Source organism: Cellulomonas sp. Leaf395 (assembly GCF_001424125.1).
Lineage (GTDB): Bacteria > Actinomycetota > Actinomycetes > Actinomycetales > Cellulomonadaceae > Cellulomonas.
Genome location: NZ_LMQI01000004.1, coordinates 217,986 through 273,096 on the forward strand (window position 1 = coordinate 217,986; position 55,111 = coordinate 273,096).

General features: G+C 72.6%; 59 protein-coding genes, 1 tRNA gene and 1 riboswitch (2 of these 61 only partly in view). Of the genes, 35 read left to right on the forward strand and 25 right to left on the reverse strand.

Annotated features, from left to right (window positions below):
* A protein-coding gene (locus tag ASG23_RS12335; RefSeq protein WP_056025245.1) for a hypothetical protein crosses the window boundary here: on the forward strand, positions 1–762 show its 3' portion. It extends 165 nt beyond the left edge of the window; the window shows 762 of its 927 coding nt (coding positions 166–927); the start codon falls outside the window, past its left edge; its stop codon occupies positions 760–762.
* 17 nt (positions 763–779) lie between these two features.
* Here ASG23_RS12335 and ASG23_RS12340 read toward each other — a convergent pair whose 3' ends face one another.
* Genes ASG23_RS12340 through ASG23_RS12355 form a run of 4 tightly spaced genes read right to left on the reverse strand, consistent with a single transcriptional unit; the run spans position 780 to position 5,332 of the window.
* Entirely contained in the window at positions 780–1,694 is a 915-nt protein-coding gene (locus tag ASG23_RS12340; protein WP_056025249.1) for a transglutaminase family protein, read from the reverse strand.
* Positions 1,691–4,276 carry a circularly permuted type 2 ATP-grasp protein gene (locus ASG23_RS12345; RefSeq protein WP_056025252.1) on the reverse strand — a complete coding sequence of 862 codons (2,586 nt, stop codon included), beginning with the start codon at positions 4,274–4,276 and terminating at the stop codon, positions 1,691–1,693. Before ASG23_RS12345 ends, ASG23_RS12340 begins: the two co-directional genes overlap by 4 nt.
* A 58-nt stretch (positions 4,277–4,334) precedes the next feature.
* The gene (locus ASG23_RS12350; protein ID WP_157465638.1) at positions 4,335–4,781 is read right to left on the reverse strand and encodes a hypothetical protein; all 447 of its coding nucleotides are present in this window, start codon (positions 4,779–4,781) and stop codon (positions 4,335–4,337) included.
* Entirely contained in the window at positions 4,778–5,332 is a 555-nt protein-coding gene (locus ASG23_RS12355) for an RNA polymerase sigma factor (RefSeq protein WP_056025258.1), read from the reverse strand. The genes ASG23_RS12350 and ASG23_RS12355 overlap by 4 nt, the downstream gene beginning before the upstream one ends.
* Positions 5,333–5,476: 144 nt before the next feature.
* Here ASG23_RS12355 and ASG23_RS12360 point away from each other — a divergent pair, with 144 nt between their 5' ends.
* The 7 genes from ASG23_RS12360 to ASG23_RS12390 are packed head-to-tail and all read left to right on the forward strand — an operon-like array spanning position 5,477 to position 8,500.
* The gene (locus ASG23_RS12360; protein WP_056025263.1) at positions 5,477–5,932 is read left to right on the forward strand and encodes an Asp23/Gls24 family envelope stress response protein; all 456 of its coding nucleotides are present in this window, start codon (positions 5,477–5,479) and stop codon (positions 5,930–5,932) included.
* Positions 5,929–6,381, forward strand: coding sequence for a hypothetical protein (locus ASG23_RS12365; RefSeq protein ID WP_200941589.1), 453 nt, complete (start codon positions 5,929–5,931; stop codon positions 6,379–6,381). The genes ASG23_RS12360 and ASG23_RS12365 overlap by 4 nt, the downstream gene beginning before the upstream one ends.
* A gap of 9 nt (positions 6,382–6,390) precedes the next feature.
* Positions 6,391–6,570, forward strand: coding sequence for a hypothetical protein (locus tag ASG23_RS12370; RefSeq protein ID WP_056025266.1), 180 nt, complete (start codon positions 6,391–6,393; stop codon positions 6,568–6,570).
* Entirely contained in the window at positions 6,563–6,925 is a 363-nt protein-coding gene (locus ASG23_RS12375) for an Asp23/Gls24 family envelope stress response protein (protein ID WP_056025269.1), read from the forward strand. The genes ASG23_RS12370 and ASG23_RS12375 overlap by 8 nt, the downstream gene beginning before the upstream one ends.
* Positions 6,922–7,497 carry a DUF6286 domain-containing protein gene (locus tag ASG23_RS12380; protein ID WP_056025272.1) on the forward strand — a complete coding sequence of 192 codons (576 nt, stop codon included), beginning with the start codon at positions 6,922–6,924 and terminating at the stop codon, positions 7,495–7,497. Before ASG23_RS12375 ends, ASG23_RS12380 begins: the two co-directional genes overlap by 4 nt.
* Positions 7,494–8,072 carry a hypothetical protein gene (locus ASG23_RS12385; RefSeq protein ID WP_056025275.1) on the forward strand — a complete coding sequence of 193 codons (579 nt, stop codon included), beginning with the start codon at positions 7,494–7,496 and terminating at the stop codon, positions 8,070–8,072. The genes ASG23_RS12380 and ASG23_RS12385 overlap by 4 nt, the downstream gene beginning before the upstream one ends.
* A 56-nt stretch (positions 8,073–8,128) precedes the next feature.
* A complete protein-coding gene (locus ASG23_RS12390) occupies positions 8,129–8,500 on the forward strand; it encodes a YybH family protein (protein ID WP_056025277.1) in 372 nt (123 codons plus the stop codon).
* Between the two features lie 24 nt (positions 8,501–8,524).
* Here ASG23_RS12390 and ASG23_RS12395 read toward each other — a convergent pair whose 3' ends face one another.
* Entirely contained in the window at positions 8,525–8,764 is a 240-nt protein-coding gene (locus tag ASG23_RS12395) for a hypothetical protein (protein WP_056025280.1), read from the reverse strand.
* A gap of 73 nt (positions 8,765–8,837) precedes the next feature.
* Here ASG23_RS12395 and ASG23_RS12400 point away from each other — a divergent pair, with 73 nt between their 5' ends.
* Entirely contained in the window at positions 8,838–9,452 is a 615-nt protein-coding gene (locus tag ASG23_RS12400; RefSeq protein WP_056026245.1) for a GNAT family N-acetyltransferase, read from the forward strand.
* Between the two features lie 4 nt (positions 9,453–9,456).
* Here the strand turns inward: ASG23_RS12400 and ASG23_RS12405 are convergent, their stop codons facing one another.
* Positions 9,457–10,224, reverse strand: a complete 768-nt coding sequence (locus ASG23_RS12405) for a potassium channel family protein (protein WP_056025284.1) — start codon at positions 10,222–10,224, stop codon at positions 9,457–9,459.
* Positions 10,225–10,715: 491 nt separating this feature from the next.
* Between ASG23_RS12405 and ASG23_RS12410 the strand changes: the two genes are divergently transcribed.
* Both ASG23_RS12410 and ASG23_RS12415 read left to right on the forward strand, forming a co-directional pair.
* Positions 10,716–12,176 (forward strand): Tat pathway signal sequence domain protein, encoded by a 1,461-nt coding sequence (locus ASG23_RS12410; RefSeq protein ID WP_235521066.1) that lies wholly within the window; start codon positions 10,716–10,718, stop codon positions 12,174–12,176.
* Positions 12,177–12,437: 261 nt separating this feature from the next.
* On the forward strand, positions 12,438–13,025 hold the full coding sequence (locus ASG23_RS12415; protein ID WP_157465640.1) for a hypothetical protein: 588 nt from the start codon (positions 12,438–12,440) through the stop codon (positions 13,023–13,025).
* Between the two features lie 59 nt (positions 13,026–13,084).
* On the opposite strand, the gene ASG23_RS12420 is transcribed toward ASG23_RS12415, so the two are convergent.
* From ASG23_RS12420 to ASG23_RS12435, 4 genes are all read right to left on the reverse strand, one after another.
* Positions 13,085–13,155, reverse strand: a tRNA-Gly gene (locus tag ASG23_RS12420).
* 61 nt (positions 13,156–13,216) lie between these two features.
* Positions 13,217–14,209: an aldose epimerase family protein gene (locus ASG23_RS12425; protein WP_056025290.1), complete on the reverse strand. Its 993-nt coding sequence runs from the start codon at positions 14,207–14,209 to the stop codon at positions 13,217–13,219.
* A 28-nt stretch (positions 14,210–14,237) separates the two neighbouring features.
* Positions 14,238–16,700: a GH36-type glycosyl hydrolase domain-containing protein gene (locus ASG23_RS12430; RefSeq protein ID WP_056025293.1), complete on the reverse strand. Its 2,463-nt coding sequence runs from the start codon at positions 16,698–16,700 to the stop codon at positions 14,238–14,240.
* A 242-nt stretch (positions 16,701–16,942) separates the two neighbouring features.
* Positions 16,943–17,323 (reverse strand): DUF6069 family protein, encoded by a 381-nt coding sequence (locus ASG23_RS12435; RefSeq protein WP_056025296.1) that lies wholly within the window; start codon positions 17,321–17,323, stop codon positions 16,943–16,945.
* A gap of 134 nt (positions 17,324–17,457) precedes the next feature.
* Between ASG23_RS12435 and ASG23_RS12440 the strand changes: the two genes are divergently transcribed.
* From ASG23_RS12440 to ASG23_RS12465, 6 genes are read left to right on the forward strand one after another with little or no spacing between them, the layout of a single operon-like run.
* Positions 17,458–18,558: a sensor histidine kinase gene (locus ASG23_RS12440; protein ID WP_082516143.1), complete on the forward strand. Its 1,101-nt coding sequence runs from the start codon at positions 17,458–17,460 to the stop codon at positions 18,556–18,558.
* Positions 18,555–19,202 carry a response regulator gene (locus ASG23_RS12445; protein ID WP_235521068.1) on the forward strand — a complete coding sequence of 216 codons (648 nt, stop codon included), beginning with the start codon at positions 18,555–18,557 and terminating at the stop codon, positions 19,200–19,202. Before ASG23_RS12440 ends, ASG23_RS12445 begins: the two co-directional genes overlap by 4 nt.
* Positions 19,203–19,232: 30 nt before the next feature.
* Entirely contained in the window at positions 19,233–19,808 is a 576-nt protein-coding gene (gene dcd, locus ASG23_RS12450) for a dCTP deaminase (RefSeq protein WP_056025302.1), read from the forward strand.
* A 2-nt stretch (positions 19,809–19,810) separates the two neighbouring features.
* Positions 19,811–20,953: a hypothetical protein gene (locus ASG23_RS12455; protein ID WP_157465641.1), complete on the forward strand. Its 1,143-nt coding sequence runs from the start codon at positions 19,811–19,813 to the stop codon at positions 20,951–20,953.
* Between the two features lies 1 nt (position 20,954).
* Positions 20,955–21,473, forward strand: a complete 519-nt coding sequence (locus ASG23_RS12460; protein ID WP_157465642.1) for an AAA family ATPase — start codon at positions 20,955–20,957, stop codon at positions 21,471–21,473.
* Between the two features lie 2 nt (positions 21,474–21,475).
* The gene (locus ASG23_RS12465) at positions 21,476–21,937 is read left to right on the forward strand and encodes an NUDIX domain-containing protein (RefSeq protein WP_056026255.1); all 462 of its coding nucleotides are present in this window, start codon (positions 21,476–21,478) and stop codon (positions 21,935–21,937) included.
* Here the strand turns inward: ASG23_RS12465 and ASG23_RS12470 are convergent.
* From ASG23_RS12470 to ASG23_RS12485, 4 genes are read right to left on the reverse strand one after another with little or no spacing between them, the layout of a single operon-like run.
* Positions 21,930–22,745 (reverse strand): MBL fold metallo-hydrolase, encoded by an 816-nt coding sequence (locus ASG23_RS12470; protein ID WP_056025305.1) that lies wholly within the window; start codon positions 22,743–22,745, stop codon positions 21,930–21,932. The genes ASG23_RS12465 and ASG23_RS12470 overlap by 8 nt on opposite strands.
* 5 nt (positions 22,746–22,750) lie before the next feature.
* Positions 22,751–23,365 (reverse strand): DinB family protein, encoded by a 615-nt coding sequence (locus ASG23_RS12475; RefSeq protein WP_056025308.1) that lies wholly within the window; start codon positions 23,363–23,365, stop codon positions 22,751–22,753.
* 42 nt (positions 23,366–23,407) lie between these two features.
* Positions 23,408–23,755: a VOC family protein gene (locus ASG23_RS12480; RefSeq protein ID WP_056025311.1), complete on the reverse strand. Its 348-nt coding sequence runs from the start codon at positions 23,753–23,755 to the stop codon at positions 23,408–23,410.
* Positions 23,752–25,635, reverse strand: a complete 1,884-nt coding sequence (locus ASG23_RS12485; RefSeq protein ID WP_056026257.1) for an ABC transporter ATP-binding protein — start codon at positions 25,633–25,635, stop codon at positions 23,752–23,754. Before ASG23_RS12485 ends, ASG23_RS12480 begins: the two co-directional genes overlap by 4 nt.
* A 92-nt stretch (positions 25,636–25,727) precedes the next feature.
* Between ASG23_RS12485 and ASG23_RS12490 the strand changes: the two genes are divergently transcribed.
* Together ASG23_RS12490 and ASG23_RS12495 are read left to right on the forward strand one after the other, a co-directional pair.
* A complete protein-coding gene (locus tag ASG23_RS12490; protein WP_056025314.1) occupies positions 25,728–26,165 on the forward strand; it encodes a MarR family winged helix-turn-helix transcriptional regulator in 438 nt (145 codons plus the stop codon).
* A gap of 59 nt (positions 26,166–26,224) precedes the next feature.
* On the forward strand, positions 26,225–27,490 hold the full coding sequence (locus tag ASG23_RS12495) for a threonine/serine ThrE exporter family protein (RefSeq protein ID WP_056025317.1): 1,266 nt from the start codon (positions 26,225–26,227) through the stop codon (positions 27,488–27,490).
* 3 nt (positions 27,491–27,493) lie between these two features.
* Here ASG23_RS12495 and ASG23_RS12500 read toward each other — a convergent pair whose 3' ends face one another.
* Positions 27,494–29,266 (reverse strand): ABC transporter ATP-binding protein, encoded by a 1,773-nt coding sequence (locus ASG23_RS12500; protein ID WP_235521070.1) that lies wholly within the window; start codon positions 29,264–29,266, stop codon positions 27,494–27,496.
* A gap of 208 nt (positions 29,267–29,474) precedes the next feature.
* Between ASG23_RS12500 and ASG23_RS19920 the strand changes: the two genes are divergently transcribed.
* On the forward strand, positions 29,475–29,642 hold the full coding sequence (locus tag ASG23_RS19920; RefSeq protein WP_157465644.1) for a hypothetical protein: 168 nt from the start codon (positions 29,475–29,477) through the stop codon (positions 29,640–29,642).
* The gene (locus tag ASG23_RS12505) at positions 29,639–31,711 is read left to right on the forward strand and encodes a penicillin acylase family protein (protein ID WP_056025320.1); all 2,073 of its coding nucleotides are present in this window, start codon (positions 29,639–29,641) and stop codon (positions 31,709–31,711) included. The genes ASG23_RS19920 and ASG23_RS12505 overlap by 4 nt, the downstream gene beginning before the upstream one ends.
* Before the next feature lie 42 nt (positions 31,712–31,753).
* Here the strand turns inward: ASG23_RS12505 and ASG23_RS20710 are convergent, their stop codons facing one another.
* Both ASG23_RS20710 and ASG23_RS12510 read right to left on the reverse strand, forming a co-directional pair.
* Positions 31,754–31,882 carry a hypothetical protein gene (locus tag ASG23_RS20710; protein WP_268760893.1) on the reverse strand — a complete coding sequence of 43 codons (129 nt, stop codon included), beginning with the start codon at positions 31,880–31,882 and terminating at the stop codon, positions 31,754–31,756.
* A complete protein-coding gene (locus tag ASG23_RS12510; protein ID WP_056026261.1) occupies positions 31,879–33,993 on the reverse strand; it encodes a (Fe-S)-binding protein in 2,115 nt (704 codons plus the stop codon). The genes ASG23_RS20710 and ASG23_RS12510 overlap by 4 nt, the downstream gene beginning before the upstream one ends.
* A gap of 304 nt (positions 33,994–34,297) precedes the next feature.
* Here ASG23_RS12510 and ASG23_RS12515 point away from each other — a divergent pair, with 304 nt between their 5' ends.
* From ASG23_RS12515 to ASG23_RS12545, 7 genes are read left to right on the forward strand one after another with little or no spacing between them, the layout of a single operon-like run.
* Positions 34,298–37,408 carry a Na+/H+ antiporter subunit A gene (locus ASG23_RS12515; protein WP_082516149.1) on the forward strand — a complete coding sequence of 1,037 codons (3,111 nt, stop codon included), beginning with the start codon at positions 34,298–34,300 and terminating at the stop codon, positions 37,406–37,408.
* 5 nt (positions 37,409–37,413) lie between these two features.
* Positions 37,414–37,893 (forward strand): Na(+)/H(+) antiporter subunit C, encoded by a 480-nt coding sequence (locus ASG23_RS12520; RefSeq protein WP_056026263.1) that lies wholly within the window; start codon positions 37,414–37,416, stop codon positions 37,891–37,893.
* Entirely contained in the window at positions 37,890–39,434 is a 1,545-nt protein-coding gene (locus ASG23_RS12525; RefSeq protein WP_056025323.1) for a Na+/H+ antiporter subunit D, read from the forward strand. The genes ASG23_RS12520 and ASG23_RS12525 overlap by 4 nt, the downstream gene beginning before the upstream one ends.
* The gene (locus ASG23_RS12530; RefSeq protein WP_056025326.1) at positions 39,431–39,982 is read left to right on the forward strand and encodes a Na+/H+ antiporter subunit E; all 552 of its coding nucleotides are present in this window, start codon (positions 39,431–39,433) and stop codon (positions 39,980–39,982) included. The genes ASG23_RS12525 and ASG23_RS12530 overlap by 4 nt, the downstream gene beginning before the upstream one ends.
* On the forward strand, positions 39,979–40,389 hold the full coding sequence (locus ASG23_RS12535) for a monovalent cation/H+ antiporter complex subunit F (RefSeq protein WP_056025329.1): 411 nt from the start codon (positions 39,979–39,981) through the stop codon (positions 40,387–40,389). Before ASG23_RS12530 ends, ASG23_RS12535 begins: the two co-directional genes overlap by 4 nt.
* A complete protein-coding gene (gene mnhG / locus ASG23_RS12540; protein WP_056025332.1) occupies positions 40,386–40,787 on the forward strand; it encodes a monovalent cation/H(+) antiporter subunit G in 402 nt (133 codons plus the stop codon). Before ASG23_RS12535 ends, mnhG begins: the two co-directional genes overlap by 4 nt.
* A 19-nt stretch (positions 40,788–40,806) precedes the next feature.
* Positions 40,807–42,255 (forward strand): phytoene desaturase family protein, encoded by a 1,449-nt coding sequence (locus ASG23_RS12545; RefSeq protein ID WP_056026265.1) that lies wholly within the window; start codon positions 40,807–40,809, stop codon positions 42,253–42,255.
* 57 nt (positions 42,256–42,312) lie between these two features.
* Here ASG23_RS12545 and ASG23_RS12550 read toward each other — a convergent pair whose 3' ends face one another.
* Positions 42,313–42,600, reverse strand: coding sequence for a DUF4235 domain-containing protein (locus tag ASG23_RS12550; RefSeq protein ID WP_056025335.1), 288 nt, complete (start codon positions 42,598–42,600; stop codon positions 42,313–42,315).
* Between the two features lie 86 nt (positions 42,601–42,686).
* A riboswitch (TPP riboswitch) is annotated at positions 42,687–42,804 on the forward strand.
* Between the two features lie 76 nt (positions 42,805–42,880).
* Between ASG23_RS12550 and ASG23_RS12555 the strand changes: the two genes are divergently transcribed.
* The 4 genes from ASG23_RS12555 (at position 42,881) to ASG23_RS12570 (ending at position 47,489) form a co-directional block, all read left to right on the forward strand.
* Entirely contained in the window at positions 42,881–43,903 is a 1,023-nt protein-coding gene (locus ASG23_RS12555) for a thiamine ABC transporter substrate-binding protein (protein WP_056025338.1), read from the forward strand.
* Between the two features lie 2 nt (positions 43,904–43,905).
* Positions 43,906–45,651 carry an ABC transporter permease gene (locus ASG23_RS12560; protein ID WP_056025341.1) on the forward strand — a complete coding sequence of 582 codons (1,746 nt, stop codon included), beginning with the start codon at positions 43,906–43,908 and terminating at the stop codon, positions 45,649–45,651.
* The gene (locus ASG23_RS12565; RefSeq protein WP_056026267.1) at positions 45,648–46,634 is read left to right on the forward strand and encodes an ABC transporter ATP-binding protein; all 987 of its coding nucleotides are present in this window, start codon (positions 45,648–45,650) and stop codon (positions 46,632–46,634) included. The genes ASG23_RS12560 and ASG23_RS12565 overlap by 4 nt, the downstream gene beginning before the upstream one ends.
* 84 nt (positions 46,635–46,718) lie before the next feature.
* Complete coding sequence (locus ASG23_RS12570; protein WP_056026270.1) at positions 46,719–47,489, forward strand: SRPBCC family protein; 771 nt, start codon at positions 46,719–46,721, stop codon at positions 47,487–47,489.
* Here ASG23_RS12570 and ASG23_RS12575 read toward each other — a convergent pair.
* Positions 47,476–48,579 carry a GNAT family N-acetyltransferase gene (locus tag ASG23_RS12575; protein WP_056026272.1) on the reverse strand — a complete coding sequence of 368 codons (1,104 nt, stop codon included), beginning with the start codon at positions 48,577–48,579 and terminating at the stop codon, positions 47,476–47,478. The genes ASG23_RS12570 and ASG23_RS12575 overlap by 14 nt on opposite strands.
* Before the next feature lie 68 nt (positions 48,580–48,647).
* Between ASG23_RS12575 and ASG23_RS12580 the strand changes: the two genes are divergently transcribed.
* Both ASG23_RS12580 and ASG23_RS12585 read left to right on the forward strand, forming a co-directional pair.
* A complete protein-coding gene (locus tag ASG23_RS12580; protein ID WP_056025344.1) occupies positions 48,648–49,289 on the forward strand; it encodes a YgjV family protein in 642 nt (213 codons plus the stop codon).
* 96 nt (positions 49,290–49,385) lie between these two features.
* Positions 49,386–50,633 (forward strand): Nramp family divalent metal transporter, encoded by a 1,248-nt coding sequence (locus tag ASG23_RS12585; protein ID WP_056025347.1) that lies wholly within the window; start codon positions 49,386–49,388, stop codon positions 50,631–50,633.
* Between the two features lie 105 nt (positions 50,634–50,738).
* On the opposite strand, the gene ASG23_RS19925 is transcribed toward ASG23_RS12585, so the two are convergent.
* From ASG23_RS19925 to ASG23_RS12615, 6 genes are all read right to left on the reverse strand, one after another.
* Positions 50,739–51,242: a hypothetical protein gene (locus tag ASG23_RS19925; RefSeq protein ID WP_157465646.1), complete on the reverse strand. Its 504-nt coding sequence runs from the start codon at positions 51,240–51,242 to the stop codon at positions 50,739–50,741.
* A gap of 596 nt (positions 51,243–51,838) precedes the next feature.
* Positions 51,839–53,392, reverse strand: a complete 1,554-nt coding sequence (locus ASG23_RS20555) for an RNA polymerase sigma factor (RefSeq protein ID WP_235521072.1) — start codon at positions 53,390–53,392, stop codon at positions 51,839–51,841.
* Entirely contained in the window at positions 53,389–53,616 is a 228-nt protein-coding gene (locus ASG23_RS12600; RefSeq protein ID WP_056025353.1) for a hypothetical protein, read from the reverse strand. Before ASG23_RS12600 ends, ASG23_RS20555 begins: the two co-directional genes overlap by 4 nt.
* A complete protein-coding gene (locus ASG23_RS12605; protein WP_056025356.1) occupies positions 53,613–54,011 on the reverse strand; it encodes a YciI family protein in 399 nt (132 codons plus the stop codon). The genes ASG23_RS12600 and ASG23_RS12605 overlap by 4 nt, the downstream gene beginning before the upstream one ends.
* A gap of 78 nt (positions 54,012–54,089) precedes the next feature.
* Entirely contained in the window at positions 54,090–54,440 is a 351-nt protein-coding gene (locus ASG23_RS12610; RefSeq protein ID WP_056025359.1) for a YciI family protein, read from the reverse strand.
* On the reverse strand, positions 54,437–54,802 hold the full coding sequence (locus ASG23_RS12615) for a YciI family protein (protein WP_056025362.1): 366 nt from the start codon (positions 54,800–54,802) through the stop codon (positions 54,437–54,439). The genes ASG23_RS12610 and ASG23_RS12615 overlap by 4 nt, the downstream gene beginning before the upstream one ends.
* A gap of 110 nt (positions 54,803–54,912) precedes the next feature.
* On the opposite strand from ASG23_RS12615, the gene ASG23_RS12620 reads away from it, so the two are divergent.
* Positions 54,913–55,111, forward strand: partial view of an ArsR/SmtB family transcription factor gene (locus ASG23_RS12620; RefSeq protein WP_056025365.1) — the 5' portion only. The gene runs 92 nt beyond the window's last position; the window shows 199 of its 291 coding nt (coding positions 1–199); the start codon lies at positions 54,913–54,915; its stop codon lies beyond the right edge, outside the window.

Here is a 55,111-nt window from a genome sequence, read left to right on the forward strand (position 1 = left end):
ACCGGCGCGCGCTTCCGGGGCATCTCCTCGGTCGCCGCGGAGCCCTCGCCTGGCCTCCTGCGGCTCGACGGTGCCGCCTCGCTCGACGGTCCGACTCGGGCGGGCCGGTCCGTAGCCCAGTCCGCGGGTCTCGTCGTGCCGGAGGTCGACCTGTACGCGGTGGTTCCCGCCGACCCGCGTGCGTCCCTCGACCTTGTGCACGGCTGGATGACCGCGGCCGCGCGCCGGGCCGCCGGCAGCATCGTCCCCGCCGACCGGGCGAACGCCGTGGTGCCCGACCCGGGTGCCGCGGTGGACCTGACCCTCTGGTCGCCCACGCCGCTGTCCGCCCAGGACGCGCTGCCGCTGGTGCGGCCGGCGATGACCGGGGCGCGCGTCGGGCCGACCGACGTCCCGCAGCCGCAGCAGTCCGACGGGACCCCCGGTCCGCCGACGTTCTCCGTGACGGCGACGTTCGAGTACGACGGGTCGATCTCCGTGCGGACCGGCCGCTCGACCGAGGTGCCGGTCGCGCTGTCACGGCTGGACGCGCGGGAGTTCGGCCCCTGGTCGTACCACGTGAGCTGGCACCCGCCGGAGCCCGAGGAGCTGCGGGTCGAGCGCCCCTCGCAGCTGCACCTCATCGCGCGCTCGCGGGTGGAGCCGTCGGTCGCGCGCGTCGCCGCCGCCCTGTGGCGGGCGGTCGGCGGGACCGTCGTGGACAGCGGCGGGTTCATCGTCCCGCCCGGCGAGCTCCAGGACCGGGCGACGGCTGGGCGTTAGCCGCCCGGCCCGGACGGCTACGCGAACGGCTCGCTGCCGCTGGGCACCAGGTCCACCGACACCGTGAGCCGCGAGCCGGAGCCCTCCGTGAAGATGACCCCGCGCAGCGGTGGGACGTCGTCGTAGTCACGGCCCCAGCCGAGCAGCACGTACCGGTCGTCGACCAGCTGGTCGTTGGTCGGGTCGACCTCCACCCAGCCGGCGCCGGGCACCCACGCGGACACCCACGCGTGCGAGGCGTCGGCTCCCCGGAGCTTCTCGCGGCCGGCGGGGGGACGGGTCTCGATGTAGCCGCTGGAGTACCGCGCGGGCAGCCCGTGCAGGCGCAGCGCCGCGATCATCAGGTGCGCGAAGTCCTGGCAGACGCCCGCCTTCTGCGCGAGCAGCTGGGCCTGCGTGGTGTGCACCGTGGTGGAGCCCGACCGGTAGGCCAGCTCGGTGCGGATCCGGTGCGCCAGCTCGACGAGCACCTCGACGAGGGGCCGGTCGTCCTCGAACGTCGGGGCGGCCCACTCGCGGACCTCGTCGGCGAACGTCACGTGCGGCGAGGGCAGCAGCGCCTCGCGCAGGTCCACGATGCTCGGGTCCAGCCGGCCGATCTCCCCGGCGGCGACGCGGCGCTCGACCTCGTGCCACCCGATGGTGGGCAGTGCGGCCGGGTCGGGGGCGTGCCGGGTGACCTCGATGGTGGACCGCGAGGTGACCACGAGCCTCGTGTGGGGAGTCGTGACCCCGAAGTACGTGGTGCGGTTGCCGAAGTAGTCGACCCACTGGTTGGTGTCCGCAGGTGGGGGCTCGATCTCCACCGACGTCGACAGGCACGTCTGCCCGGGCACGTCGCGCGGGGTCATCGTCGTGCGGCCGTACGAGTCCGTCACGGTGTGGGCGTACGTGTAGGTGGTGCGGTGGACCAGGTCGTAGGTGCGGCTCACTCGCCACCACCGTCCCGGGCGTCCCAGGGGTCCTCGAGCGGACGGCTCGGGGCGAGCCGGACGAAGTGCACGCGCTCGATCTCGTCGGCCGCTGAGTGCAGGCGCCAGAGCATCGACTCGAGCGTCTCGGCGAGCCGCGCGCGTCGGCCGTCGTCGGTGACAGCAGCGGCGGCCGCGACGGGGTCCACCTCGGCCAGCAGGTCGACGACGTCGGACAGCAGGTGGTCGCGTTGGTCGGGGGCCCGGCCGGCCAGGGGGACGAGGGCGAGCGACTCCTGGAGCCGGTCCAGCTGGTAGGCCAGCGAGCGGGGGTTGGTGCCGTCGAGCAGCAGGAGCTCCAGCACCTCGGCGAGACCCGCACCCGTCTGGTGACGACGCCGGTACGTGATCGCCGACTCGTGCGTGAGCAGCACCGACTCGAGCACGACGGCGTCGACGTCGGCGGGCCGCTGCTGCACGACGGTGGCCAGGAGGCGCTCGACCAGGTGCTGCGCCCGCTCGATTCGCCGGCCCGCGTCGAGGAACTGCCAGCCGACGTCACGCACCAGGCCCTCCGCGGTGATCCCGGCGACGGCCAGCAGCCCTTCGAGCACCTTGTCGAGCGCGGGCCGCAGGCCGGCCGTCACGGTGTTGCCCGCGTCGACCCCCAGATCGAGCGCGTCCCGGCCGTGCGTCCGTCCGCGCGTCTTGCCGCGCTCGTCGCGCAGCGCCCGCTCGATGCGCGCCAGCGGGCCGAACGTGTCCGTGGAGAGCTGGTCACGTACCGCGGCCGCGGAGGCGGCAAGCCGGCGGACGGACCGTGCCACGGTCCCCGTGGTGCGGGGGTCCAGCACGAGGTCGCGGAATGCCGGGGCCGACTGCTCGGTCGGCGTGAGCGAGGAGATGAGCACCTCGAGCGCGCGCCCCCCGGCGGAGGCCGGATGCTGGTGGAAGTCGTCCCAGCGGTCGACGACGACGCGCAGCACCCGGCTGGCGTCCTCCGCCCGCTCGGCGTACCGGCCCATCCAGTACAGGTTCTCGGCGGTGCGCGGTGAGATGCCGGTCGCCGGGCGGCGTAGCGACGGGGTCTCGCCCGCGGCCGACTCGTCGGACGGCACCCACGGCTCGACCGGCGCGTCCGGCTGCGTGGAGAGCACCCACACGTCCTTCGCGGCGGCGCCCAGGGCCGACGAGACGACGTGTCCCGGCGCGACGCGCGCGAGCCCGCCGGCCAGGACCGTGTACGACCCGCGGTGCGCGACGGCGTACGTCCGCAGCACCGCGGCACGCGGACCGAGGTCGGCGGGACCGATGCCCGCCGCCGACGGCAGGTCGCTGCCGACCCCGACGGGCGTCCCGTCGACCGTCGGGCCGGCCGGGCCGACCGGCTCCTGGCCCACCCAGTGCCACGGCTCCGCGCTGATCCGGGCGGCCAGCAGCTCGCGCTCCCGGTGGCTCAGGGTCCAGCCGAGGATCGTGCCGACGTCCGTGCCGCGCACGGTCGGCAGCAGGACGAGCCGCTCGAGGTGGGTGACGACGTGCTGCAGCGACCTCGGCTCGCCGCACCACCAGGTGGGGGCCGACGCCAGCGCGAGGTCCTGGTCGAGCACCGCGTTCGCCAGCCGCGGCAGGTACGTGAGCAGGGCAGGGTTCTCGAGCACCGAGCTGCCCAGGGGGTTGACCACGCTCACCGTCCCGGCACGCACCGCCCGGACCAGCCCGGGCACGCCCAGGCGCGAGCCCTGCCGCAGGTCCAGCGGGTCGCACCACTCGGCGTCGACGCGGCGCAGCACCACGTCGACCGGTTCGAGGCCCTCGACGCCGCGCATCCAGACCCGGCCGTCGCGGACCAGCAGGTCGGAGCCCTCGACGAGCGGGAGGCCGAGCATCGACGCCAGGTACGCCTGGTCGAACGCGGTCTCGCTCGACGGCCCCGACGTGAGCAGGACGACCCGCGGCTGCTCGGTGCTGCCCGGGGCGACGTCCCGCAGCGCGAGGCGCAGAGCGCGGAAGAACGGGCCGAGGCGCTGGATGGACGCCTGCCGGTACACCCCCGAGAGGACCTGGGAGACGACGCGACGGTCCTCCATCGCGTAGCCGACGCCCGACGGGGCCTGCGTCCGGTCCGCGACCGCGCACCACCCGCCCGCGCCGTCGCGCACCAGGTCGGTCGCGGTGAGCACCAGCTCGCGCCCGCCGGGCAGCCGCAGGCCGTCGACCGCCCGGACGAACCCGGGGTGACCGAGCACGACCGTGGGCGGCAGGAGCTTGTCGGTGAGCAGGAGCCGGTGGCCGTAGGCGTCCTGCAGGATCGCGTCCAGCAGCTCGGCTCGCTGCACCAGCGCCGCGTCGAGGCGGGCCCACTCCGGCTCGTCGACGATGACCGGCAGCGGGTCCAGGTGCCAGGGGTGCTCGCCGTCCTCCTGGTCCGCGCCGTACGTGACGCCGTGGTCGGCGAGCAGCCGCTCCGCCGCGTCGCGCGCCCGCGCCAGGCCGTGGTCGGTGGGCGCGTCCGCGGGGTCGGGGAGCCACGACCAGTCCGGGCGATGCTCGACCGGTCCCTGCTCACCCAGCGGGCGCGGAGAGGAGAGCAGGTCGGTCACACACAGGAGTGTGACCTACGCGGGCGCCCGCCGCGGAGGTCGGCACGCTGGTCGGTGGCTACAGCAGGCGCGGGTCCGGCGTCACGTCCCGGACCGAGACGTCGACCCGGACCCGGTCGAGGGGTGGCCGGGCGAGGCCGAGCGTCTCGGCGACGGCGGTCGCCGCGAGCTGGCGGACCTCGACGGCCAGGGGGACGAGCCGGGTGCCGTAGAGCGCGACCAGCTCGACGGTCAGGCGGTCCAGGTCGTCGTCGGGGGTGGTGGTGCACGTGATCCGCAGGACGCCGGCCCCGGGGATGCCGGCGAGGGCGGTGCGCACACGCGACACGACCACCGTGGACGCCACGAGCAGGGGGCCGTCGGGGAGCGTCCCCCGCACGGGGGCGGACGGTCGGAACGCGCGGACGGCGAGTGCCACGACGTCGTCGCGCAGGGCGACCCAGCCGCTGTCGGTGTGCTCGCGCAGAGTCCGGGCGGCCTGCGCAAGCAGCTGCTCGCCGTTCATCGCCACGCCTCCATCCGCTGGACCAGGTGAGCCCGTGCCCGGTGGAGCTGGCCACGGACCGTGCTCGTCGTCGTCCCCGACACCTCGGCGATCTGCTCGTACGACAGTCCCTCGATCTCCCGCAGCAGCCACGTCGAGCGTGGGCCCGGTGGGAGCTCACGCAGCGCGGCGTGCAGCGCCCCGAGGAGGTCCGTGCCTTCGGCCCAGCGTTCCGGGTCGACCGCGTGGCTGTCCACCTCCTCGTCCGGGACGAACGGCAGGGGCAGGGCGGTGCGAGCCCGTCGACGCTGCAGGGACCGCACCTTGTGCGCCGTGATGGCGAACAGCCAGGTCCGCAGCGACGACCGGCCGGCGAACTGCGGCAACGAGGTCCACGCGGCGGCGAACGCCTCCTGCACGCAGTCCTCGGTGTCGTGAGGGTCATCGACCATCCGACGGGCGTAGCGATAGAGCGCAGGACCGTGACGGTCGACGATGACCCGGAACGCGGCGCGGTCGAGCAGCGCCGCCCGCCGGGCGAGCACCTCGTCGGGGACCTCGTCGTCATCCATCCCGTGCAGCGTGCGTCCGCGCGCACCTTGCTGCATCCTGGCGAGTGTGACCCATGTCACACATCTGCCGCATGACGAACTGGGAGGAACGGCGACCAACCGTACGTACAGGTTCTTGCACGTCACCCGTCGAGAGAGGTCACCATGAGCGAGTCCGCCACAAAAGCCACCATCGTCGCCGCCCAGACCCGGCAGAGCGCGCTGGTCACCCCCGAGGGCAGCACCACGATCGCCGACACGGTGGTCAGCAAGATCGCCGGCATCGCGGCCCGCGAGGTCAGCGGCGTGCACTCGCTCGGCGGCGGGACCGCCCGGGCGATCGGGAACCTGCGCGAGCGGATCCCGGGCGCCCGCACCAACCACTCGCAGGGCGTCTCCGTCGAGGTGGGCGAGACCGAGGCCGCTGTCGACCTCGACCTCGTCGCCGAGTACGGGGTCTCGATCGCCGACCTGGCCGACGGCATCCGTCGCAACGTCATCAGCGCCGTCGAGCGGATGACCGGCCTGCACGTGGTCGAGGTCAACGTGACCGTCAACGACGTCCACCTGCCGCAGGACGACGCGCAGCCGCCCGCCCCCCAGGAGCAGCGGGTCCAGTGACGGACGTCCCCGAGCACGTGCCCACCCCCCTGGAGGTGGCGCGGGAGCTGGAGCAGGAGGTGGCGCAGGAGGAGGCGCCCCTCGGTCGCGTCGAGCCCGCAGCCTCGCGGGTCGTTGCTCCGGCCGAGGTCGTCGTGCTCGACGACGTCGTGCCCGAGGCGCTCGAGCCGCCCGAGCCGCTGACTCCCGCCGAGATCGTCGCCGCCGCGGTGCTGGACGTGCCCGGCGTCGTCCGGCTGCACGGCGGGCGCTTCGGCGGGCTGGGAACCTACCTGCCCGGCCGTCGGGTCACGGGCGTCCGGATCGACGACGAGGGCACCGAGGTGCACGTCGTCGTCTCCGACCGCGTCCCCGTGCCCCAGACCGCGGCGCGGGTCCAGCGCGCCGTCTCCGCGATCGCCCCCATGCCCGTCCGGGTCCACGTCGAGGACATCGACACCATCGTCTGAGGAGTCACCGTGTCATCTGTCGCCATCGGGCTGTTCGCCGGCCTGCTGCTCGCCCTCGTCACCGCCATCGGTGGGTTCGACATGTTCCTGCTCGCCCTGGTCCTCGCGGCCGTCGGCGCGCTGGTCGGCCTGGTCGTCGACGGTCGGATCGACGTCTCCGGCCTGGTCTCCGGCCGCGGCCGTGGCTGACGCCCGCGGCACGCTCACGATCGCCGACCGTGCCCTGACCAGGATCGCGCGGCAGGTGACCCTCGAGGTCCCGGGAGTCGCGCCGGAGGAGGAGTCCGTCGGGAGCGTCGAGCGCACCCTCGGGCGCGGGTACCCGCGCGTGCGCTGGCAGCGGGCCGGCACCAAGGCGCACGTCGAGGTGGAGGTGGCGATCACGTGGCCGGCCTCGGCCGCGCAGGTCACCACGCGCGTGCAGGACGCGCTGCACCGAGAGCTCGGACGCCAGGCCGGCCAGGAGCTCGACCACGTCAGCGTCGCGGTGCGTGAGGTCGTCCGGCCGGCCGCGTCCGCCCGACCGGTCGCGAGGGTGCGATGACGGCCGTCGAGACCCGACCCGGCTTCGCCCCCGCAGCCCCGGCCACCCGGGCAGGCCGGGTCGCCTGGTGGAGCATCGCGCTCGCGATCCTGCTGGTGGCGCTCGGCGTGATCCTCGTCCGCGAGGCGCTCGTCGTCGCCGGACGCGTGGACGGCGAGCCGTGGATCGCGCCCGTCGTCGACAGCATCGACGGGCTGGTGCCCTCGCCGCTGGTCGCCGCCGTCGGGGTCGTCGTCGCCCTGCTGGGACTGTGGCTGGTGGTCATCGCGCTGGGTCGCCGGGTCCGCACACGGCTGGACGTCACGTCCTCGACCGGGACGACCATCGGTCTGAACGACGCCGCACGGCTCGCCGCCTCCGCCGCGGACGAGGTCGACCGCGTGCTGTCCGCTCGTGCGTCAGCGACCCGTCGTGCCGTGACCGTCACGGTCACCACGCTGGAGGGCGACGACGTGACGGACGCCGTCCGCGCGGCCGTGACCGAGCGCCTGGCGCCGCTGGCGCAGCCGCTGACCGTGAAGGTCGCCCGTCGGGAGACGGCCGGCCTGCACTCGGGCGGTGACCGACGATGAGGCGGTCCGTCCTGGCGTTCGACCGGGTGCTCGTCCTGCTCCTCGGCCTCCTGCTGATCGCGGTCGGGGTGGCCGCCGTGGGGTGGCAGACGGGATTCCTGGAGTCCGCGTGGCCCGACGTCCCCGACGAGGTCGCCGTCGACCCCGAGCAGGTGACCGGGGCGTCGAGCTTCCCGGCGCTGGCCGGGCTCGTCGGCGCTGCGCTGGTCGTCCTCGGGCTCTGGTGGCTCCTGGCGCACCTGCCCCGGCGGTCCGTCGGGTCGCTTCGCCTGCCGTCGGGTATACAGCCCGGCAGGCTCATCGTCGAGCCCGTCCCCGCGGTGGCGACCGCCGCGGAGGTGCTGGCCGACGACCCGCTGATCCGGTCAGCCCGGGGAGCCGTGCTCGCCGACCGCGGGGAGCGCGTCGTGCGGCTGCGGGTCACCGTCGATCCCGATGCGGACCTCGGTACCGTCGTCGCCGCGTGCGACGGGGTGCTCGCCGACCTGGCGCACGTCCTGCCGGCCGACCAGCTGCGCTCCCGCGTCGAGCTGTCCGTGCTGCGGCGCGGGGAGGTCGGACCGCGGGTGCAGTGACCCGCGTCGGTGGTCGGGTGGAGACTCGGAGCAACACGCGCGCGAGGGGGTCTCCGATGGGCAGGGACGCAGTCACGGGATGGGTCGAGCGGTACGAGCAGGCGTGGCGGGCGCAGGACGTGGACGGCCTGGACCGGTTGTTCGCGGAGGATGCGCGCTACCTGCGCTCGCCCTACGACCCGGAGCCGCTGGAGGGGCTCGACGCGATCAGGGGGTTCTGGGCGGACCCGACGCCGTTCACCATGACCGCGGCGGTGATAGCGGCGGACGGTCCCGACGCGGTGGTCAGGGTCGAGGTCCGGTACGGCGGCGACAAGCCGCAGGAGTACCGGGACCTGTGGGTGCTGCGGTTCGGACCGGACGGGCGGGCAGAGCTGTTCGAGGAGTGGGCCTACTGGCCCGAGAAGACGTACACGGTCGCGGAGTGACAGCGGCAGGCTGACTCCTGGGACTCAGGGCAGCAGCGAGATGATCTGCCAGCCGTGCGGGTCGGGCTGGGCGGCGATCCGGTCGCGGGCGAGCGCGAACGCCTCCTCGGGTGTCGAGACGACGACGCTCGCGTGGAACGTCGCCGCGGTGGTCAGCACGCTGTAGAGGGGGCCCAGCGGATTGCCGTCGTCGTCGCACTTGCCGACGGCGACGACGTACGCCTGGTGCAGCAGGTCGGGAGCGGAATCCGTGCGCAACGTCACCCCGTGGTCATCGGCACGTCCGACCGGATCCTGGATCGAAACATTGCTGTGAACGCATGAGAAGGTCGTGCTCATGTCGGCCGCACTCCCGGTGATCCGCCCCTTCCACCTCTCCGACCTGCCTGCGCTCTACCGCATCTGCCTGCTCACCGGGGAGGTCGGTGGCGACGCGACGGCCCTGTACCGGGACCCCGACCTGCTCGGACACGTGTACGCCGGTCCGTACCCGGTGGCGGACCCGGGGCTGACGTTCGTTGTGGTCGACGAGCTCGGCCCGGTCGGCTACATCGTGGCGACGGCCGACACCGCCCGGTTCGACCAGTGGCTCGAGAGCCACTGGTGGCCGACCCTGCGCAGCAGGTACCCGCTGCGGGAGGACCCGCGAGACGGCACCGAGGACCACGTGCTCGTCGCCCGCATCCACGAGGGGTCCGCGGCCGACGAGTCCCTGCTCGACCGGTTCCCCGCGCACATGCACATCGACCTGCTCCCGCGCGCCCAGGGCCGTGGGTTCGGGCGTCGGCTCGTGGAGACGCTCGCCGCGGAGCTGCGCGGACGTGGCGTGCCGGGGCTGCACCTCGGCGTCGACAGCCGCAACGCGGGCGCCATCGCCTTCTACACGCGTGTCGGGTTCACCGAGGCTGCGCGCCACGACTGGGGCAGGACGCTCGCGCTCGACCTGACCTGACGGCTCAGCCGGTCTTCTCGCCGCGGTGCAGGGCGAGCACTTTGTCGACGTCATCGACCGTCACGCCGGGGACGTCGAGGACGCGCCGCAGCTGCTGGAGCGAGTCGACGGGCTCAGCGGACTTCCTAGGTGTCAGGAAGAAGTTGGCCAGGTACCCGGTGAAGGTCCCGAAGATGGCGACGCCGACGACGATGATCATCGCGCCGACGATCCGGCCGGCGTCGGTGACCGGGTACTGGTCGCCATAGCCGACCGTGGAGATGGTCACGATCGTGTACCAGAGGGCGTCGGACGCGGTCGTGATGTTCGCACCCGGGGCGTCACCCTCGATGCGCAGGATCGTGAGGCTGCCGAACTGCAGCACGAGGATGCCGGTGAGCAGCAGGGTGAACAGCGCGCTGCCGGCCCGGTCCCGGATGACCCTGCGGAGTACGGAGCGTCCGCCGACCGCTCTCAGCCCCCGGACCACGCAGACGAGGCCGAAGATGCGCAGGAACTTGAGCTCGGCGACCGGCAGGCTGGCGAGCAGGTCTGCCCAGCCGAAGTGGCGGAAGAAGTAATCCCTGCGAGACGGCGCGGTCGCCAGCCGGTAGCTGAAGTCGATGAGGAAGACGACGCTGAAGATGCCGTTCATCGTCAGCAGGACGTCCTGCAGGTCGTCGTCCTGACGGGCGAGGGCGACCAGGACGAGGTTGAAGATCGACAGCAGCGAGAGCGCGCCGATGAAGATCTCGTACCCGATGCTCTTCAGCTCACTGCGCGCCGCGCTCACGGCAGGAGTCTGGCACGCAGTCGCGCGTCGGCCGGTCGTCCCCCGACGTGTCGTCGGCACGCTCCGGCCGTGGTCAAGGCGCGGTTATGACGACGGTCAAACACTGCTTGACTCGTGGTCCCGCGCGGGGCACGCTGTGTCCTGACGTCGCAGGGCCGGGTCCCCAGGAGGGTGGGGACCCGGCCCTGCGCGCATGTCGGCCCACCTGCACGCCGGGCGCGCACCGTCGCGGCCGGCACCGGGCGGCGCGCAGTCCGGAGAGACGAAGCGTGAGCGGCTCGAGCACGTCGTTGGCCCCCGCGGTCGAGCGGCAGTGGCGGCACCTGAGACCCGACACGTGTCAACGACAGAAGGCAGGATGACGACACGTGTCACCCGTCCGTGCGCTTGTCTGATACGTCCAGATCTTCCCCTAGGCCCGATGGGTCCCTACCGTGGTCAGCGGGCCGCAACGCCGCGGCCCGCTCGCCTGCCCCGGAAGGCCCCCGCGAATGCCGGACATCTCGATCGACCCCGTCACGACAGACCAGTCGCCCCGCACCCACCGCTCCGTCCTTCCGCCGCTCAGCAGGCGGTCGTTCCTCGTCCTGACCGGAACGGCGGCGGCCGTCGCCGCGAGCGCGACGAGCGCCACCGCCCGCGGCCTGCCCGCCGGCGGGCCGATCGCGCACGGAAACCCGCACGGCAGCGCCGCCGCTGCTGGCCGGGCCGCCGTGGCGTTCCTGCAGTCCGCCACCGACGCCTACCCGACGCTCAACACCGGACCCCGTCTCCCGCAGAGCTACGCCGACGAGCTCGGCCTGTTCAGCACGGCGTTCGTGTACGACAGCGCGCTCGCCGTCATCGCGCTCCTCGCCGACGGGCGCCGCAGCGCGGAGGAGACGGCACGGGTCATCGGCGACGGGCTCGTCTACGCCCAGGAGCACGACCCGGTCTACTCCGACGGTCGGCTGAGGCAGGGCTACAACGTCGGCCCGTACACGTTCTACGACGGCAACCCGCAGCCGTACGGGTTCGTCCTGCCGGACGGCTCGGCCAACATCGGCTGGCAGTTCGGGTTCCTCGGCACCGCCGTCGGCGACATGGCGTGGCCCGGCATCGCGCTCGCCCAGCTCTTCGCCCGCACCCACGACCGTCGCTACCTCGACGCCGCGGTCCGCATCGGCACCTGGATCACCACCAACACGTGGTCCACCCAGCCGCTCGGCGGCTTCTCGTTCGGCGTCAACGGTGCGAACGTGCCGGTGCCGAACGGCTCGACGGAGCACAACATCGACTGCGTCGCGTTCTTCTCGATGCTCCGCAAGCTCACGCACGACAAGGCGTGGTCCGAGGCCGCCGACCACGCCCGGGCGTTCGTCGACCTCATGTGGGACCCCGCCACGGGGGCGTTCTGGACGGGCACCAACGACGGCGTCGAGATCAACAGGTTCCCGGTGCCGCTCGACACCGCCACCTGGAGCTGGCTGGCCCTGCGCGAGAAGCAGTACGCCAGTGCACTCGACTGGGCCGGGTCCGCGCTCGCCGTCACCGACGACGCGAGCGCACCGACGTCCCAGCTTCCCGACGGCGAACGGCTCTCCGGCGTCACGTTCAGCACCGCGAGCCTCACGTCGACCGCGCAGTACAACGGGATCACCGTGCACCAGCAGGGCGTCTGGCTCGAGGGCACCAACCAGCTGGCGACCGCACTGCTCGACCGGAGCCGCGGTGGCGGCGACAAGGACGCCGCCGAGGCGCTGCTCGTACAGACCCGGCACGCGCAGGACGTGCTCGGCGTCGGTCAGCACCTGGGTGGCGTGGAGGTCGACGGCGGCATCGTCGCGGCGTCCAGCCTGCTGGACACCGGGTTCGGGTTCGGCTACTTCCAGGTCCAGCACGTCGGCGCGACGTCCTGGTTCGTGTTCGCGGACACGCGCACCAACCCGCTGCGCCTGCGCGGGAGCAGCTGACCCGACGCTCGACGCTGCGCCCGGCGGGAGCCCTCCCGCCGGGCGCACTGCGCGCAGACGCGCTCGAGCAGCTCCCCGTGGATCGCGACCTGACGACCTCGATGCGGTCGCGGACATTGCCCTTCGCGCCTGGCGGTCGGACACTGACGGGATCACCGGTCGGAGGTCACCATGCGTACCCGTCCCGCACCACGGATTCCTGACGCGCTACCCGAGCTGCGGCCCGGCAGGCATCGCCATCCCGAACAGGGCGGCTGCCTCATGGAGTGGACGAGCGTGCTGGCGGGGGAGCGCTGGAGCGATCGTCCTTCCTGCACCCACCCCCTCCTGGCACATCTCGCGCGGGTGGTGAACGACGTCGTGGACGACGGCAACCGCGCGGGCCTCACCCGCCTGGTCCCGGACCTCGTCGGCACGACGAGTGACGACCCGGCGTGGCCGCTCGAGATCGCCGACGTTGCCACCAGGCACGCCTTGCCTGTCGCGCGTGCGGACGACGTCCGATTTCTTGCGGTCGCGCTCATCACCGTCGATCGGCTCCTGGAGCCGTCAGACGGTCGCCCGGCGGACATGCGGCGACGTACGACGGTCGACGCGCTCGCGACCGTGCCGTCGTCCGCCGAGTGGGCCGAGCAGTTCACGACGCACATGGGCCGCCCGCACCGGACCCGCGACCTGCCACGCAGCGTCGTCGACCTGGCGATCGCCGCGACGGCCGTCGGGCCGCACAGCGACCACGAGCTCGTCGCGATGCTCGTCGACGCGGTGGACACCTGCCGCGCGATGATGCCGCCGCGGCGCGACGAGATCGCCGTACCGTCCGGGTGGCGGGTGCTCGCCGACGCGTAGCCGGCCGCCCGCACGGGCTACACATGCTGCGGCTCGGGGGGACCGGCCTGCCGAGAGGGAGCGGGTGACGAGAATCGAACTCGCGCTATCAGCTTGGGAAGCTGAAGTTCTGCCACTGAACTACACCCGCGTGGAACGACCATCGGTCGGTCCGGAAAGAGAGCATACCCGGCTCGGTGCGCCCCGCGAACTCAGTTCCGCAGGGTCATCGTGAACGCCCCGGAGCGCTCCTCGCCGGGGTCCAGGACGAAGACGCCCGTGCCGGGGATCCCGGCGGCGTGCAGCGAGAAGCCGTTGTTCACGTTGGTCACCGGCTCGACCGCGAAGTACGACCGGCGCCGCGGCGCGTACACGACGAGGTGCGCGAAGACGGGGTCGGCGTGCAGGTCGATGTTGACGCCGAGCTCGTCATAGCTGATCCGCACGGGGGCTCCGGGCTCCCAGGCGGTGAGCACGTCGTCGACGAACGCGGAGCCGAGGGGACGCGCGACGCGGAAGTCGGCGCGGCTGGGCAGCTGTCCGGCGGGGCCGGACGGGATCGCGTTGACCAGCGAGTAGCCCTGGTGCGCCGGCACCTGGAGCACGGGCTGACCCGGCGTGAGGGGCGAGGTGCCGCCGACGGGCGTGAGCGTCCGCTGCAGGTACGGGTGGTGCCCGAAGCCGGCGGGGAACGGCTCGACGTCGATGTTGCGCAGCGACGTGCCGACCGTGAGCCGGTCCCCGGTCAGGGCGTACGTGATCTGCGCGCGGAACTTCCACGGGAAGTTGACGCCGATGAGCTCGGTGGTGTCGAGCTCGAGCACCACGCGGGCGTCGGTGCGCTCGACGACCGACCAGGCGGCGTGCCGGGCGGCGCCGTGGATCGCGGTCCCGTCGGCGCCGTTGCGCTGCAGCTGGAACGTCCGGCCGCCGAACGGCAGGACGCCGTCGCTGATCCGGTTGGACCACGGGACCATCGGGAAGCTCGAGCACTTCTCCGGCTCGCCCAGCACCGTCCGCCGTGTCGGGCGCAGCAGGTCACGCCAGACGTGGTCGGCCGTGCGGATGCGGCCGCCCGCGATGGACGCGCCCGTCGCTGGCAGGACGTCGAGCTCCCACGAGTCGTTCCGGATGGTCACGACGCGGTCGCCCGCGTCGTACCCCTCCGACGGCGCGAGCGCCTCGATCTCCTGGACAGCGGTCATCGCGACACCCCTGCGGCCCCCGCGGGGGTCAGAGGGTGACCTCGACGTGCACGACCGAGCCCTCGGCGGCGTACGGGACGAGGTTGCCCTCGACGGGCGTGCCGTCGACCGTGAGGCGCCCGCGGGCGCCCTCGGTACCGGAGTTGGTCACGTGGATCTCGTACGTGGCGCCGCGAGCGACGCGGGTCACGGTGAACGAGGGGACGTCCGGGCCGATCTGCGGGTCGACGACGAGGCCGTCGTAGTCGGGACGCACGCCGAGCAGGTACTGCGACACGGCGACGAAGTTCCAGGCGGCCGTGCCGGTGAGCCACGAGTTCTTGGCCTCGCCGGCGCGCGACGCCTCCTTGCCCGCGATCATCTGCGCGTACACGTACGGCTCGAGCTTGTGCGTGTCCGAGATCTCCTCCCGGTACGCCGGCGTGATCCGCTTGTAGTAGTCGAACGCCTTGGCGCCGCGGCCGACGACGGTCTCGCCGATGATCACCCAGGGGTTGTTGTGGCAGAAGATGCCGCCGTTCTCCTTGTACCCGGGCGGGTACGTGGAGACCTCGCCGAGCTCGATCTGGTACGTCGTGTACGCGGGGTACTGGATCACCAGGCCGTGCGGGGTGCCCAGCATCTCGCCGACGGAGTCCAGCGCCTTGATGGCCGGCGAATCGGCTGACGTGCCGTCGACCCCGATGCCCGCCATGACGGCGAAGCCCTGCGGCTCGATCCAGATCTTGCCCTCGGGCTTGGCGTCCGTGCCGATCGGGTTGCCGTAGTAGTCGTACGCGCGCAGGAACCACTCGCCGTCCCAGCCGTGCTCGAGGACGGCCTCGCGGACCTCGTCGACCACCTTGCGGGCCTGCGACGCGACCTCGCCCAGTCCGCGACGCTCCGCCAGCTCCGCGAACTCCGCGCCGTAGAGCACGAACTGCGCCGCGATGAACACCGACTCGGCGTGCCCGCCGGCCTGGTTCTCCGTGGTCTGGAACGACTCGCCGGGGGTGGTGGAGAAGCAGTTGAGGTTCAGGCAGTCGTTCCAGTCGGCGCGGCCGATGAGCGGCAGGCCGTGCGGGCCGCGGTTGTCGACCGTGAACTGGAACGAGCGGACCAGGTGCTCGAACAGCGGGACCTCGGAGCCGGGCTCGTTGTCGAACGGCACCGGCTCGTCGAGGATCGCGACGTCGCCGGTCTCCTTGATGTACGCCGCCACGCCGGCGATGAGCCACAGCGGGTCGTCGTTGAAGCCGGAGCCGATGTCGTTGTTCCCGCGCTTCGTCAGCGGCTGGTACTGGTGGTACGCCGACCCGTCCTCGAACTGCGTGGACGCGATGTCGATGATGCGCTCGCGGGCGCGCTCGGGGATGAGGTGCACGAAGCCCAGCAGGTCCTGGTTGGAGTCGCGGAAGCCCATCCCGCGGCCGATGCCGGTCTCGAAGAACGACGCCGAGCGCGACATGTTGAACGTGACCATGCACTGGTACTGGTTCCAGATGTTGACCATCCGGTCCAGCTTCTCGTCGTCGCTCTTCACCGAGTAGGTGGACAGCAGGCCCGTCCAGTGCGCGCGGAGCTGCTCGAACGCGGCGTCCGTCTGCTCCGTCGTCGCGAAGCGGCCCAGCAGCGCGTGCGCGCGCTCCTTGTTGATGACCTGGTGGGCGTCGTCGGCCCACTTCTCCTCGTCCGGGTTCTCGATGTAGCCGAGCACGTAGGTCAGCGCTCGGGACTCGCCCGGCGCCAGCGTGAGCTCGACCGAGTGCGAGCCGATCGGGTACCAGCCGGACGCCACCGACCCGGAGGACTTGCCGCTGCGCGGGACCGTCGCCTCGCCCAGACCGTTGTAGGCGCCGACGAAGGTGTCGCGATCGGTGTCGAAGCCGTCCGCCCGCGTGTTCACGCCGTAGACGGCGTAGTGGTCGCGTCGCTCGCGGTACTCGGTCTTGTGGAACACGGCCGACCCGTACGGGCCGTCCTGCTCGACCTCGACCTCGCCGATCGACAGGTTGCGCTGGTAGTTGGTCTGGTCGTCCTGCGCGTTCCAGAGGCAGAACTCGACGAACGAGAAGAGCGCGATCGTCTTCGACTCGTCGGAGGTGTTGGTGACCGTGACCTTCTGGATCTCGGCCGTCTCGCCGATGGGCACGAAGAACAGCGTCTCGACGGAGATCCCGCGGCGCTCACCCGTGATGCGCGTGTAGCCGAGGCCGTGCCGCGTCTCGAAGTGGTCCAGGTCCGCCTTGACCGGCAGCCACGACGGGGTCCACACGTCGCCGCCGTCGTTGACGTAGAAGTACCGGCCGCCGGCGTCCGCGGGGATGTTGTTGTACCGGTAACGCGTGAGCCGTCGCATCTTCGCGTCGCGGTAGAACGAGTACCCACCGGACTGGTGCGAGATGAGCGAGAAGAACTGCTCGGAGCCCAGGTAGTTGATCCACGGATAGGGCGTGTGAGGCGTCTCGATGACGTACTCGCGTGCCTCGTCGTCAAACTGGCCGTACCGCATGGACTTGCCCCTCGAGTGCTCGGCAGTGGCGCCTGCGGCTCGTCGACACCCGCTGCAGTGCGGGACGCGCGTCGTCGCCGGCGCTGTTCGGTGTGCGAGAGCGCTCCCACGCAACTCCCGGACGAGAGCATAGCCGTCCGAGTCCGATGGCGGAACGGTGATTTCGAATCGCTTCGTCGGCGGCGGCCGGCGACGCCCCTCTCGCGAGGGGTCGCCGGGCGCGCCTTCACGGACCGCGGCGGTCACTTCTCGGGGACGTCGAGCGCACGGCGAGGGTGCAGGCCCACCGCCACCGTCGTGCCGACGACGAGGTGCAGGGCGACCAGGGTGCCGACCGCGGCGGGGGACGTCCCGCCGAGCGGGCCGAGCAAGGAGACCGCCAGCACGGTCCCGCAGGTGAGCCACCAGGCCGCCGCGGTGCGTCGGCGGAGCAGGGTGCGGACACCCCACGCGCCCAGGGTCGCGACGAGGGTCACCAGCACCACGGACGCGGCTCCGACGGTCTGCGCAGGCGCGCCGGCGGCCAGGTCGACTCCCGCGACCGGGACGGCGAGCACCCAGACAGCGAGGGCGAGGGCCGTCGCGACGACGGCGACGAGCCAGACGGGGACGGGACGGGACATGAGCTTCTCCTGACGTCGAGGTGGACGTCGTCGACGGTGGTCCCGATCGGCAGCCGCGTCCTCGGCCGGAAGGTCACGGTGCCCCCTCCTTTGGTCGGTGGTCCGTCCGGGACCGCGTTCCTACGCTCGACCGCATGACCCGGTCCTGTGACGTCCGCTCCCAGCCCGTCCTGCTCGGGCTGCTGACCGGGATGGTCGTGCTCACCTCGCTCGCCGCCTGGGCAGCCCGTGTGGACGGCGTCCCGCTGGTGGTCGACCTGGCGCTCGGAGCCGTGGCCGTCTCGGTCCTTCCGCTCCTGCGCAGCCGACCCCTGCTCGGTGGCCTGCTGCTCGGCGTGCTCGTCGCGCTCAGCCCCGCGGCGACGCCCGCCGCGACCGCCGGGACGTACGTCGTCGCGCGTCGGGAGCGGCTGGGCGTCGCGATCCCCGTGGCGCTGGCGAGCATCGTCGGGCACGCGCTGCAGGCGCTGTGGCGGTCCGTCGGGCTGCCGCTCGGCTGGTGGCTGCTGTGCGATGTCGCGGTGCACGCGGCGCTGCTCGGCTGGGGCGCGTACGGCCGGACCCGGGACGCCCTCGTCGACGAGTGGCGGGCGCGCGCGCGGACCGCCGAGCGGGACCAGGCACGCAAGGTCGAGGAGGCGCGGTCGGCGGAGCGCACCCGGATCGCGCGAGAGATGCACGACACGCTCGCGCACCGACTGACCCTGCTGGCGACCACCGCGGGCGCGCTGGAGTACCGGACGGACCTGTCACCGGAGCAGGTGTCGGCGGCGGCCGGCGTGGTGCGAGCCAGCGCGGGCGAGGCGCTGGAGGAGCTGCGGACGGTGATCGGGGTGCTGCGCGACGGGCCCGACGAGCTGCGCCCGACGCCCGGTCTGGCGGACCTGCGGGCGCTGGTCGAGCAGGAGCGGTCCGCCGGCGCGACGGTCCGGCTCGACGCGGCCGAGCTGGACCTGCCGACCCCCCTCGGGCTGGCGGTCTACCGGATCTGCCAGGAGGGGCTCACCAACGCGCGCCGGCACGCGCCCGGAGCAGCGGTCGGCGTGCGGGTGAGCATCGACGACGGGCTGCGGGTACGGGTGGTGAACGGGGCCGGCGGGCGCGGGCTCGGGCCGGGGACGGGGACCGGGCTGATCGGGTTGGCGGAACGGATCGAGCTGCTCGGCGGGGCGTTGCGGACGGATGCCGGTCCGGACGGCTTCGTGCTCGACGCGTGGCTACCGTGGACACCGTGAGCGTCCGCGTGATCGTCGTCGACGACGACGCCCTGGTGCGGTCGGGGCTGTCGCTCCTCCTCGACGGCGCGCACGGGATCAGCGTCGTCGCGCAGGTGTCCGACGGTTCCGGCGTGCCCGCCGCCCTCGACGCGCACCCCGTCGACGTCGTGCTCATGGACCTGCGGATGCCCGGTGTCGACGGGATCGCGGCGACGCGGGCGGTCCGTCGTCGCCACGACCCACCGGCCGTGGTCGTGCTCACCACGTTCGACACCGCCGCCGAGGTCGAGGCCGCGCTGCACGCCGGCGCGAGCGGCTACCTGCTCAAGGACACCGAGCCGCAGCGGATCGTCGAGGCGGTGCTGGCGGCGGCGGCCGGAGAGCCGGTGCTGTCGCCGCGGGTGGCACGTCGTCTCATGGACTCCACCGCACGCACGAGCGGGTCCCGGGCCGCCGCACGTTCGACGCTCGACGGGCTGACCGACCGGGAGCGGGACGTTGTCGCTGCGATCGGGCGGGGAGCGAGCAATGCCGAGATCGGCCAGGAGCTGTACCTGTCGGTGGCGACCGTCAAGGCGCACGTGTCGAGCATCCTGCTCAAGCTCGGCCTGGAGAACAGGACGCAGGTGGCGTTGCTGGTCCACGAGGCGGACCTGCCCTGAGGGTGCGGCCAACCGGACTACCGTGGCCCCGTGCTGCTCTCCGACCGTGACATCAGGGCCGAGCTCGAGTCGGGCCGCGTGGCCCTCGACCCCTACGAGCCCGCCATGCTCCAGCCCTCGAGCATCGACGTGCGGCTCGACCGGTACTTCCGGCTGTTCGACAACCACAAGTACCCGTTCATCGACCCCGCCGCGGACCAGCCGGACCTGACGCGGCTGGTCGAGGTCTCCCCGGGGGAGTCCTTCGTCCTGCACCCCGGAGAGTTCGTCCTCGGCTCCACGTACGAGGCCGTGACCCTGCCCGACGACATCGCCGCCCGGCTGGAGGGCAAGTCGTCGCTGGGCCGTCTCGGGCTGCTCACGCACTCGACGGCCGGGTTCATCGACCCGGGGTTCTCCGGGCACGTGACTCTCGAGCTGTCCAACGTCGCGACCCTGCCGATCCTGCTGTGGCCCGGCATGAAGATCGGCCAGATGTGCTTCTTCCGGCTGTCGTCCGCCTCCGAGCACCCCTACGGGTCCTCGCAGTACGGCTCGCGGTACCAGGGGCAGCGTGGCCCGACCGCGTCGCGGTCCTTCCAGAACTTCCACCGGACGGACGTCTGAGCGTGGCTCGGCTGACCCGGCTCCCGGTCGACGACCCCGGTCTCCGTGACCGCCACATCCTCGCGCTGCCGCCGGACGTCGAGGCCGACGAGGTCGAGGTGCTGGCCATCAGCCGGTTCTCCAGCGCGCGCTGGGAGGAGCGGCCGCAGGACTCCCTGCAGCCCCGCGGGATCATCGGCCCGATGACGGCCGCGCTCGGCATCCGTGCCGTCGGCTCCGCGACCATCCCCACGCGCACGCTCCGGCTGGCGCGGCTCTCGACGCTGAACGGCCCGTACCGCATGGAGACGGAGGACGCCGTCAGCCTCGGCCTGCCGGCGACGGCCACCCTCGCGTACGTGCTGGTCTGCCCGCGCGAACGGGGCGAGAAGCCGTACCCCGGAGGTGACCGCGACGGCCTGAAGCGCGCGTTCCCCGACGGCATGCCGATCCGCGAGGAGGAGCGCGTCCTGCAGTGGCTGGTCGCGGCCGCCCGCCGCCTCGGCGGCTCCGTGCGCACCGGCGAGAACGGCGTCGTGCTCACGCCCGACGTCGACAGCGCCATCGACCTCACCGTGCTCTCCGACTCCTGGCTCGAACCGGCAGAGGCGCTCGCCGCCGTCCAGTCGGTGCAGCCCCGCGCGCGGCTCAGCGAGCCCACGAGCACGTGGACCGGACCCGCGCCCGGCGTCGGCCGTGACGCCGGCGGCCGCCCCGGCTGGGTGGTCGAGGCCGGCGGACGCGGACTGTCCGCCGCGCTGGAGCGCTACGGCGTCGACGACGAGGCCGAGCGCCAGCGGCTCATGGACGAGGCGTCGGCGTACGACGAGCTGATGCTCGCGGTCCCGCCCCTGCCTGAGGCGTACGGGGTGCTAGTCGACCTCGGGCACGACGGGATGCTGTCCGTCGAGGCCGGCGTCGAGACCTCCCTGCCGCCCCTGATGCGTGACCTGCCGTGGACCCGGGACGGTGTCGTCGCCTACCGCGTGCACTGGGAGCCACCGTTCATCGAGGAGCTCGAGTCCGAGCGCCCGTCGTTCGAGCACCGCGTCGCCCGGTCCCGCGCCGCCCCTCTGGTGCAGGCCGTCGCGCGCGTCGTGCACGCCGCCATCGGCGGTGAGATCGCCGACGAGGCCGACTTCCTGGTCGACCCCGAGGACATCTGACGTGACCGGCGCGGTGGTCCTGATCACCGGGGTCATGGCCGCCGGGAAGTCGACCGTGGCGCAGCTGCTGGCCGAGCGGCTTCCACGGGCCGTGCACGTGCGCGGGGACGTGTTCCGGCGGATGGTCGTGTCGGGCCGTGTCGAGATGGAGCCCTCGGGTCCCGACGAGGCCCTGGTGCAGCTCCACCTGCGGTACCGGCTGGCCGCGCTCGTGGCCGACGAGTACGCCGACGCCGGGTTCACGGCCGTCGTCCAGGACATCGCGCTCGGCGACGACCTCCCCGCGTGGGTGGCGATGTTCCGGAACGCCCCGCAGGTGGTGGTTCTGGCGCCGTCGGCGGAAGCCGTGTCGGCACGGGAGGCCGGGCGGGTCAAGACCGGGTACGGCACCTGGACCGTGGACGACCTCGACGCCGCCCTCCGCGACGGGACGCCTCGGATCGGGCTCTGGCTCGACACCACGGCACAGACGCCGGACCAGACGGTCGACGCGATCGTCTCGGCGATGGCGAGGGCGTGACCGTGGCGGCCCGCACGAGTGCCGGGCTCCTGGTCTTCCGTCGGACCGCCGGGATCGAGGTGCTGCTCGGGCACATGGGTGGGCCGTTCTGGGCGCGCAAGGACGCGGGCGCGTGGACGATCCCGAAGGGGGAGCCGGCACCCGGCGAGGACCCCTACGCGACCGCGCTGCGGGAGTTCGCCGAGGAGATCGGGGTGCCGGCGCCGTCGTCGGAACCCGTCCCGCTCGGGGACGTGAAGCAGAGCGGCGGCAAGGTCGTCACCGCGTGGGCGCTGGAGGGCGACCTCGACGTGTCCGCCATCGCCAGCAACCTCGTCGAGATCGCCTGGCCGCCGCGGTCCGGGCGAACCCTGCTCGTGCCCGAGCTGGACCGGGCCGGGTGGTTCGCGCCCGACGAGGCCCGCAGGCTCGTGATCAGCGCGCAGGCGGCGTTCGTGGACCGGCTGGAGGAGCTGCTCAGGTGAGGTGGTCGAAGTCGCCGTTGGTCCAGCCGATGTGGCGTTCCGCGGAGCGGCGGACGACCTCCTTCGCGTCGGTCGGGATGACGTTGGCGAAGTTGCCGTAGAGGCGGTCGAACTCCAGGCGGTCGACGTGGTCCGCGACGCGGCGGGCGACGGCCCCGGACAGCGGCAGGTGGTTCGGGTAGCTGCGCATGAACGCGACCGACGTCCGGTCGGGGTTGGCGAAGAGCGTGTCCCCGCTGAGCAGCACGCCCTTGCCGCCGGCCCCGGCCGCCCAGTGCGCGACCGCGCTGCCGGGGAAGTGGCCGCCCGGCTGCGACAGCGTCACGCCCGGCAGGATCTCCCGCTCGCCGGACCACGTCTCGATCACCGGGTCGGGGCGGTTGATCCAGTGCGCGTCGGCCTCCGCGACGAGGACCGGTGCGTTGCCCAGGTCGCGGCTCCACTCCACCTGGATGCCGTACATGTGCGGGTGGCTGGCGGTGATCGCCCGGACCGGACCCAGCGCGAGGATCCGCTCGACCACCTCGTCGTCGAGGAAGCCGATCGGGTCCCACAGGAGGCTGCCCTCGGGGCTGACCAGCAGCTTCGACTGCTGGCCGATGCCGGCGGTCGGGGAGCTGGTGATCGCGTACAGGTCCGGCTCGAGCTCCTGCAGCAGTGCGCGGTAGCCCTGCTCGCGGAGCTCGTCCAGGGTGGTCCAGCGCTGGCCCGACGCGGGCACCCACTGGCGTTCGTCGGCGCAGATGGGGCAGACGTCGAGCTGCTCGGCACTCTCCACGGCGCACGTGGCGCAGATCCAGAAGGCCATGCCCGTCACGCTAGCCGCAGGTACAGGTCGCGCAGAAGGGCGATCTCGGCGCCGTGGTGGATGACCTCCTGGTTGACCCACCAGACCACGTCGAGGAACACGTCCTCCGCGTCGGAGCCGTACGGGTACGTGCTGTAGCCGACCGTGTCGAGGGCGGCATCGTCGGCACGCAGGAGTGTCGCGCGCCAGGCGTCCGACGCCGACGTGAGCCCGGCGATCGCCCCCGCCGCGGTGCCCTGCGGCTCGTCGGACTCCTCCGTCAGAGAGTGGGTGCCGTCGGTGTGGTCCGCGCGACCGGCGAGCATCTCCGCCAGGTGGTTGATCCGCCACGCGATCGTCGTGACCGGCGGCGGCCACGGGTGCGGTCGGCCGCCGTCGCGACCCCACTCGCCCGCGCCGACGAGGACTGTCGCACCGACTCCCGGTCCGTCCGAGTGGCGACGCACCGACCAGCTGCCCGGCACCGGCTCCCACAGCAGCTCCGCGTCGGTCAGCGGGGGGACCTCGACCTGCTCGCCGTCGCCGCTGTCCATCGTCGGACCGGTGAGGCGGTGCAGGAGGCGCTCGCGGGCGAAGTCGTACTCGGCGAGGAGGGGCGCCAGGCGGGCGGGGACGGTCATCGTTCGACCGTTCTCCTCGCCGGGGTCGGCCGCAAGGGGTTTCTACGCGGGCTTCACCACGCACCACTCGTTGCCCTCGGGGTCGAGCAGCACCTGGAACGAGCCCTCGTTGTCGACGTGGATCTCGCCGAACCTCGTCGCGCCCAGCGCCTCCGCCTGGGCGGTCGCCTCCGGGATGTCGTCGACCTCGACGTCGAGGTGCACGCGGTTCTTCACCGCCTTGCCCTCGGGCACCCGCTGGAACGCGACCCGGGTCCAGCCCGGCGGGTCCACGTAGTGCCACCCGTCGTTGCGGCCCACCGGGGTGCCGCCGAGCACGCCGGCCCAGAATCGTGCGAGGACCGCAGGGTCCGCGCAGTCGAAGACGACCTCGTCGATGCGTCCGATCATGCGGCGACGGTAGCGCTGCCTTCGAACTGCGTGCGGTACAGCTCCGCGTACACGCCGCCGCGGGCGAGGAGCTCGGTGTGGGTGCCCTGGTCGACGACCCGGCCGTGGTCCAGGACGACGATCGAGTCGGCCTGCCGCACGGTCGAGAGGCGGTGGGCGATGACGATGCTCGTGCGACCGGTCAGGGCCTCGTCGAGCGCCGCCTGGACCGCGGCCTCGGACCCGGAGTCGAGGTGCGCGGTGGCCTCGTCGAGGATGACGACGTCGGGAGCCTTGAGCAGCATCCGGGCGATGGCCAGTCGCTGCCGCTCACCGCCGGACAGCCGGTAGCCGCGGTCGCCGACGACGGTGTGGATGCCGTCGGGCAGGGTCGCGACGAGGTCCGCGATGTGCGCCTGCTGCAGCGCGCGCTCGATCTCGGCGTCGGTGGCCTCCGGGCGGGCATAGCGCAGGTTCTCCGCGATCGTGTCGTGGAAGAGGTGGGCCTCCTGGCTGACGACGCCGACCGTCGCGCGCAGCGAGGCGGTCGTGACGTCCCGCAGGTCGGCGCCGGCGATGCGCACGGAGCCAGCCGTCGGGTCGTACATGCGCGTGACCAGCTGCGAGATGGTCGTCTTGCCGGCGCCCGAGTGACCGACGAGCGCGACCATGTGGCCGGCGGGGACGGTGAAGCTCACGTCGTCCAGGGTGTTCTGGTTGACCTCGTTCCGGAGGGTCGCGACCGACTCCAGGGAGGCCAGCGAGACCTCGTCGGCGCCCGGGTAGCGGAAGCTGACGCCGTCGAGCCGGACGGTCGCGCCGTGCTGGGCCTTCTCGGCGGCGAGGTCGATCGCGTCCGGCTTCTCGGCGACCGTCGGCTCCAGGTCGAGCACCTCGAGCACCCGCTCGAAGCTCACCAGCGCGGTCATCACGTCGACCTGGACGTTCGACATCGCCGTGAGCGGTCCGTACAAGCGGCCGAGGTAGGCAGTGAGGGCGACGACGACGCCGACGGTCAGCTGGCCGCGGATCGCCATGACGCCCCCGAGGCCGTAGACGATGGCGATGGCGACGCTGGCCAGGGTGGTCAGCCCGACGCGGAACCAGGTGGAGTACAGGGCGCGGGTGACGCCGATGTCGCGGACGCGGCCGACCTGGTCCGAGTAGTTCTGGGACTCGCGCTGCGGGTCGCCGAAGATCTTCACCAGGTGCGCGCCGGCGACGTTGAACCGCTCGTTCATGATCTGCGCGGCGTCGGCGTTGAGCGCGTAGCTCTCGCGGGTGATCGCGGCGATCTTCTTGCCGAACCAGCGGGCCGGGAAGATGAACGCCGGCAGCAGGACCAAGCTGAGCAGGGTCAGCTGCCAGGACATGCTGAGCATGGCCGCGAGGACGAAAACGATGGTCAGCGAGTTGCTCACCACGTTCTGCAGGGTCGAGGTGAACGCCTGCTGCGCGCCGAGCACGTCGCCGTTGAGCCGCTGCACCAGGGCGCCGGTCTTGGCCCGGCTGAAGAACGCGAGCGGCATGCGCTGCACGTGGTCGAAGACCGCGGTGCGCAGGTCGCGGATCAGGCCTTCGCCCACCTGCGACGACACCCAGCGGTCGGCGACGGCCAGGCCTGCGGTGACGATCGCGAGCACGGCGACGACGGCGGCGACGGTGAGGACGACCTCGGTGTTGCCGGCCGTGATGCCGTCGTCGATGAGGGTCTTGAACAGCAGGGGGGTTACTGCGCCCGCCGCGGCCTCGACGGCGATGAGCGCGACGAAGACCGCGAGCTTGCCCTTGTACGGGCGCGCGAACTGCAGGATCCGCTTCAGGGTGTCGCGCGTCAGCTTGTGGTCCGCGACCGTGCGGTCCTTGGCGAAGCTGCGCATGTTGGGGCTGCCGGGAGTCATCGACACGGGCCCACCTCTCTCTCGCACTGTGGTGCGATGCTGAGGTTAACTCACTATGTGTCTGCATCACAAGTTGCGATAGTCTCGCCGCCGTGACCTCCGACGACTCCGGAGAGCTCCTCGAGCTCCTCTACGGCGTGCTCCGTGGCGTCCGCCGCGACGCCGCCGCCCGGCTCGAGCTGCAGGGCACCACGCCCGGGCAGCTGCGGCTGCTGCGCACGCTCGAGCGGTGCGACGGGCCACGCCGGCTCGGTGAGCTCGCCGCTGCGCTCGACGTCGCACCCCGGTCGGTGACGTCGAAGGTGGATGCCGCGGAGGAGGACGGACTGGTCCGACGACTGCCCGACCCGACGGACCGGCGCGCGACCCTGCTGGAGCTCACGCCGGCTGGGCGGGGGCTGTTGGCCGCGATCTCGGCGCAGCGGCACGAGGGGGCCGCGGAGCGGTTGGGCCGGCTGTCGGCGGACGAGCAGGCCGAGCTGTTGCGGTTGCTGCGGATCGTGGGTGACGGGGCGCCGGCGGAGGGCTGACGGCGACAGGTGTCGACTGTCGAGCCACCCCCGCGGTGCGAGCGGGCCATCATGGGTCCGTGCCCACCGTTCCGGATGACGACGAGCTCGAGCTGATCCGTCGGTCCGGTGTCGTGCTGCGGGTCGGGAGGCTGAGCCTGTCGGCCGGCACCGGCTCGTACCGGGTGAAGGCCTCCATGGCGCGGATCGCCACGGCGTTGGGCATCGACCGGCATGAGGCGCACGTGACGCTCACGGAGATCACGACGACGTCCCACCGCGGGCCCAGCTTCCGCACCGAGGTGACCGAGGTGCGCACCATCGGCGTGAACGTCGACCGGCTCACCGAGCTGGAGCACCTGGCAGGTCGTGTGGACGCAGCGGGCCGCGTGTCGCCCGACGAGGTCACCACCGCGCTGGACCGCATCGCCGAGAAGCCACCGCTCTACCCTGTGCTGCTCAACGCGCTCTGGGCCGCCGTCGCGTGTGCCGCGTTCTCCTTCCTGAACAGCGGTGGTCTCGTCGAGATGGTCGCGGTGTTCGTCGGGGCGTTCTTGGGCCAGGCGCTGCGGCGCACGATGCTCCACCGCGGGTTCAACCAGTTCGGCGTCACCATGCTCAGCGCCACGGTGGCGTGCCTGGGCTATCTCGGGTTCGTGTGGCTGCTCGAGGCCGCAGGCGTGGTGGGCGTCGGTCACGAGGCGGGCTACGTCTCGGCCGTGCTGTTCCTGGTCCCGGGGTTCCCGCTGGTCACCGGGTTCCTCGACCTGGCGAAGCTGGACTTCTCCGCGGGGATCGCCCGCCTGGTGCATGCGCTGATGATCCTGACGTCCGCCGCGCTCGCGCTGTGGGCGGTGTCGCTGGTCATCGGGCTCAGCCCCGACCCGCCTGCCGCTGTCGACCTCGAACCGGGGCCCCTGCTAGCGCTGCGCTTCGTCGCCAGCTTCCTCGGCGTGCTCGGTTTCGCGCTCATGTTCAACAGCCCCTGGCGCATCGCGCTCGCGGCGGCCGGCGTCGGCATGGTGGCGAACGTGCTGCGCATCGAGATGGTCGAAGCACCGGTGCCCCCGCAGGCGGCCGCGGCCGTCGCGGCGCTGGCCGTCGGGCTGCTCACCGCCGTCATCGCGCCGCGGCTCGACGTCCCGAGGATCACCGTCTACGTCCCGGCCGTGACGATCATGGTGCCGGGCGTCCTCGCCTACCGGGCCGTGTTCCACATCTCCAACGGCAACACGGTCGACGCCCTTGCGTTCGGGGTCGAGGCAGCGCTCATCGTCGCCGCTCTCGCCATCGGCCTGGCCATCGCCCGCATGCTCACCGACCCCACCTGGGCGTACGAACGCTGAGCGTCACACCTGCTGGGCGCGCTGGAGCCGGGCGTAGCGGCCGTCGGCCCTGAGCAGGTCGTCGTGGGTGCCGACCTCGACCACGCGGGCGTCGTCGAGGACGACGATCCGGTCGGCGGAGCGGATCGTCGACAGCCGGTGCGCGACGACGAGAGTGGTGCGGCCCTCCATGAGCCGGGCCAGCGCCTCCTTGACCGCGACCTCGGACTCGGGGTCGAGCGCGGAGGTCGCCTCGTCGAGGAGGAGGATGCGCGGGTCCCGGACGAGCGCGCGGGCGATGGCGATGCGTTGGCGCTGACCGCCGGACAGGCGTGCGCCGCGCTCGCCGACGACGGTGTCCCAGCCGTCGGGGAGGGCGTCGACGATCTCGGCGGCGTTCGCGTCGACGAGGGCCTGGCGGACCCGGGCGTCGGTGGCCCGGGGCATGCCGTAGGCGACGTTGTCGCGGATGGACCCCTCGAACAGCACGGACTCCTGCGGGACGACGGACACGTGCGTGCGGACGGAGCGCAGGTCGAGGTGCGCGGTGTCGACGCCGTCGAGCAGGAGCCGGCCGCCGGTCGGCCGCAGGAAGCCGAGCGCCAGGTTGAGCACGGTCGACTTGCCGGAGCCGGAGGGGCCGACGAACGCGACGGTCTGGCCGGCCTCGATGGTCAGGTCGATGCCGTCCAGGGCGTCGCTGTCAGCATCGGGGTACCGGAAGTGCACGTTCTCGAGGGTGAGCCGACCCTCGACGTGCTCGACGCGGTGCTTGCCGGCGTTCTCCTCGAGGTCCGGCTCCTGCATGACCTCGGCGATGGACCGGATGGACTCCAGCCCCTTGGCGCCGATGGGCAGGAGCATCAGCAGGCCGGTGACGGAGCCGGTGATGAGCGCGAAGTAGGAGCTGAGCAGCACGACCTGGCCGGCGGTGATGGTGAGGATCCCGGTGATCGACACCCAGGCGGCGAGCACCAGGCACAGGACTCCGAGCAGCTGCAGGCTCACCCAGCTGAGGGACGCGAACCGGCCGTTGAGCACGTCGAGCCGGTAGCCGGCGGACCGGACGCCCTCGGCGCCGACGGCGACCCGCTCCTCCGCGGTGGCCTCCAGGCCGTGCGCGCGGGTGATCGGCATGAGCGTGGCCATCTCGCCGACGCGGGCCGAGAAGTGCTCGACCTCCTTGCGGAACGACTCGTTGCGCTCTCGCGAACGGCGGGCCAGCACGAAGCGCAGCAGCACGGCGAGCGGGATGGTCAGCGCGTAGACGGGAAGGAACTCGGGGACTGCCAGGGCGGTCATGACGATCGCGCCGAGCATCACCATCGTCGCGGACAGCAGCGGGTGGGCGATCTGCTGGAGCATCACCTCGACGTTCTCGACGTCGCGGACGACCTTGGTCTGCACGATGGAGGCGCTGACGCGGGAGTGGAAGCCGATCGACAGGCTCTGCAGGCGCGACGTGAGGCCGTTGCGCAGGTCGGCGCCGATCTCCCGGACCGCGCCCATGAACAGCTTGGTCCACTGCACGTGGTTCGGGTAGTTCTGCACGAGCGCGGCGACGGCGATCGCGGCCCACAGCCAGAGCTCGCTGGTCGGGCCGCCGGCGACGACGACGTCGATGACCTTGCCCGTGATCACGGGCATGAGCCAGAGCGGGATGTCCTTCAACGTGAAGAACGCGGCGGCGGCGAGCACCCGGCGCCGGTGCGTCCCCAGGAGGTGGACCACCGAGCGGACGGGGTGCGCTCCGTCGATGTCGATCACAGCGAGGCGGGGGTGGGAACCATCGGTCACGGGTTCCATCGTGACACCGCTGGACGCGGACGGACAGCGCATTCCGGGATGAGATCGCATCGATTCGATCTCGGCCCGCGACGCACACGCCGCCGAGCACGGCGCGCGCGTGGATCGTGGGTTGACGGATGTCCGAGGTCCGTTGCCTTGTGTGGCTTACCGAGGAGGATCTAGGAACGAGCAGACCAGGCCGAGAGGGGCTCTCCGCATGCATGAGGTGTTGTCGCCCACGTCCGCCGAGCGCGACGTCGACCAGGTGCGAGCCACCATCGACCGAATCGCCGTCCGGTTGCGCACCACGCAACCCACGGTCGCAGCGACCGACCAGCCGTCGTCGCTCGTCGACGCGGGGACGCTCGCGAGCCCGATCGCATGACGGTCTTCCGCGATGCCCAAGGCGTGCCGCACGTTCGCGCGACGGACCACCTGGCGCTGGCGCGCGAGCAGGGGCGCGTCACCGCGCGCGACCGCGGCTGGCAGATCGAGGTGGCCCGGTGGCGGGCCGAGGGACGACTGGCCGAGAAGGTCGGGGCGGACGGCGTCGAGTGGGACCGGTTCGTGCGTCGAGCACGCCTGGCGGACACCGCGCAGAAGGCGTGTGCCGCGCTCGGCGACGAGGACCGGGCGTTCGTCGACGCCTACGTCGACGGCGTGAACGAGGCCGCCGCGGGGCATGGACCCCTGCCGGCGGAGCGTGCTGCCCTCGACGCGCGGTTCGGGTCCGTCACGCCCCACGAGCCGTGGCCCGCCTGGATCCCGCTGGGGATCATGCTCGCCAACCACGCGCTGTTCTCGATGTTCCCCCGGCTGCTGTGGAACGAGCACGTCCGGCTGACGCTCGGCGAGGATGCGATCGACCTGTTCAGCTCGGCGGAGACCGCCTCGTCGGGCTCGAACGGGTGGGCGCTGCACGGGTCGAGGACCGCGTCCGGCAGGCCGCTCCTGGCGGGCGACCCGCACCGCATGATCGAGCTGCCCGGGGTGTACCAGCAGGTCAGGCTCGCGTGCGACGAGTTCGACGTGCTCGGCTTCGCGTTCCCCGGGGTGCCGGGCGTGCAGCACTTCGGGCACACCGGGACGGCGGCGTGGGGGATCACCAACGCGATCGCGCACCACGTCGAGGTGTTCCGTGAGCGGCTCGCCGACGACGGGCGCTCGGCGCTCGGCCCGGACGGGTGGGCGCCCGTGTCCCGGCACACGGAGACGATCCGGGTGCGCGGCGGCGCGGACGTCGACGTCGACGTGGTCGAAACCGAGCGCGGTCCGCTGGTCCTCGACGGGATCAGCGTCCGGTTCCCCGCCCGCGTCGCGTCCGACGTCGGGTTCTCGTGCCTGCTCGCCCTGCTCAGGGCCCGCACGGCCGCCGACGTGGTCGACGCCCTGCGGGGGTGGGCGGACCCGGTCAACCGGGTGCTCACGGCCGACGCCGACGGGACGGTGCTCAGCCTCGACGCCGGGCTCGTGGTGACCAGGTCGTCGGCGGACCGCCGCCTGCCGCACGACGGGTGGTCGCCGGCCGCCCGCCCGGCGCCGTGGAACCGGCTGGCGGATCCCACGCACGTCACCGACGTGGCGGTCGACGCCAACGAGCGGCCCACGGACCCCGAGCGGGACCTCGGCCGTGCCTACGTGGCGCCGTACCGGGCCCGACGGATCCGGGAGCTGCTCGACGCGGGCGGCGCGTTCGGGCCCGCGGACATGGCAGCGATCCACGGCGACACCCTGGTGGGCAGCGCCGACGAGCTGCTCGGCTGGGCGCGCCGCGCCGACGCGCTGTCGCCGCCGGCCGCGGCGCTGCGGGACCGGCTGCTCGCCTGGGACCGGCACATGGACGCCGGCAGCGCCGACGCAGGCGTGTTTGCCGCTTGGCGGACCGAGGTCGCGGTGCTGCTCTCCGCGCACCCGGCGCTCGCGCCCCTGCACGCCCCGCACGGGCGCGGTGTCCTGCTCGACCCCTGGCTGGGCGTCGGGCCGCGGGTGGCCGACGGGCTGCCGCGGCTCCTGGGCGCCGCAGCGATCGGGATCGACGGCGTGGCCGTGGCGAGCGAGGCGCTGGAGCGGGTCGCGTCGGCCGGTGACGCATCCGGACTGGCTTCCCCCGTGGACCAGACCTGGGGCGACCGCCATCGCCTGCAGCCCGTCCCGACGTTGCTCGGCTTCCCCGGTCCGGTCGTCGACCCGGTCCCGCTGTCCGGCGACACCGACTGCGTCCGCTGCACCGCGAGCGTCCCCGGCGTGAGCGACGTGTCGTGGCGCGGCTCCGTGGCGCGGTGGGTGTGGGACCTCGACGACCGCCGCCGCAGCCGGTGGGGCGTGCCGTTCGGAGCGTCCGGGGACTCGACGAGCCCGCACGCGACCGACCAGCTGGGGACGTGGTTGGCGGCGGAGACCGTCGAGATCGTCACCGACTGGGACCTGCTCGAGGAGGAGTCCCCGCGAGAGTGACGCCGGCCGCCGACGAGCGGTTCGTCGACGGGCTCGGCGTGATCAGGATCTCCGACCTCGACCCCCGGGGACCGCGAACGCGTCGCCCAGCGGCCCGGGGACGGTCGGCTGCACGTCGACGGTCCCCTGCAGCAGCGCGACGTCCTGCTCGGTGCTGCGCGGGCCGATCACTCGCGCACCCGGTCGAGCAGCAGCAGGGCGATGTCGGTCACTTCGGGCACCCCTACGGTCTGGGACGCGGCGACCCCGTCGCTGAGCATCACCGTGCAGAACGGGCAGGCGGTCGCAACGACGTCGGCCCCCGTGGCGATGGCCTCCTCCGCGCGGGCGGTGCCGATGCGAGTGCCGATCGACTCCTCCATCCACACGCGCGCGCCGCCACCGCCGCAGCAGAACGACTGTTCGCGGTTGCGGGGCATCTCCGCCACCTGGACGCCGGGGAGGGCACCGAGCAGGTCGCGCGGCGGGGAGTAGATCTGGTTGTGCCGGCCCAAGTAGCAGGGGTCGTGGTAGGTCACGGTGCGCTCGTCGGTCGAGGGCAGCAGGGTGAGCCGACCGTCCGCGACCAGGGTGTTGAGCAGCTCGGTGTGGTGCACCACCTCGTACCGGCCGCCCAGCTGCGGGTACTCGCGGGAGATGGTGTTGAAGCAGTGCGCGCAGGTGACGACGATGCGCTGCGCGCCGACCTCGTTGAGCATCTCGACGTTGCCGCCGGCGAGCATCTGGAACAGCAGCTCGTTGCCGGCCCGCCGCGCGGGATCACCGGTGCAGGACTCGCCGTCGCCCAGCACCGCAAAGCTGACGCCGGCCGTGTGCAGCAGCTCCGCGACGGCCTTCGTCGTGCGGATCGCGCGGTCCTCGTAGGCGCCCGCGCAGCCGACCCAGAACAGGTACTCGACCTCGGCGGCCGACTCCACGTCGACCCCGACCACCGGCACGTCGAAGTCCAGCCCCTTCGCCCACGCGAGCCGGTTGCGCGCCGGCAGCCCCCACGGGTTGCCCTGGCGCTCCAGCTTGGTGAACGTGCCGCCCAGCTCCTTGGGGAACGCCGACTCCATGAGCACCTGGTAGCGACGCATGTCGACGATCGCGTCCACGTGCTCGATGTCCACGGGGCACTGCTGCACGCACGCGCCGCACATGGTGCAGGCCCAGAGGGCGTCGGGGTCGATGACGCCGGACCCGAGCAGGTCGATGCCCGAGTGGTCGACGGCGGCCGACAGGACGTCGGCCGGTGCGTCGGACACGGCTCCGGCCCGCAGGTACGGGGCCGTCGCGGCGGCGTGGTCCCGCAGCGCCAGCGTGACGAGCTTGGGGCTCAGCGGCTTGCCCGTCGCCCAGGCCGGGCACTGGTCCTGGCAGCGGCCGCACTCGGTGCACGTGGAGAAGTCGAGCAGGCCCTTCCACGTGAAGTCCTCGATGGCGCCGACCCCGAGGCGGGCGTCGTCGGGAAGGTCCTCGAGCGCCGCGAGGTCGACCGCCGCACCGTTGAGGGTCATCGGCTGGAGGGGCCCGAGAGCAACCCCGCCGCGCGGGTCGCGGCGCGCGTACACGTTGACCACGGCGAGGAACCGGTGCCATGCGACGCCCATGGTGGGCTGCAGGCCGATGACCACGAACCACGACATCGACACGACGATCTTCACGGTCGCGACGACGACGATCGCGTTCCCCAGCGTCGCCGGCGCCACCTGCGCCCACGACGCCCCGAACCAGGCGGTCAGCGGGAAGTGCCACACGTCCCCGGAGGTCAGCGCGTACTCCAGGCCGCGCAGCACGAGCGCGCACAGCACGACCGCCAGGATGGTCGCCTCGACGAAGAACGCCTGTCCCTGGTTCGACCCGAAGAACCGGGAGCCCCGCTCGCGGGAGCCCAGACGGATCCGCAGCGTGATCAGCACCAGGATGCCGATCAGCGACAGCCACGCGATCGCCTCGATCGCCCACTCCAGCGGCGCGAAGTGCCCGATCAGCGGCAGCACGAACGTCGGGTCGACCACCTGCCCGTACCCGGTGACCAGCGTGAGGAACAGCAACGCGAACGACACCATGACGACCCAGTGCGCCACCTTGACCACCGGCCGGTGCTGGAACCGCCCGTGCCCGAGCACCTCGCGGGTCAGCGTCGCCAACCGCGGCCCCACGGGCGTCCACCGCCCACCGACGGATCGCCCGACCCGCACGGTCCGCACGATCTCGCGCGCGCCGCGCGCAAACACCGCGACCCCGACGACGGTCGCGACGACAACGATCACCAGGCACACGACCTGCAGCGCATCCACGGGCGCCACGCTAGCCGCGCCGAGCGCCCCATCCCTCCGAACTCGTCACCCGCAGCCGAACTCGTCTGCTGCAGCAGACGAGCTGGGCCGGGAGGGACGAGTTCGGCTAGGCGTGGCGGGCCCAGGTCGGCGGACCGGTGTGGGAAGAGGTGTGGGAATTCGGTTGGTAGAGTCTTGACCAAATCTTCAGTGCATCGCGGGGGCGCATCTCTCGACCCCTGACGCGTGCCCGCACCTGTGCCTCACACCGAGAACTGACGACCCCCGACCGACCGACCACCCGCCCTACAGGACGGAGCCGGACGTGCTGCTGCTGCTCGCCGTTCACCTGGCCGCAGCCGTCGTCGCGCCCGTTCTGCTCCGATGGATGGGCCGCAAGGCGTTCTGGGTCCTGGCGCTCGCACCCGCCGCTGCCGCCGCGTGGGCACTGAGCTGGACGTCGCGGGTGCAGGCCGGTGACGGGCCGGTCGAGCAGGTCGAGTGGATCCCGGTGCTGGGGCTCGACCTTACGTTCCGCCTGGACACGCTGTCGTGGCTGATGACGCTGATCGTCGGCGGTGTCGGTGCCCTGGTCCTTGTCTACTGCGCGGCGTACTTCAAGTCGAGCGCGGCCGGGCTGGGCCGGTTCGGCGGCGTGTTCGTCGCGTTCTCCGGCGCGATGCTCGGCCTGGTCACCGCCGACGACCTGCTCCTGCTGTTCACGTTCTGGGAGCTGACGACGGTCACGTCGTACGTGCTCATCGGCCACTACGCCGAGCGCAAGGCGAGCCGTCGGGCTGCCATGCAGGCCATCGTCATCACGACCGCGGGCGGGCTGGCGATGCTCGTCGGGCTGGTCCTGCTGGGCGAGGCGGCCGGCACGTACCTGCTGTCCGAGGTCATCGCCGACCCCCCGCAGGGCACCGCCGCCGTCACGGTCGCGATCGTCTGCCTGCTGGCCGGCGCGGTGACGAAGTCCGCCCTCATCCCGTTCCACTTCTGGCTGCCCGCCGCGATGGCGGCACCGACGCCCGTGAGCGCCTACCTGCACGCCGCGGCGATGGTGAAGGCCGGTGTCTACCTGGTCGCCCGGTTCGCTCCGGCGTACTCGACGGACCCCACGTGGGTGTGGATCGTCGCCGTGCTCGGCTGCGGGACCATGCTGCTCGGCGGCTACCGGGCGCTGCGGCAGCACGACCTCAAGCTCATCCTCGCGTTCGGCACCGTCAGTCAGCTGGGCCTGATCGTCCTGCTGGTGGGGCTGGGCACGAAGGCGACCGCGCTCGCGGGCCTGGCGATGCTGGGCGCGCACGCGATGTTCAAGGCGGCGCTGTTCCTCGTCGTCGGCGTCGTGGATGCCGCCACCGGGACCCGTGACCTGCGGCGGCTGTCGGGGGTGGGCCGCGAGCTCAAGCTGACGGCGCTCGCGGGCGCCCTGGCGACGGCGTCGATGATCGGGCTGCCGCCGTTCGCGGGCTACGTGGCCAAGGAGGCGGGCCTCGAGGCGCTCGGGCACCTGGACGACACGACGGCCGGGATGCTCCTGCTGGTCGCGGTCTCCGTCGGCTCGGTGCTCACCGTCGCCTACGGGCTGCGTCTGTGGTGGGGCGCGTTCTCGACCAAGCCGGCCGTGGTCCCCGAAGCGGTGGTCGAGTCCGCGGAGTCGACGGCACCGGGCACCTCGATCCACGAGGCCGCGCACCACGAGGCGGAGCCCGCCGCCATCACGCGCCCGTCGCTGCTGCTGGTGTGGCCGGCGATGATCCTCGCGGTCCTCGGGCTGGCCGTCGCGCTCCTGCCGCAGCTGGGCGAGCACCTGCTGGCGCCGTACGCCGACACCTACCCCGAGGGCGAGCCCGGACACCTGGTCCTGTGGGCCGGGTTCACGCCGACGTTCGTCCTGACGCTCGCCATCCTGCTGACCGGTGCGCTGCTGTTCGTGGTCCGCGACCGCGTCGAGCGCTGGCAGACGGCGGCGTACCACGGGCCGGAGGCGGACCGGGTGTATCGGCGGTTCATGCGGCGGCTCGACGACGTCGCGGCCGACGTCACCGCGGTCACCCAGCGCGGTTCGCTGCCCCTGTACCTCGGCCTGATCCTCGTGGTGTTCGTCGTGGCCGTCGGCGGGACCGCGCTGGCCAGCACGGTCTTCCCGTCGCAGGTCAGGTGGTGGGACACCCCCGCGCAGGTGGTGTTCGCGGCCGGCACGATCGCGTCCGCGCTGCTGGTCACCCGGGCTCGGCGCCGGCTCAAGGCCGTCATCCTGCTGGGCATCGGCGGCTACTCCGTGGCGGGTCTGTACCTGCTGCACGGCGCCCCGGACCTGGCCCTCACCCAGGTGCTGGTGGAGACGGTGACGCTGGTCGTCTTCGTGCTGGTCCTGCGTCGGCTGCCCCCGTACTTCTCCGACCGACCGCTCGCGGCCAGCCGGTGGGTGCGCCTCGCGCTCGGCCTGGCGGTGGGCCTCACCGTCGCCGGCATCGCGCTGGTCGCACCCGGGGCGCGCATGCACCTGCCGGTCTCCAAGGACTTCGCGGAGGAGGCGTACAGCTTCGGGGGCGGCAAGAACATCGTCAACGTGACCTTGGTCGACATCCGCGCGTGGGACACCATGGGCGAGATCTCCGTGCTGCTCGTGGCGGCGACGGGTGTCGCGTCGCTGGTCTTCCTCTCGCGCCGTGCGGGGGCCATCTACCGGGCCGACGAAGCCCGCACCGACCGGGCCGTGTGGGGCGGGGTGGCGGACCCGATGGCCGCGCTCCGGCGCCCGGGCGGCGACCGTGCACAGGTCGACGCCGGGGGGATCGTGGCCGGTCGCGACGAGTCCGCGGTGCCGTCGAGCGCCTCGCGCGGCCGCGAGTGGTTGCAGGCCGGCCGGACGCTCGCGCCGCAGCGGCGGTCGGTGATCTTCGAGGTCGTCGTCCGGCTGCTGTTTCACACGATGATCGTCTACTCGGTCTACCTGCTGTTCAGCGGCCACAACGCACCCGGCGGCGGGTTCGCGGCCGGCCTTGTGACGGGCATCGCGCTCATCGTCCGGTACCTGGCGGGTGGTCGGTACGAGCTGGGCGAGGCGGCCCCCGTGCAGCCGGGTCTTCTGCTCGGGCTCGGGCTGTTCCTGTCGGCCGGCGTCGGGCTGCTCGCGCTGCTGGCGGGTGGCGAGGTCCTGCAGTCCTGGATCATCGACATCCACCTGCCGGTCATCGGGGACATCCACCTGGTGACGTCGCTCTTCTTCGACCTCGGGGTCTACCTGGTGGTCATCGGTCTGGTGCTCGACATCCTGCGCAGCCTCGGGGCGGAGATCGACCGTCGCGCCGAGACGGGCGAGGACCCGGTCGCGGGGGACGCGGTCGGCGGCGACGCCGAGGGTGAGCTGCCCGCCCAGGTGAGCGCGCACGCGGAGCCGGCCGGCTGGGACCGGAGCGCGCCGTGATCGACATGAGCCCGAACATCGTCCTCGTCGTCACCATCGGCGTGCTCTTCGCCACGGGCGTCTACCTGCTGCTGGAGCGCAGCCTGTCGCGGGTGCTCATCGGCGTCATCCTCATCGGCAACGGCGCGAACCTGCTGTTCCTCGTGGCGGGCGGCGCGGCGGGCCGGCCGCCGATCGTCGGCGACGAGCCCGAGGGGCAGATGAGCGACCCGCTGCCGCAGGCCATGGTGCTGACGGCCATCGTCATCACGCTCGGCATGACCGCGTTCCTGCTGGCTCTCGCGTACCGCTCGTGGCAGCTGCACCGGCACGACGAGGTGCAGGACGACGTCGAGGACCGCCGCATCGCGCAGCTCGCCGCCGTCGACGAGCGGGCGGTCACCGACCTGGACACGGAGGTCGCCGCGGGGTCGCTGGACGAGGAAGCGGCGGAAGCGCGCGACGAGACCGATCAGGGTGCACCGAGGCGGGTGGTGCGCCCGTGACCGACTACACCTGGATCGTCCCCCTGCCGGTCGTCATCCCGCTGTCCGCCGCGGGGCTCGCGCTCGCGCTCTACCGCCGGCCGAACGTGCAGCGCCTGGTCACGGTGGTCGCGCTGGCGCTCGTGCTCGTCGCCAGCGTCGCCCTGCTCGTGCTCGCCGATGACGGACCCCTCGTGGTGGACGTCGGTGGCTGGGCGGCGCCGGTCGGCATCGACCTGGTGGCGGACCGGCTCTCGGCGCTCATGCTCACGATCTCCAGCGCGGTCACTCTCTGCGTCCTGCTGTACTCGCTGGCGCAGGGCAACGAGGACGACGAGGAGTCCGCGCCGGTCTCGATCTACCACCCGACGTACCTGGTGCTGACGGCGGGCGTCGCCAATGCGTTCCTGTCGGGCGACCTATTCAACCTCTACGTCGGCTTCGAGATCCTGCTGGCCGCCAGCTACGTGCTCATCACGCTCGGCGGCACGGGCGAGCGGATCCGCGCGGGGACCATCTACATCGTCGTCGCGCTGCTGTCCTCGGTGCTGTTCCTCGTCGCGATCGCGATGATCTACGCGGCCACCGGCACCGTGAACCTGGCGCAGCTGGCCATCCGCCTGCCCGAGATCGACCCGGGTGTCAGCCTCGTCCTGCAGGTGCTGCTCCTGCTCGCGTTCGCCATCAAGGCGGCCGTCTTCCCGCTGTCCGCGTGGCTCCCGGACTCCTACCCGACCGCGCCCGCGCCGGTGACCGCGGTGTTCGCCGGCTTGCTGACCAAGGTCGGCGTGTACGCGATCATCCGCACGCAGACGCTGCTGTTCCCGGACGGGAGGCTGGACGACGCCCTGATGTGGGCGGCGCTGGCGACGATGGTCATCGGGATCCTCGGCGCGGTCGCGCAGGACGACATCAAGCGACTGCTCTCGTTCACGCTGGTCAGCCACATCGGGTTCATGGTGTTCGGCATCGCGCTGGCCACCGACCTCGGGTACACGGCCGCCATCTACTACGTCGCGCACCACATCACCGTGCAGACCGCGCTGTTCCTGGTGGTGGGCCTGGTCGAGCGTGCCGGCGGGTCGACGTCCCTGACCAAGCTGGGCGGCCTCGCCAAGCTGACCCCGGTGCTCGCGATCCTCTTCTTCGTGCCCGCGATGAACCTGGGGGGCATCCCGCCCCTGTCCGGGTTCCTCGGCAAGATCGGGCTGATCGAGGCCGGTGTACAGATGGGCACCCCCCTGGCGTACGTGCTGGTCGTGGGTTCCGTGCTCACCTCGCTCCTCACGCTCTACGCGCTGGTGAAGGCGTGGAACAAGGCGTTCTGGCAGACGCCCGAGGAGCCCCGACCGCCGGTGCGCCTGCCCTTCGGCATGGTCGCCCCGACCGCGGCACTCGTCGCCGTCGGCCTGCTGCTCACCGTCGCGGCCGGCCCGCTGTACGCCTACACCGAGCGCGCGGCCGTCTCCCTGACCGAGCGCACCCCCTACGTGGACGCGGTCCTGCCCGATGGCGAGCGCGGCCAGGGCGTGTCCGACGACGTGGCGGAGGACGAGCAGTGAGCCTGCACCCGCGCCGGCACCGGTGGCGCACCCAGTGGGCGACGGTCGTCTGGCTGACCGTCGTGTGGGTCTTCCTGTGGGGCGACCTGTCCGTCGGGAACGTGCTGGCGGGCCTGCTGATCGCGCTCGCCGTGACCACCGGGCTGCGGATGGCGCCCATCGACTTCCACGGACGGTTCCGGCCGCTGGGCTTCCTGCACCTGCTCGGCCGGTTCGCGGTCGACCTGGTGAAGGCGTCGTTCGAGGTCAGCATCATCGCGATCCGGCCCCGGTACGTGCCGCACGGCGCGGTGATCGGCGTCCAGCTGCGCAGCCACTCGGACCTGTACCTGACCATGACCGCGGAGCTGTCGTCGCTGGTCCCGGGCTCGCTCGTCGTCGAGGCGCACCGGCTCACCGGGATGCTGTACCTGCACGTCCTCGACGTGCGGCAGAGCGGTGGGATCGAGGCGGCGCGGCAGGCGGTGCTGGACCAGGAGGAGCGGGTGCTGCGGGCGTTCGCGTCGGACGAGGAGCTGGCCGCGGCCGGGTTGGGGGTGCGCGCATGACCGCCGTCGTGGTGGTCTGCGGGGTGCTGCTCACGGTCGGCGCGGTGCTGGCCGTCATCCGGGCGGAGAAGGGTCCGTCGATGCTCGACCGGACCATCGCGCTCGACATCGTGGTCACGACGATGATTGCGGCAGTCGCGCTGTACGCCGCGATCGAGCGCCGCACCGACGTCGTCCCGGTCCTCGTGGTGCTGTCGCTGGTCGGGTTCGTCGGGTCGGTGACCATCGCGCGGTTCGCGGCGGTGGAGCCGGAGGGCGAAGGTCGTGTGCGCACCCGGGAGGAGATCGCCGCGGAGGCCGAGCGGATGCGCGCCGAGGACGAGGCCGAGGGCTCGCGCAGGACCGGTCGACGCGAGGGGTACGACGAGCACCACGGCGGCGGCGCGGAGGGGGAGGTCCGGTCATGACCCAGGACCAGTGGACGACCGTCGCCGACGTCGCCTCGGCGGTGTGCCTGCTCGGTGGCGCGTTCCTCGCGTTCGCGGCCGGGGTGGGGGTGCTGCGCTTCCCCGACCTGCTGGCGCGCATGCACGCCGGCACCAAGCCGCAGGTGCTCGGCCTCGCGCTCGTGCTCATCGGTCTGGCGCTGCGGCTGCGGTCCGGCGGTGCGGTGTGGGCGCTGGTGCTCGTGGCGGTGTTCCAGATGCTCACCGCACCCGTGGCGGCGCACATGGTCGGCCGCGCCGGCTACCGGACGGGCAAGGTGCGCAGCGACCTGCTCGTGGTCGACGAGCTCACCCAGGACCAGGAGCGCGCGCAGGTGCGGGACCATGGACGTCCCGACGACGACGGCCCCCGAGACTGAGGGTCGGGAGGAGGACGCGATGACGCGACCGGACGTGGTGGTCGTCGGCTCCGGCCCCAACGGGCTCGCCGCCGCCGTCACCCTCGCGCGCGCGGGCCTCGGCGTGGTGGTCCTGGAGTCGCAGCCGACCGTCGGCGGCGGCGCCCGCACCCTCGACCTCGGCCTGGCCGACGGGATCACGCACGACATCTGCTCCGCGGTGCACCCGATGGCGTGGGCGTCCCCGTTCTTCCGGCAGTTCGACCTGCCGAGCCGCGGGGTCGAGCTCCTGGTGCCCGAGGTCTCCTATGCGCACCCCCTCCCCGGCGGGCGCGCGGGGGTGGCCTACCGGGACCTGGAGCGCACGGTCGAGGCGCTCGGCGTGGACGGTGCGGTGTGGCGGTCGCTGGTCGGCGGCGACCCCCGGGCCGCCGTGCAGGTGGCGCTCGGCGACAAGCGGTCGGTGCCGCTGGTCGACCCGCGGGCCGCACTGCGGTTCGGGCTGGGCATCCTCGAGCAGGGCACCCGCGCGTGGGACCGCCGGTTCGTCGACGTCGTCGCTCCCGCGCTGCTCACCGGCGTCGCCGCGCACGCGATCTCGACGCTCCCGTCGGTGGCCGCCGCGGGCACCTCGCTCCTGCTGGGCACCCTCGCGCACGCCGCCGGGGGCTGGCCGATCCCGCGGGGAGGGTCGGGTGCCATCACCGCCGCCCTGGTCGGGGACCTCGAGGCGCACGGTGGGACGATCCGGACGGACCACCGGGTGCGCAGGCAGGCAGACCTGCCGATCGCGCACTGCTACGTGTTCGACACTACCCCGCGGACGCTCGTCGACGTGCTCGGCCACCGCCTGCCCCCGCGTGCCCGGGCCGCGCTCGACGCCTTCGAGTACGGCGACGCGGCGGCCAAGGTGGACTTCGTGCTCGACGGACCCGTGCCGTGGACGGTGCCTGAGGTGGGACGGGCCGGCACCGTCCACGTGGGTGGCACGCGGGCCGAGATGGCGCGGGCGGAGAACGGCGTCGCCCGCGGCGAGCACGCGGACCTGCCGATGACGCTGGTCAGCGACCCGACCGTGGTGGACGACACCCGCCTGGTGCACGGCCGGCGACCCCTGTGGACCTACGCGCACGTGCCGGCCGGGTCGGACGTGGACGTGACCGAGGCGGTCACCCGGCACATCGAGCGCTACGCCCCGGGCTTCCGGGACGTCGTCGTCACGTCCCGGTGCGTCCCGGCGGCCCGCCTGAGCGACCACAACGAGAACTACGTCGACGGCGACATCTCCGCGGGCCGCGCCAGCATCGGCCAGCTGTTCGCGCGGCCGACCCGACGCCTGGACCCCTACTTCTCGGGTCGCGCCGGGATCTACCTGTGCTCGGCGTCGACGCCGCCCGGACCCGGCGTGCACGGCCTCGGCGGCTGGTACGCGGCGAAGCGGGTGCTGCGCGAGTTCGGGATCATGTCGCCGCCGAGCCTGGCGCCGTAGGACGGCGGGCGGCGCCGCACACCTCGCGCACGCCGCCGCTGCTCCGGGCGGCCGACGTCAGCTCAGCGGGTTCAGGTCCGACCCGTCGTCGACCCGCTTGGTGAACCGCGCGGTGCCACGGGTGGCCAGCACCCGGGACATCGCGACGAGCGCCCCGGTGATCGCCGCGGCGGCGACGACCTCCGCCAGGCCGGCGTTGCCCTGGTCGTCGGCGAGCGGGGGCTTGTGCCCGGTCTTCGCCTTCCACGCCTGCGCGAGCAGCTTCTGGACGACCAGAGCGGCGAGGAAGGCGACGCCCGCGCCGACGATCTTCGCGATGATGGACTGCTTGTGCTTGTCGGTCACGAGGCCCTCCGGGGTGTGATGACGGTCTGCGACGACCGTAGCCCGGCTCGCGGCCCCGCGCTGCACAGTCGCGGCGTAGGATCTGCGGCGAACGACAGGGGAGCGTCGGACCCGCACGGGTCTGGACGCTGAGAGTGCGGACCACCGCAGACCCTCGAACCTGATCCGGTTGGTACCGGCGTAGGGAGTCGGGCTTCTCAGTCCTCACAGACGTGCTCGGGTGACAGCCCGCGCGGTCCGTGTGGACCCCCCTCCTTTCGACCAAGGAGGAGCATCACCCATGGCGAGGATCCACTCGCTCATCACCGTCGCAGCCGTCGTCGCTCTGGCAGGCTGCTCGGCGATCGGGACCGACGACCCGGACCCCAGCGCGTCCGGGGGCACCGTCACGCTGGTCACGCACGACTCGTTCGGGTTGTCCGACGGCCTCCTCGACGCGTTCGAGGAGCGGTCCGGCCTCACGGTCGAGGTCGTCCAGCAGGGCGACGCCGGAACCCTGGTCAACCAGCTCGTGCTCACCAAGGACGCCCCGCTGGGTGACGTGGTGTTCGGCATCGACAACTCGTTCGCCTCGCGCGCGGTCGACGAGGGCGTCGTCGCGCCGACCACGCAGCCGGGTGCGTTCGAGGACGCGCTGGTCCCGATCGACTTCGGCGACGTCTGCATCAACGTCGACCACACGTGGTTCGCGGAGCAGGGCCTGGCCGAGCCGGTCACGCTCGAGGACCTGACGGAGCCGGAGTACAAGGACCTGTTGGTGGTCCCCAACGCGGTGACGTCGTCGCCTGGCCTGTCGTTCCTGCTGGCAACCATCGGTGCGTTCGGCGAGGACGGCTGGCAGGACTACTGGGCTGCGCTGAAGGCGAACGGCCTGAAGGTGGCCGACGGCTGGACCGACGCCTACTATACCGACTTCTCCGGCGGCGGCGCCGACGGTCCGCGGCCGATCGTCCTGTCGTACGCGTCGTCGCCCCCGTACACCGTGCCCGAGGGCGGCACCGAGCCGACGACCGGCGCACTGCTCGACACCTGCTTCCGGCAGACGGAGTACGCGGGCGTGCTCGAGGGCGCGGCCAACCCGACCGGCGCGCAGGAGGTGCTCGAGTTCCTGCTGTCCGACGAGGTCCAGGACGACATCCCGGTGTCGATGTACATGTACCCCGTGAGCCCCTCGGCCACGCTCCCCGAGGAGTGGACCGAGTTCGCACCCCTGGCGACCGACCCGTTCGAGATCTCCCCCGAGGACATCAGCGCGAACCGTGAGGCCTGGCTGGCCGCCTGGTCGGAGACGGTGATCGGCTGACCATGTCCGTCCTGACGCCGACCCGGTCCGACGCACCCACTGCGGTGGGTGCGTCGGGCCGGGCGCGCGTGGCGGTGTTCTGGTCGCTGGCCGTCGCGGTCCCGCTGGTGTTCCTCGGGGTCTTCTTCGTCTGGCCGGTGGCGGTGATGATCGCGAAGGGGTTCGTCGTCGACGGGCACCTGGACCTCGGCGGGTTCGCGGACGTGTTCTCGCGGCCGCGCACCTGGCGGATCGTCGGGCTGACGCTCGCGCAGGCGACGTTGGGGACCGTCCTGAGCGTGCTGCTCGGGGTGCCCGGCGCGTACGTGCTCTACCGGCACTCCTTCCGCGGACGGTCGTTCCTCCGGGCCTTCGTCACCGTGCCATTCGTCCTGCCGACCGTCGTCGTCGGCGTCGCGTTCCGCTCGTTGCTCGTCAGCGGTGGGCCGCTCGGGTTCCTGCACCTGGACGGCACGTTCGCGGCCATCGTCGCGGCGCTCGTGTTCTTCAACTATGCGGTCGTCGTGCGGGCCGTCGGAGGGCTGTGGGAGCGGCTCGACCCGCGGGCGGAGCAGGCGGCGCGGGCGCTCGGCGCGTCGCCGTGGAAGGCGTTCCGGACCGTGACGCTGCCCGCGCTGACCCCCGCGATCGCCTCCGCCGCGTCGCTCGCGTTCCTGTTCTGCGCGACCGCGTTCGGGACCGTCCTGGTGCTCGGCGGCCTGCAGTTCGGCACCATCGAGACCGAGATCTGGGTGCAGACGACGCAGTTCCTCGACCTGCGGGCCGCGGCCGTGCTGTCGGTCGTGCAGCTGGTCGTCGTCGCGGGGACGCTGGTCGTCGCCGGCCGTTCGCGGTCGCGGCGCGAGCAGGCGCTCGGGCTCACCCTCCCGTCCGCCTCCGTCCGTCCGCTGCGGCTGCGCCGGCCCGCCGGCATGCCGCCCGGCGACGGCCACGCCCTCACGCTCGTCGCCACCTCCGTGACCGCGCTCGTCGTCCTCCTGCTCGCGCTGCCCCTGGTCAACCTGGTGGTCCGGTCGCTGCGGACCGGCGACGGCTGGGGACTCGACCACTACACCGCCCTCGGCACCACCGGCGGCGCGCTCACCGTCACCGTCTGGCAGGCCACCCTGAACTCCCTGCGGATCGCGCTCGACGCCACGCTGCTCGCGCTGGTGGTCGGCGGGCTCGTCGCGCTCGTGGTGTCCCGACGACCGCGCCGGGCGGTCGGTCGGCGGGCAGTCGCCGGGCTCGACGCACTGTTCATGCTCCCGCTCGGGGTGTCCGCCGTGACCGTCGGGTTCGGCTTCCTTCTGTCGATGCACCACCCGTTCGGGCTGCCCGTCGACCTGCGGACCAGCCCGCTGCTGGTGCCGATCGCGCAGGCGGTGGTCGCCGTGCCGCTCGTCGTGCGGGTGGTGCTGCCGGTGCTGCGCGCGATCGACCCGCGCCTGCGCGAGGCTGCCGCGACGCTCGGGGCGAGGCCCGGTCGCGTGCTGCGCACCGTGGACCTGTCCATCGCCGCCCGGTCCCTGGGCCTGGCCGTCGGGTTCGCGTTCGCCGCGTCGCTGGGCGAGTTCGGCGCGACGTCGTTCCTCGCCCGCCCCGACCGGCCGACCCTGCCCGTGGTGATCTTCCGGCTCATCGGCCGGCCCGGTCCCGACTCCTACGGCATGGCGCTCGCCGCGTCCGTCGTCCTCGCGGTGCTCACCGCGGGGATCGTCGCGGCCTGCGAACGACTGCGCGCCCCCGGTGCGGGAGGTGAGTGGTGAGCGGTCTGTCCGTCCGTGACGTGGTGGTGAGGTACGGCCTCGCGACCGCCGTCGACGGCGTCTCCCTGGACGTGGCTCCTGGGTCGGTCGTCGCGCTCCTCGGAGCGTCCGGCTGCGGCAAGTCGTCGCTGCTGCGCGCGGTCGCGGGCCTCGAACCCCTGGCCGCGGGCTCGGTATCGTGGGACGGCGTCTCCCTGGCCGGGGTGCCCGTGCACCGGCGCGGGTTCGGGCTGATGTTCCAGGACGGCCAGCTCTTCGCGCACCGCACCGTCGGGCGCAACGTCGCCTACGGCCTGCCGGGACGCTCCGGCGCGCGCGTCGCGGAGCTGCTCGAGCTCGTCGGGCTGTCCGGCTACGAGGACCGTGGCATCGCGACGCTGTCCGGTGGCGAGCGGCAGCGCGTCGCCCTGGCCCGCGCGCTCGCCCCGGGACCCCGGCTCCTGCTGCTCGACGAGCCGTTGTCCGCCCTCGACCGGGCCCTGCGCGAACGCCTCGCCGTCGACCTGCGCGCCGCGCTCGTCGCCACTGGCACCACGGCCGTGTTCGTCACCCACGACCAGGACGAGGCCTTCGCCGTCGCCGACCGCGTCGCCGTCATGGCCGCCGGGCGGCTCCTGCAGGTCGACGCACCGGCCGACCTCTGGGTCCGGCCTGCCTCGCGTGAGGTCGCGTCGTTCCTCGGCTACGAGGCCTTCGTGCCGCTGGACAGCCCCGCCGCGGCGCCCCTGCGCGACGCCCTGCACGTGCCACCGTCCGCGGCGACGCTCGCGCTCGCGGAAGGGGCGTTCGTCGTCGGGCACACCGGGGTCGTCAAGGGCACCGTGCGCGGGGTGTCGTCGCGACGTGGACGGTCCGAGGTCCGTGTCGACGTCGACGGGATCGGCGTGGTCACCGCGCTCGGACCTGTCGGCGGCCGGTGGTCCCTCGGGGACGTCGTCGAGCTCGGTGTGGAGCCGGACGCGCTCGCGGTCCTCGACGCCTGATCGCGGTCTGATCGCGGTCAGAGCCCGGTCGGGCTACGGTCGGAAGCATCCGGTCGGGCAGGTGTGAGCACCGAGGTGATGGCGATGACGCTGGAGCTCCGTGAGGTCGTGTCGGTCGATGTCCCGGCGCCGCTGTCGAAGGTCTGGGCATTCCTGCGAGATCCCGCGCTCGTGCGCCGCTGGTACGGCTGGGACCACGACGGTCTGGACGCCGAATGCCGCAGGTTCGTCGACACGGCGGTCGAGACCCAGGACGTCGTCGGCGACGCGACCATCCACACCCTGAGCTGGCCGCACCACGACAAGCTCACCCTGCGGTCCGCCGCGCACGAGCCGCACCGCACCCACCTGACCGTCACGCGCCGCAGCCACGAGGGCATGGCCACGTTCGACGGGGTGCGCGACGAGGTCGACGAGCACTGGATCGCGTCCGTCCACCAGCTGCAGTTCGCGGTGTCGGTCCACCCGGAGCAGGACCGGCGGACCCTGACGATGTTCGGGCTGCCGTCCGGGGACAGGCACGACCGGCTGCTCGACCGCGCGGGACTCGTCGGCATCCGCGGGGTACCGATCGGGGGGCACGTCCAGGCGCGTCGGCCCGACGGGACCCTGCTCGGCGGGACGCTCGTCTACGAGACGCCGCTGCAGCTCGGGCTGCGGCTGCACGGGATCTCCGAGATGTTCCTCGTCCTGCAGGAGACCCCCGCGGCGCACACGCCCCCGCACGGCACGGTCGACGCGATCCTGTCCACGTACGGGCTCGACGACAAGACGTTCGGGGAGGTCCACGAGCGCTGGTCGCGCTGGTGGCAGATGGCGATCCCGCGGGGGTCGTCGCGCGTCAGCTCAGCTTGAGCTGCCACTCCCCGGAGCCGCCGGCCGGCCGGAACCCCAGCGCCACGTTGATGGCGAGCATGTAGGAGTTCTCCTCGGCGTTCCACGTGCCCACGCGCCGGACCGTCGGTCGCTCCGCGGCGAGCCGCTGCAGGTTCGCCGTCTTGACCAGCATGCCGAGGCGCCTGCCGCGGTGCTCCTTGATCACGAGCGTGTCGTCCTGGTGCACGAACTCGTCCGAGTTGGGGACCGCCATAAAGCAGGTGAACGCGGCGAGCGTGTGCGTCGGGACGTGCTCGGCGGCCAGCACCAACAGCTCGAGCTCCCGCTCCTGGTACTGCCGCTCCGTGACCCGGATCCGCTCCGCGTCCCAGACGTCCTCCTCGAGGTCGAGGCCACCGAGGGGCGCGTCGGTGCTCATCCGGGTGTTCAGCAGCGCGTACTCGTCGACCCATTCCTCTGGCGCGTGGCTGAGCCAGGAGACCAGGCGGTAGTCGGGCCCAGCGTGGGCCTCCGCCTCCGCACGGTGCTTCGCCATGAGGTCCGCGTCGAAGGGCAGGTCGAACACGGAGTAGCGCTCCACCTGCTCGAGCGCGAAGCCGCGCTTCAGCAGGAACCGCGGACCGTCGTCGTCGGCCAGCACGCGGCCGACGCCGGTCGTCGCCGCGAGGGTTCCGGGACCTGCGGGTGGCTCGACCCGCTGGTCGCTGGACGCCAGGACGTGCGTCCGGCCGGTGTCGCGGACCAGGGTGAGGACGGCGTCGTAGAGCGCCGCCCCGACTCCCTGCCGGCGGTGCGCCGGCCGGACGCCGATCTCCGCGCCGGCCGTGTGCGTGTTGTCCTGCAGCGGGAGGTTCACCATCGCGTAGCCGAGGACGCGGTCCGGGTCCGGGGTGTCGCGCTCGTCGTCGGCCACGGCGACCAGGCGCGGCTTGCGGATGTACCGCTGGTCGCGCATCGCGCCCAGGATCTCCGTGGCCGTGCGCTCGAAGTCGCGGTTTCCCCACGTGTCGAGCAGCACGTCGTTCATCGCGTCGGCGTAGCCGTGCAGGAGCCACGCTCCCTCGGGCGTCTCGGAGACCGGCACCTCACGGATCGACCACGTCGTCATGACGTCCACGATCCGCCCGTCGACCTTCTGTGGCGAGATCTTTTCGGGGCCGTCGATAGTCTCGCCGGATGGTGTGGTTGGAGATCGTCGGCTGGGTCGGTTCGCTTCTGGTCATCGTCTCGCTCACGCAGGCGCGGGTGCTGCGCTTCCGGGTGCTGAACCTCGCCGGAGCGGTGTTCGCGACGGCGTACAACGCGATCGTCGGCATCTGGCCGTTCGCGGTCATGAACGGGGTCATCGCGATCATCGACGTGTACTGGTTGTTCCGGCTGCATCGCGAGCGGCACGACGAGCAGGTCTACGGCGTCCTCGAAGTCCGGGCCGACGACGCCGTCCTGCGCCACCTGCTCGACGCGCACGCCCGCGACATCGCCCGGTTCCACCCCGCGTTCGCCGCGACCGACCGCACTGACCCCGTCGCGTCTGCCGCGTTCGTCGTCGTGCGCGGCGACGAGCTGGTCGGCGCGGTCGTCGTCCGGTCCGCCGGTGACGGGGTCGGTCGGGTGGACCTCGACTACGTGACACCGCGGTACCGGGACTTCACGCCCGGCGAGTTCGTGTACCGGGACAGCGGGGTGTTCGCCGCGCACGGGTTCCGTCGGCTGGTGGTCGGCGGGTCGCCCGCCCCCGAGGCACGCGCTTACCTCGAGCGGGTGGGGTTCCGGTCGACTGCCGACGGCTGGGAGCGCGAGGTGGCTGCGGTGGCCTGACGGCACCTGCCCCTGCCGCGGCGTGCCCGGCGTTCACTCAGCGCGCGCAGTGGTTAGAGTGAGTTCGGACGACCGAACTTTGGGACGAGGTGACCCATGACCAGCAGCGCGACGGACGACGCCGTCCAGGTCGCCACCCCGCGGCGTCGTCGTGCCCCCCTGCTGCTCGGCCCTGCGTTCGTCGCGGCCATCGCCTACGTCGACCCGGGGAACGTCGCCGCCAACCTCACGGCCGGCGCGCGGTACGGCTACCTGCTGCTGTGGGTGCTGGTCGTGGCGAACGCGATGGCCGTGCTCGTCCAGTACCAGTCCGCGAAGCTCGGCCTGGTCACGGGCGACTCGCTGCCCGGGGTGCTCGGGCAGCGGATGCGTCGCACCCCGCGGCTGGCGTTCTGGGTGCAGGCCGAGGTGGTCGCGGCGGCCACCGACATCGCCGAGGTCGTCGGCGGCGCCATCGCCCTCCAGCTGCTCTTCGGCGTCCCGCTGCCGCTCGGTGGGCTGATCGTCGGCGTCGTGTCCCTGCTCCTGCTGGCCACGCAGAACCGGTACGGGCAGCGGCGGTTCGAGCACGTCATCATCGCCCTGCTCGCCGTCATCACCGTCGGGTTCCTGGCCGGCCTGTTCGTCGCGCCGCCCGACGCCCGCGGGGTCCTGTCCGGTCTGGTCCCGCGGTTCGACGGCACCGACTCGGTCCTGCTCGCGGCGTCGATGCTGGGCGCCACCGTGATGCCCCACGCCATCTACGTGCACTCGGCCCTGGCCCGCGACCGGCACGGACTGACCACCGGCGCGACGCTCACGGGGATGCTGCGGTCGACCCGCTGGGACGTCGGCATCGCGCTGGCTGTCGCCGGCGCCGTCAACATCGGCCTCCTCCTGCTCGCCGCCTCGGGCCTGCGCGGCGTCCCCGGCACCGACTCGATCCCCGGCGCCTACGACGCCATCGCCGCCGCGCTGGGCGTCGGAATCGCGATCGCGTTCGCCATCGGCCTGCTCGCGTCGGGTCTGGCGTCCACCTCCGTCGGCGCCTACGCCGGCGCGACGATCATGGAAGGGCTGATCCACAAGCGCATCCCCCTGCTGGTCCGCCGCGTCGTCACCCTGATCCCGGCGATCGTCCTCCTGGCCGTCGGTGCCGACGCCACCTGGACCCTGGTCCTCTCGCAGGTGGTCCTCAGCTTCGGCATCCCGTTCGCGGTCATCCCCCTGGTCGCCCTGACGCGCAGCCGCACGGTCATGGGCTCCCACCGCAACGGCCCCTGGCTCCACGCCACCCTGCTCCTGGTGGTGACGCTGGTGGTCGCGCTGAACGTCACCCTCCTGATCCTGCTGCTCCTGAGCTGACGCCACCGCCCGCCCACCGCCCGCCCAGCCCGCCCACGCGCGCGGCGACGACATCGTGAGTTTCCGACGACATCGTCAACTGCAACTCACGACCTGGTCGGAAACTCACGACCTCGTCTCATGGGCGGTTCGTAGCTCGCGACGTGGTCGGAGTCGGGTCGTCGGTGGTGCGTACTGCAGGAGGCGGCGTGTCAGGGCGTCGGTGGTCAGATCCTCCTTCGTAACGCGCAGGATGCGATGACCCGTCTCCAGCACGGCGTCGTGCCGGCGCTTCTCCTGCATGAACCGCTCGGCCTCACTGCCCGCGTACTTGGCACGCCCGTCGTACTCCAGCAGCAGTCGCCACTCCGGCCAGCCCAGATCCGCCCAGAACGTGCCGATCCTCGTCTCGACCGCGACCTGCGTGCTCGGGATCGGCAGGCCGTCCCTCAGGACGATGAAGCGCGCGGCGGACTCGCCCGGGGACTCGGCGCCATCGTCGGCGAGCGACAGGATCGCGCGAGCCCGGGCGGATCCGGGGCGACCAGCGCGTCCTGCGAGCAGGTCCTCCAACGCACCTCGGTCAGCGCCGATGCGCAGGGCAGCGTCGGCGATCACGAGCCCTCGCATGGGCGGGACGGTTGCGACGCAGTCGAGGACCGTCCGTTCGAGCGACGTGACTGGCAGGCCGAGGACGACCCTCCGCTGATCCGGGTCCGGGATGCCGACGTGCCGGGTGATCAGCGGGTCCGCACCCGAACCTGGGCGGTGGACTTGCCGGAGGTGAGTCGTATCCGGTGTTCGCCACAGCGGCAGCCCCCAGATCAGCGCAGCGGACTCATGGCTGAACCAGTGCTCGGCCTGCACGCGCTGATGGATGCCGACGATGCGCGCGAGCGCCACTCTCCGACGACGATCGATGCCCGCTGTCGGTGAGTCGGGGAGGTAGACACCACGACCCACCCGCTCCCACCGGCCAGACTTGTGCAGTCCGCGGACGACCTCGTCCGGGTGGTCACGAGCGAGTCGCACCGCCGGAAGCGACGGACGCGACGGAGCGGTGCGGTCACTGGGTCGCCTCGACATGAGACGACGGTGCCGCCAGATGGCCGCCACCCACAGCCCGCCCGGTTGTCTGTGCACGACTGCTCATCCGCCGAGCCTGTGGACGGGTCGAGCGGCAGGCCGCGAGATCGTCAGTCTCCGACGGCATCGTCAGTCGCAACTCACGAGGTCGTCGGAAACTGACGAACACGTGGCTGCCGGGGGTAGGGGTCGGTGAGGGCGGCCAGGCGGGTTTCCAGATGGGTGCGTTCGGTCGGGTTCGTGACCAGGGACAGGGCTGCGCGATACGCCGCCGCGGCGGCGGTCGGGTGGCCGGCGCGGCGGAGGAGCTCGGCGCGGACGGCGGGGACCCGGTGGTGGCGCGGGAGGGCGTCGTCGAGGCCGTCGAGCAGCTGCAGGCCCGCCTCCGGGCCCGATGCCTCGGCCACGGCCACCGCCCGGGCCAGCCGCACGACCGGTGAGCCGGTGAGGGTCTCGAGCTGGGCGTACAGGTCGGCGATGGTCGACCAGCGGGTGTCCGCGGCGGTCGGCGCGGTCGCGTGCTCGGCCGCGATCAGTGCCTGCAGCCGGTACTCGGTCGCGAGCCGACCCTGGTGGCCCGACGGACCCGGCGTAGCCAGAGGTGGTCTCGTCGGGTCGGTTCCCGACGGACCTGGCGGGGTGGCCAGACGTGGTCCGGTCGGGCCGGTTGTCGACGGACTCGGCGGGGCGGCCCGGGGTGATCTGGTCGGGCCGGTTGTCGGCGGACCCGGCGGGGTAGCCAGAGGTGGTCGCGTCGGGCCGGTCGACGTGGGATCGGTGGGCGTCGTGGAGCCGGGCGACGTCGTCGAACGCGCGCCGTCGGGCGGTGTGGGGGTGCCTGGCGCGAGCGACTCCAGCAGGGCCACGCCCTCCGCGATCTCGTCGTGGTGCCAGCGGGAGCGGTCCTGGTCCGGGAGGAGGATCAGCGCGCCGGAGGGGTCCAGCCGGGTGTCGCGGCGGGAGTGCTGCAGGAGCAGCAGGGCAAGCAGGGAGCGGACGACGGCGCGGCCGGGCAGCAACGCGTCGAGGACGCGCAGGAGCCGGATGGCCTCGTCGCCGAGGTCGACACGCAGGGCGACGTCCCCGACGCCGGGGTGGTAGCCGGAGGTGAAGGCGAGGTAGACGACCGTCGCGACGACGTCCAGGCGTTCGTCCAGCCGCTCCGCAGCGGGGGTCGCGAAGGGGATGCCGGACGATGCGAGCCGTTTCTTGGCGCGGGTCAGCCGGGCGGCCATGGTCGACTCCTGGACGAGCAGGAGCCGGCCGATCTCGGTGGTGGTGAGGCCGACGACGAACCGCAGGGTCAGGGCGACACGGTCGTCGGGCGCGATCGCGGGGTGGCAGCAGGCGAAGATCAGTCGGAGCTGCTCGTCGGCCACGTGGGCGCCGGGGTCGACGACGGCCGCGGCGGCGGCACGCATCTCGTCGTCGACGACCATCAGGGGTTCCTTCTTCCGTTGGACCGCTTCCGAGCGGAGGCGGTCGAGCACGCGCCGGCGCGCGGCTGTGAGCAGCCACGCGCCGGTGTTCGTCGGGACGCCGTCGACGGGCCAGTGGCGCGCGGCGGACTCGAAGGCGTCGGAGACGGCGTCCTCGGCCAGGTCGGGGCGCGCGAACTGGCCGATGAGCAAGCCGATCAGGCGGGACCAGTGGGCCTGCCAGGCGTCGGCGAGGGCGTCGTCGGATGGGGTCACGCGACGGGCCGCACCTCGAACGTGCCCGACGCGGGCAGCTGGTCGAGGACCACGTCGAGGTCCGTCGCGTCGAGCACCTGGATGCCGGTCAGCTCCGACGCGGGCCCGTCGAACGTCCCGTCCCGCAGGGCGCGGTCCTGCACCGACGTCGCCGTGTCCACGGAACCCAGTGTGATGCCGGCGGGCAGCACGGCCGGCCCGAACGCGAGGACGACGAACCTCACGGCGCCGTCAGCGCGTGGTCGCCGTCGACGGGGACTCCGTCGACGAACCGCACGGTGGGTCGGATCTCGACGGACTCGCCGTTGAGCGCGAGCGCGGACACCGCCTCGGTCAGCGCGTCCAGCGACGTGCGGGCGACCAGGTAGAACCCGCCCACCTGCTCGGCGGTCTCGGCGTAGGGGCCGTCGGTGACGACCACCCCGGCGCGCCCGTCGGACCGCAGCGACCGCGCCCGGGCGGCTGCTCCGAGGGCCCGGGTGGCGACGATCTCCCACCCCTGGTCGGCGCAGTACTGCTGGAACGCGCTGTGGGCGGCCCAGGCGCGATCGCGCTCCTCGGTGGTGAGTGCTTCGTCGCGGGCGTCGTCGCGGTAGAGCACCACGGTGAACTCGGCCATGTCAGCTCCTGCTGGTCGGAGGACGCCTGGTGCGTCCCGCTGCCCCGATGACGGGTGGGCCGCACCAGGATCGACACCTCACATCTGGGCGATCTCGCGGACCTCGATCGTGTACTCCGGAAGCAGCATCGCGTGCTTCAGCACGGCCTCCCGGTTCGGCGCGGTGACCAGGTAGAAGCCGCCGAGCTGCTCGGCGGTCTCGGCGAAGGGGCCCTCGGTGACCTCCGCGTCGTCGCCGGACCGCCGCAGGGTGACGGCGGTGGTCACCGACTGGAGCGCCTCGCTGGCCAGGAACGTCACGCCGAAGTCGGCGGCCTGGTCGTCGTAGTCGCCGTGCTGCCGGTAGTACTCGGCCTTCGTCGCCTCGTCGGCACCGTCCCAGTCGCCCTCGGTGGCGTAGAGGAGGACGACGAACGTCTGCGTGCTCATGCGTCGTGCACCACGACCGGGCGCAGCTCGATGCCGCCGCCGTCGGTCAGCAGGTGCTCGCCGGCGAGCCGCGCCAGCCCCTGGGCGTCGTCGGTCTCGATGACGTAGTAGCCGCCGAGGTGCTCGGCCAGCTCGACGTACGGACCCTCGGTGATGGTCAGGTCGCCACCCTCGGGGCGCTGGACCGTGACGGCCTTCTTCGAGAGTCCCAGCTCGTCGCCGCCGAGGATGCGGTAGCCGCGCTCCTCGCACGCCGTGGAGAACGCGTCGTGCTCGCCCATCACGCGTTCCTGGACCTCCGGCGACGCGTTCTCCCAGAAGTCCTCGTCGCCCCAGAGCAGGAGTGTCCACCGGTCGGTCATGTCGTCATCTCCCTCATGCGTCCACTGTGCCTGTCGGGGTGATGACGCGCGAGGGTCTGGTGAATCGACAGCCCTTGACGGGCAAGTGGCTACTTGCCTATACAGGACGTATGGCAGCCGACGTCTTCAAGGCGATCGCCGACGCCACGCGCCGCGCGATCCTCGACGAGCTCCAGGAGCGCGACGGGCAGTCGCTGTTCGAGCTGTGCACGCGGCTGACCATGCGACACGGCCTGGGATCGACCCGGCAGGCCGTCTCGCAGCACCTGGAGGTGCTCGAGGAGGCCGGCCTGGTCACCGTCCGACGCG

Coding starts and splice junctions, on each gene's coding strand:
- ASG23_RS12350 (WP_157465638.1), bottom strand. CDS start 4,781: ATGAACGGCGAGCAGCTGCTTGCGCAGGCCGCCCGGACTCTGCGCGAG.
- ASG23_RS12355 (WP_056025258.1), bottom strand. CDS start 5,332: ATGGATGACGACGAGGTCCCCGACGAGGTGCTCGCCCGGCGGGCGGCG.
- ASG23_RS12360 (WP_056025263.1), top strand. CDS start 5,477: ATGAGCGAGTCCGCCACAAAAGCCACCATCGTCGCCGCCCAGACCCGG.
- ASG23_RS12380 (WP_056025272.1), top strand. CDS start 6,922: ATGACGGCCGTCGAGACCCGACCCGGCTTCGCCCCCGCAGCCCCGGCC.
- ASG23_RS12385 (WP_056025275.1), top strand. CDS start 7,494: ATGAGGCGGTCCGTCCTGGCGTTCGACCGGGTGCTCGTCCTGCTCCTC.
- ASG23_RS12390 (WP_056025277.1), top strand. CDS start 8,129: ATGGGCAGGGACGCAGTCACGGGATGGGTCGAGCGGTACGAGCAGGCG.
- ASG23_RS12400 (WP_056026245.1), top strand. CDS start 8,838: ATGTCGGCCGCACTCCCGGTGATCCGCCCCTTCCACCTCTCCGACCTG.
- ASG23_RS12410 (WP_235521066.1), top strand. CDS start 10,716: ATGCCGGACATCTCGATCGACCCCGTCACGACAGACCAGTCGCCCCGC.
- ASG23_RS12415 (WP_157465640.1), top strand. CDS start 12,438: ATGGAGTGGACGAGCGTGCTGGCGGGGGAGCGCTGGAGCGATCGTCCT.
- ASG23_RS12425 (WP_056025290.1), bottom strand. CDS start 14,209: ATGACCGCTGTCCAGGAGATCGAGGCGCTCGCGCCGTCGGAGGGGTAC.
- ASG23_RS12430 (WP_056025293.1), bottom strand. CDS start 16,700: ATGCGGTACGGCCAGTTTGACGACGAGGCACGCGAGTACGTCATCGAG.
- ASG23_RS12435 (WP_056025296.1), bottom strand. CDS start 17,323: ATGTCCCGTCCCGTCCCCGTCTGGCTCGTCGCCGTCGTCGCGACGGCC.
- ASG23_RS12440 (WP_082516143.1), top strand. CDS start 17,458: ATGACCCGGTCCTGTGACGTCCGCTCCCAGCCCGTCCTGCTCGGGCTG.
- ASG23_RS12470 (WP_056025305.1), bottom strand. CDS start 22,745: ATGGCCTTCTGGATCTGCGCCACGTGCGCCGTGGAGAGTGCCGAGCAG.
- ASG23_RS12475 (WP_056025308.1), bottom strand. CDS start 23,365: ATGACCGTCCCCGCCCGCCTGGCGCCCCTCCTCGCCGAGTACGACTTC.
- ASG23_RS12480 (WP_056025311.1), bottom strand. CDS start 23,755: ATGATCGGACGCATCGACGAGGTCGTCTTCGACTGCGCGGACCCTGCG.
- ASG23_RS12485 (WP_056026257.1), bottom strand. CDS start 25,635: ATGACTCCCGGCAGCCCCAACATGCGCAGCTTCGCCAAGGACCGCACG.
- ASG23_RS19920 (WP_157465644.1), top strand. CDS start 29,475: ATGCATGAGGTGTTGTCGCCCACGTCCGCCGAGCGCGACGTCGACCAG.
- ASG23_RS12505 (WP_056025320.1), top strand. CDS start 29,639: ATGACGGTCTTCCGCGATGCCCAAGGCGTGCCGCACGTTCGCGCGACG.
- ASG23_RS12520 (WP_056026263.1), top strand. CDS start 37,414: ATGAGCCCGAACATCGTCCTCGTCGTCACCATCGGCGTGCTCTTCGCC.
- ASG23_RS12535 (WP_056025329.1), top strand. CDS start 39,979: ATGACCGCCGTCGTGGTGGTCTGCGGGGTGCTGCTCACGGTCGGCGCG.
- mnhG (WP_056025332.1), top strand. CDS start 40,386: ATGACCCAGGACCAGTGGACGACCGTCGCCGACGTCGCCTCGGCGGTG.
- ASG23_RS12545 (WP_056026265.1), top strand. CDS start 40,807: ATGACGCGACCGGACGTGGTGGTCGTCGGCTCCGGCCCCAACGGGCTC.
- ASG23_RS12555 (WP_056025338.1), top strand. CDS start 42,881: ATGGCGAGGATCCACTCGCTCATCACCGTCGCAGCCGTCGTCGCTCTG.
- ASG23_RS12560 (WP_056025341.1), top strand. CDS start 43,906: ATGTCCGTCCTGACGCCGACCCGGTCCGACGCACCCACTGCGGTGGGT.
- ASG23_RS12570 (WP_056026270.1), top strand. CDS start 46,719: ATGACGCTGGAGCTCCGTGAGGTCGTGTCGGTCGATGTCCCGGCGCCG.
- ASG23_RS12575 (WP_056026272.1), bottom strand. CDS start 48,579: ATGACGACGTGGTCGATCCGTGAGGTGCCGGTCTCCGAGACGCCCGAG.
- ASG23_RS12580 (WP_056025344.1), top strand. CDS start 48,648: ATGGTGTGGTTGGAGATCGTCGGCTGGGTCGGTTCGCTTCTGGTCATC.
- ASG23_RS12585 (WP_056025347.1), top strand. CDS start 49,386: ATGACCAGCAGCGCGACGGACGACGCCGTCCAGGTCGCCACCCCGCGG.
- ASG23_RS19925 (WP_157465646.1), bottom strand. CDS start 51,242: ATGCGAGGGCTCGTGATCGCCGACGCTGCCCTGCGCATCGGCGCTGAC.
- ASG23_RS12605 (WP_056025356.1), bottom strand. CDS start 54,011: ATGGCCGAGTTCACCGTGGTGCTCTACCGCGACGACGCCCGCGACGAA.
- ASG23_RS12610 (WP_056025359.1), bottom strand. CDS start 54,440: ATGAGCACGCAGACGTTCGTCGTCCTCCTCTACGCCACCGAGGGCGAC.
- ASG23_RS12615 (WP_056025362.1), bottom strand. CDS start 54,802: ATGACCGACCGGTGGACACTCCTGCTCTGGGGCGACGAGGACTTCTGG.